Annotated in this window: 50 protein-coding genes, 6 tRNA genes and 1 pseudogene (1 of these 57 cut by a window edge); 40 read left to right on the top strand and 17 right to left on the bottom strand. The window is 56.7% G+C overall.

All coding sequences use genetic code 11. From position 1 onward, the window contains the following. On the bottom strand, positions 1-537 hold the 5' end (the start) of the coding sequence (locus B347_RS0119500; RefSeq protein WP_019411374.1) for an Nramp family divalent metal transporter. It extends 789 nt beyond the left edge of the window; only the first 537 of its 1326 coding nucleotides appear in the window; its start codon is at positions 535-537; its stop codon lies off the left edge, out of view. Positions 538-561: 24 nt separating this feature from the next. After that, positions 562-1512, bottom strand: a complete 951-nt coding sequence (locus B347_RS0119495; RefSeq protein WP_019411373.1) for a 2-hydroxyacid dehydrogenase — start codon at positions 1510-1512, stop codon at positions 562-564. Between the two features lie 214 nt (positions 1513-1726). Here B347_RS0119495 and gltX point away from each other — a divergent pair, with 214 nt between their 5' ends. The 9 genes from gltX (at position 1727) to B347_RS27070 (ending at position 6559) form a co-directional block, all read left to right on the top strand. Beyond that, on the top strand, positions 1727-3208 hold the full coding sequence (gene gltX / locus B347_RS0119490; RefSeq protein ID WP_019411372.1) for a glutamate--tRNA ligase: 1482 nt from the start codon (positions 1727-1729) through the stop codon (positions 3206-3208). A 311-nt stretch (positions 3209-3519) separates the two neighbouring features. Beyond that, a tRNA-Ala gene (locus B347_RS0119485) sits at positions 3520-3595 on the top strand. A gap of 75 nt (positions 3596-3670) precedes the next feature. Further along, positions 3671-3746, top strand: a tRNA-Glu gene (locus B347_RS0119480). A 50-nt stretch (positions 3747-3796) separates the two neighbouring features. After that, a tRNA-Ala gene (locus B347_RS0119475) sits at positions 3797-3872 on the top strand. A gap of 77 nt (positions 3873-3949) precedes the next feature. Continuing rightward, a tRNA-Glu gene (locus B347_RS0119470) sits at positions 3950-4025 on the top strand. 172 nt (positions 4026-4197) lie between these two features. Then, positions 4198-4632: an acyl-CoA thioesterase gene (locus tag B347_RS0119465; RefSeq protein WP_019411371.1), complete on the top strand. Its 435-nt coding sequence runs from the start codon at positions 4198-4200 to the stop codon at positions 4630-4632. Positions 4633-4694: 62 nt separating this feature from the next. Beyond that, a complete protein-coding gene (locus B347_RS0119460) occupies positions 4695-5654 on the top strand; it encodes a tRNA dihydrouridine synthase (RefSeq protein ID WP_019411370.1) in 960 nt (319 codons plus the stop codon). A 122-nt stretch (positions 5655-5776) separates the two neighbouring features. Beyond that, positions 5777-6259, top strand: coding sequence for an Hsp20 family protein (locus tag B347_RS0119455; protein WP_019411369.1), 483 nt, complete (start codon positions 5777-5779; stop codon positions 6257-6259). A 171-nt stretch (positions 6260-6430) separates the two neighbouring features. Continuing rightward, the gene (locus tag B347_RS27070) at positions 6431-6559 is read left to right on the top strand and encodes a hypothetical protein (protein WP_019411368.1); all 129 of its coding nucleotides are present in this window, start codon (positions 6431-6433) and stop codon (positions 6557-6559) included. A gap of 228 nt (positions 6560-6787) precedes the next feature. On the opposite strand, the gene pbpG is transcribed toward B347_RS27070, so the two are convergent. Continuing rightward, on the bottom strand, positions 6788-7726 hold the full coding sequence (gene pbpG / locus B347_RS0119445; protein ID WP_019411367.1) for a D-alanyl-D-alanine endopeptidase: 939 nt from the start codon (positions 7724-7726) through the stop codon (positions 6788-6790). Positions 7727-8274: 548 nt separating this feature from the next. Between pbpG and B347_RS0119435 the strand changes: the two genes are divergently transcribed. After that, positions 8275-9216 carry a class I SAM-dependent methyltransferase gene (locus tag B347_RS0119435; RefSeq protein ID WP_019411366.1) on the top strand — a complete coding sequence of 314 codons (942 nt, stop codon included), beginning with the start codon at positions 8275-8277 and terminating at the stop codon, positions 9214-9216. A 213-nt stretch (positions 9217-9429) separates the two neighbouring features. Here the strand turns inward: B347_RS0119435 and B347_RS0119430 are convergent, their stop codons facing one another. After that, a complete protein-coding gene (locus tag B347_RS0119430) occupies positions 9430-9948 on the bottom strand; it encodes a Dps family protein (RefSeq protein ID WP_019411365.1) in 519 nt (172 codons plus the stop codon). Positions 9949-10154: 206 nt separating this feature from the next. Here B347_RS0119430 and B347_RS0119425 point away from each other — a divergent pair, with 206 nt between their 5' ends. Together B347_RS0119425 and B347_RS0119420 are read left to right on the top strand one after the other, a co-directional pair. Then, complete coding sequence (locus B347_RS0119425; protein ID WP_019411364.1) at positions 10155-10850, top strand: AzlC family ABC transporter permease; 696 nt, start codon at positions 10155-10157, stop codon at positions 10848-10850. After that, the gene (locus tag B347_RS0119420) at positions 10850-11161 is read left to right on the top strand and encodes an AzlD domain-containing protein (protein WP_026014299.1); all 312 of its coding nucleotides are present in this window, start codon (positions 10850-10852) and stop codon (positions 11159-11161) included. Before B347_RS0119425 ends, B347_RS0119420 begins: the two co-directional genes overlap by 1 nt. Here B347_RS0119420 and B347_RS26990 read toward each other — a convergent pair. From B347_RS26990 to B347_RS0119410, 3 genes are all read right to left on the bottom strand, one after another. Beyond that, on the bottom strand, positions 11109-11303 hold the full coding sequence (locus B347_RS26990) for a hypothetical protein (protein ID WP_081498320.1): 195 nt from the start codon (positions 11301-11303) through the stop codon (positions 11109-11111). The two genes, B347_RS0119420 and B347_RS26990, sit on opposite strands and share 53 nt — an antisense overlap. A gap of 108 nt (positions 11304-11411) precedes the next feature. After that, positions 11412-11606, bottom strand: a complete 195-nt coding sequence (locus B347_RS0119415; protein WP_019411362.1) for a hypothetical protein — start codon at positions 11604-11606, stop codon at positions 11412-11414. 175 nt (positions 11607-11781) lie between these two features. Beyond that, on the bottom strand, positions 11782-12129 hold the full coding sequence (locus B347_RS0119410) for a hypothetical protein (RefSeq protein ID WP_026014298.1): 348 nt from the start codon (positions 12127-12129) through the stop codon (positions 11782-11784). A 229-nt stretch (positions 12130-12358) separates the two neighbouring features. Here B347_RS0119410 and B347_RS0119405 point away from each other — a divergent pair, with 229 nt between their 5' ends. Continuing rightward, on the top strand, positions 12359-13177 hold the full coding sequence (locus tag B347_RS0119405; RefSeq protein ID WP_019411360.1) for a shikimate 5-dehydrogenase: 819 nt from the start codon (positions 12359-12361) through the stop codon (positions 13175-13177). Between the two features lie 40 nt (positions 13178-13217). On the opposite strand, the gene B347_RS0119400 is transcribed toward B347_RS0119405, so the two are convergent. Then, positions 13218-13856 (bottom strand): YceH family protein, encoded by a 639-nt coding sequence (locus tag B347_RS0119400; protein WP_019411359.1) that lies wholly within the window; start codon positions 13854-13856, stop codon positions 13218-13220. A gap of 133 nt (positions 13857-13989) precedes the next feature. Between B347_RS0119400 and B347_RS0119395 the strand changes: the two genes are divergently transcribed. Then, entirely contained in the window at positions 13990-14499 is a 510-nt protein-coding gene (locus B347_RS0119395) for a DUF1993 domain-containing protein (RefSeq protein ID WP_019411358.1), read from the top strand. A gap of 84 nt (positions 14500-14583) precedes the next feature. On the opposite strand, the gene sstT is transcribed toward B347_RS0119395, so the two are convergent. Further along, positions 14584-15816: a serine/threonine transporter SstT gene (sstT, locus tag B347_RS0119390; protein ID WP_019411357.1), complete on the bottom strand. Its 1233-nt coding sequence runs from the start codon at positions 15814-15816 to the stop codon at positions 14584-14586. 332 nt (positions 15817-16148) lie between these two features. On the opposite strand from sstT, the gene B347_RS0119385 reads away from it, so the two are divergent. Then, positions 16149-17303 (top strand): MFS transporter, encoded by a 1155-nt coding sequence (locus B347_RS0119385; RefSeq protein ID WP_019411356.1) that lies wholly within the window; start codon positions 16149-16151, stop codon positions 17301-17303. Here the strand turns inward: B347_RS0119385 and nhaR are convergent. Then, on the bottom strand, positions 17300-18205 hold the full coding sequence (gene nhaR, locus B347_RS0119380; RefSeq protein WP_019411355.1) for a transcriptional activator NhaR: 906 nt from the start codon (positions 18203-18205) through the stop codon (positions 17300-17302). The two genes, B347_RS0119385 and nhaR, sit on opposite strands and share 4 nt — an antisense overlap. 137 nt (positions 18206-18342) lie before the next feature. Here nhaR and B347_RS0119375 point away from each other — a divergent pair, with 137 nt between their 5' ends. Further along, the gene (locus B347_RS0119375; protein ID WP_019411354.1) at positions 18343-18585 is read left to right on the top strand and encodes a hypothetical protein; all 243 of its coding nucleotides are present in this window, start codon (positions 18343-18345) and stop codon (positions 18583-18585) included. 30 nt (positions 18586-18615) lie between these two features. Then, positions 18616-19371: a TerC family protein gene (locus B347_RS0119370; protein WP_019411353.1), complete on the top strand. Its 756-nt coding sequence runs from the start codon at positions 18616-18618 to the stop codon at positions 19369-19371. Between the two features lie 63 nt (positions 19372-19434). Here the strand turns inward: B347_RS0119370 and B347_RS26745 are convergent, their stop codons facing one another. Next, positions 19435-19602 (bottom strand): hypothetical protein, encoded by a 168-nt coding sequence (locus tag B347_RS26745; RefSeq protein WP_019411352.1) that lies wholly within the window; start codon positions 19600-19602, stop codon positions 19435-19437. A gap of 220 nt (positions 19603-19822) precedes the next feature. On the opposite strand from B347_RS26745, the gene B347_RS0119360 reads away from it, so the two are divergent. Next, entirely contained in the window at positions 19823-20500 is a 678-nt protein-coding gene (locus B347_RS0119360) for a peptidase C39 family protein (protein WP_019411351.1), read from the top strand. A 78-nt stretch (positions 20501-20578) separates the two neighbouring features. Here B347_RS0119360 and B347_RS0119355 read toward each other — a convergent pair whose 3' ends face one another. Continuing rightward, positions 20579-21862 carry an NAD(P)/FAD-dependent oxidoreductase gene (locus B347_RS0119355; RefSeq protein ID WP_019411350.1) on the bottom strand — a complete coding sequence of 428 codons (1284 nt, stop codon included), beginning with the start codon at positions 21860-21862 and terminating at the stop codon, positions 20579-20581. Between the two features lie 184 nt (positions 21863-22046). On the opposite strand from B347_RS0119355, the gene B347_RS0119350 reads away from it, so the two are divergent. The 10 genes from B347_RS0119350 (at position 22047) to B347_RS0119305 (ending at position 38369) form a co-directional block, all read left to right on the top strand. Then, positions 22047-22123 (top strand) — tRNA-Val (locus tag B347_RS0119350). 1185 nt (positions 22124-23308) lie between these two features. Next, complete coding sequence (gene bcsQ / locus B347_RS0119345; protein ID WP_019411349.1) at positions 23309-24676, top strand: cellulose biosynthesis protein BcsQ; 1368 nt, start codon at positions 23309-23311, stop codon at positions 24674-24676. Next, the gene (gene bcsA / locus B347_RS0119340; protein ID WP_019411348.1) at positions 24673-26901 is read left to right on the top strand and encodes a UDP-forming cellulose synthase catalytic subunit; all 2229 of its coding nucleotides are present in this window, start codon (positions 24673-24675) and stop codon (positions 26899-26901) included. Before bcsQ ends, bcsA begins: the two co-directional genes overlap by 4 nt. Continuing rightward, positions 26901-29177 carry a cellulose biosynthesis cyclic di-GMP-binding regulatory protein BcsB gene (gene bcsB, locus B347_RS0119335; protein WP_019411347.1) on the top strand — a complete coding sequence of 759 codons (2277 nt, stop codon included), beginning with the start codon at positions 26901-26903 and terminating at the stop codon, positions 29175-29177. The genes bcsA and bcsB overlap by 1 nt, the downstream gene beginning before the upstream one ends. A gap of 6 nt (positions 29178-29183) precedes the next feature. Then, the gene (gene bcsZ, locus B347_RS0119330) at positions 29184-30416 is read left to right on the top strand and encodes a cellulose synthase complex periplasmic endoglucanase BcsZ (RefSeq protein WP_019411346.1); all 1233 of its coding nucleotides are present in this window, start codon (positions 29184-29186) and stop codon (positions 30414-30416) included. Further along, positions 30392-34432 (top strand): cellulose synthase subunit BcsC-related outer membrane protein, encoded by a 4041-nt coding sequence (locus B347_RS0119325; protein ID WP_019411345.1) that lies wholly within the window; start codon positions 30392-30394, stop codon positions 34430-34432. The genes bcsZ and B347_RS0119325 overlap by 25 nt, the downstream gene beginning before the upstream one ends. Before the next feature lie 15 nt (positions 34433-34447). Further along, entirely contained in the window at positions 34448-35110 is a 663-nt protein-coding gene (locus tag B347_RS0119320) for an SGNH/GDSL hydrolase family protein (RefSeq protein WP_019411344.1), read from the top strand. Then, positions 35107-35781 (top strand): alginate O-acetyltransferase AlgF, encoded by a 675-nt coding sequence (locus B347_RS0119315; protein WP_019411343.1) that lies wholly within the window; start codon positions 35107-35109, stop codon positions 35779-35781. The genes B347_RS0119320 and B347_RS0119315 overlap by 4 nt, the downstream gene beginning before the upstream one ends. Before the next feature lie 18 nt (positions 35782-35799). Next, positions 35800-37215, top strand: a complete 1416-nt coding sequence (locus B347_RS0119310) for an MBOAT family O-acyltransferase (protein WP_019411342.1) — start codon at positions 35800-35802, stop codon at positions 37213-37215. An 11-nt stretch (positions 37216-37226) separates the two neighbouring features. After that, complete coding sequence (locus tag B347_RS0119305; protein WP_026014295.1) at positions 37227-38369, top strand: alginate O-acetyltransferase AlgX-related protein; 1143 nt, start codon at positions 37227-37229, stop codon at positions 38367-38369. Between the two features lie 321 nt (positions 38370-38690). Here B347_RS0119305 and B347_RS0119300 read toward each other — a convergent pair. Continuing rightward, positions 38691-38765 (bottom strand) — tRNA-Gln (locus B347_RS0119300). A 324-nt stretch (positions 38766-39089) separates the two neighbouring features. Between B347_RS0119300 and B347_RS0119295 the strand changes: the two genes are divergently transcribed. The 3 genes from B347_RS0119295 (at position 39090) to B347_RS0119285 (ending at position 41928) form a co-directional block, all read left to right on the top strand. Further along, positions 39090-39647 (top strand): helix-turn-helix domain-containing protein, encoded by a 558-nt coding sequence (locus tag B347_RS0119295; RefSeq protein ID WP_019411340.1) that lies wholly within the window; start codon positions 39090-39092, stop codon positions 39645-39647. A gap of 16 nt (positions 39648-39663) precedes the next feature. Further along, complete coding sequence (locus B347_RS0119290; RefSeq protein WP_019411339.1) at positions 39664-41010, top strand: glutamine synthetase family protein; 1347 nt, start codon at positions 39664-39666, stop codon at positions 41008-41010. Between the two features lie 102 nt (positions 41011-41112). Further along, on the top strand, positions 41113-41928 hold the full coding sequence (locus B347_RS0119285) for a helix-turn-helix transcriptional regulator (protein ID WP_033388011.1): 816 nt from the start codon (positions 41113-41115) through the stop codon (positions 41926-41928). Here the strand turns inward: B347_RS0119285 and B347_RS0119280 are convergent. Beyond that, positions 41925-42515 carry a LysE family translocator gene (locus B347_RS0119280; RefSeq protein ID WP_019411337.1) on the bottom strand — a complete coding sequence of 197 codons (591 nt, stop codon included), beginning with the start codon at positions 42513-42515 and terminating at the stop codon, positions 41925-41927. The genes B347_RS0119285 and B347_RS0119280 overlap by 4 nt on opposite strands. A 323-nt stretch (positions 42516-42838) precedes the next feature. On the opposite strand from B347_RS0119280, the gene B347_RS0119275 reads away from it, so the two are divergent. After that, entirely contained in the window at positions 42839-43156 is a 318-nt protein-coding gene (locus B347_RS0119275; protein ID WP_026014293.1) for a hypothetical protein, read from the top strand. A gap of 97 nt (positions 43157-43253) precedes the next feature. On the opposite strand, the gene B347_RS0119270 is transcribed toward B347_RS0119275, so the two are convergent. The 3 genes from B347_RS0119270 to araD1 form a co-directional block, all read right to left on the bottom strand. After that, on the bottom strand, positions 43254-44837 hold the full coding sequence (locus B347_RS0119270) for an aldehyde dehydrogenase (NADP(+)) (protein ID WP_019411335.1): 1584 nt from the start codon (positions 44835-44837) through the stop codon (positions 43254-43256). 132 nt (positions 44838-44969) lie between these two features. Further along, entirely contained in the window at positions 44970-46526 is a 1557-nt protein-coding gene (locus B347_RS0119265; RefSeq protein ID WP_019411334.1) for a UxaA family hydrolase, read from the bottom strand. Positions 46527-46704: 178 nt separating this feature from the next. Further along, on the bottom strand, positions 46705-47703 hold the full coding sequence (gene araD1 / locus B347_RS0119260) for an AraD1 family protein (protein ID WP_019411333.1): 999 nt from the start codon (positions 47701-47703) through the stop codon (positions 46705-46707). A 129-nt stretch (positions 47704-47832) separates the two neighbouring features. Between araD1 and B347_RS0119255 the strand changes: the two genes are divergently transcribed. From B347_RS0119255 to B347_RS25255, 8 genes and pseudogenes are all read left to right on the top strand, one after another. Then, on the top strand, positions 47833-48768 hold the full coding sequence (locus tag B347_RS0119255; protein WP_019411332.1) for a LysR family transcriptional regulator: 936 nt from the start codon (positions 47833-47835) through the stop codon (positions 48766-48768). 257 nt (positions 48769-49025) lie between these two features. After that, complete coding sequence (locus B347_RS0119250) at positions 49026-50081, top strand: NADP(H)-dependent aldo-keto reductase (protein WP_019411331.1); 1056 nt, start codon at positions 49026-49028, stop codon at positions 50079-50081. Positions 50082-50096: 15 nt separating this feature from the next. Next, a complete protein-coding gene (locus tag B347_RS0119245) occupies positions 50097-51497 on the top strand; it encodes an LLM class flavin-dependent oxidoreductase (protein WP_019411330.1) in 1401 nt (466 codons plus the stop codon). Positions 51498-51674: 177 nt separating this feature from the next. Then, positions 51675-53327, top strand: coding sequence for an ABC transporter substrate-binding protein (locus B347_RS0119240; protein ID WP_019411329.1), 1653 nt, complete (start codon positions 51675-51677; stop codon positions 53325-53327). A 13-nt stretch (positions 53328-53340) separates the two neighbouring features. Further along, the gene (locus B347_RS0119235) at positions 53341-54321 is read left to right on the top strand and encodes an ABC transporter permease (RefSeq protein WP_019411328.1); all 981 of its coding nucleotides are present in this window, start codon (positions 53341-53343) and stop codon (positions 54319-54321) included. Beyond that, complete coding sequence (locus B347_RS0119230; protein WP_019411327.1) at positions 54318-55181, top strand: ABC transporter permease; 864 nt, start codon at positions 54318-54320, stop codon at positions 55179-55181. The genes B347_RS0119235 and B347_RS0119230 overlap by 4 nt, the downstream gene beginning before the upstream one ends. Further along, entirely contained in the window at positions 55178-56890 is a 1713-nt protein-coding gene (locus B347_RS0119225) for a dipeptide ABC transporter ATP-binding protein (RefSeq protein WP_019411326.1), read from the top strand. The genes B347_RS0119230 and B347_RS0119225 overlap by 4 nt, the downstream gene beginning before the upstream one ends. A gap of 333 nt (positions 56891-57223) precedes the next feature. Continuing rightward, positions 57224-57430 (top strand): annotated as a pseudogene (locus tag B347_RS25255) (type VI secretion system tip protein VgrG); the annotation flags it as partial.

Here is a 57430-nt window from a genome sequence, read left to right as displayed (position 1 = left end):
GGTCATGACCAGTGCCAGCATGATGGCTTCGAGGCGACGGAAGCCTTTGCCTTGCAGGGCCAGGATTAGCAGGGTGTCGAAGGCGGTGAGGGCGATGCCGAAGGTCATCGAGCAGCCCAGCAGCAGGTGGAAGGCCAGTGCACAGCCGAGTACTTCGGCAAGGTCGGTGGCGATGATCGAGATTTCCGCCAGCAACCATTGCACCCGCGCCGAACGTTTGCTGTAGCGCTCGCGGCACAACTGCGCGAGGTCTCGGCCGGTGGCGATGCCCAGCCGTGAACACAGGCATTGCACGGCCATCCCGGCCAAGCTGGCGAGCAGCACCACGAACAGCAGGTTGTAGCCGTAACGTGAACCCGCTTCGATGGCAGTGGCCCAGTTGCCGGGGTCCATGTAGCCGATGCTGATCAGCAGGCCAGGGCCGGCAAAACGCAGTACGCGCTTCCAGAAGGGTGCACTTGCGTTGACGGGGACGCTGCCACTGACTTCTGGTGGGCAGAAGGGTGCAGTGGCAATTTTTGGCAGGCTGAATTTCAAGCGTGGGCTCCGCAGGTTTAAGAATCAGACGGGCTCAGGCAGCGCCACGGGCGTCAGTACGGGCTGGTCGGCAAAAAACGCCAGCAGGTTTTTGACGACTAGCTGCACGGTGCCTTCGACCGCTTCAGGCGATTGCCCGGCGACGTGCGGGGTCATGACCACATTGCCGAGAGTTTTGAGGGCGTCGGGTACCTGTGGCTCAGTTTCAAAGACATCCAGCCCGGCCCCGGCGATTCGGCCAGTGGTAAGGGCGGCGATCAGGGCGTCGGTGTCGACCACGCTGCCGCGCGCGATATTGACCAAATAGCCGTCACGGCCTAGCGCATCGAGCACGCTCGCGTTGACTAAATGGTGGGTGGAGTTGCCACCGGGGGCGGCGATGATCAGAAAATCGACCGCGCTGGCCAGTTCGAGCACGTTGGCGCAGTAGGTGTAGGGTGAGTCTTCGCGTGGCTGGCGGGTGTGGTAGCTGATGTGCATCTCAAAGCCGAGCGCGGCGCGTTTGGCGATGGCCTGGCCAATGGCACCCAAGCCGATGATGCCCAGGCGCTTGCCGGTCAGCGAGGGTTGACGCACTTTGACCCATTCGTTGCGGCGGATGCTGGCGTCGGCCTGGGGAATGCCGCGAACGGCTGAAAACAGCAAGGCCATGGCATGGTCGGCCACGGAGGAGGCGTTGGCGCCTGCGCCGTTGGTGACGGTAATGCCGCGATTGCTGGCGGCTTGCAGATCCACGGCCTCATAACCGGCGCCGATCACGCAGATGATTTTGAGCAAGGGCAGGGCGGCTATTTCATCCGCGCGCAAGCCTAGCGGGCCTCGGGTCAGGACCACGTCGATGCGGTCAGCGTGTTGGGCGATAGCGTCGGCGCGGCTGGCGGGGGTGGGTGCAAGGATCAACTGGTAACCCTGGTGCTCCAGCAAGTGCAAATAATCATCAACGGTCTCAACCAGCACCAGCACTACGTGGGTCATTGCGTGACTCCTGACAGGGAAAACCGGGAATGGGCCGAGATTAGCATCTATGCCTTGAGGGTTTCCCTGTATCAATTCGATACAACCGCTCTATTTAAGGTTTTTTCATCTATGCGTCGGGTCATCTGTCTTTGGCGGCCTACTGCGCTGGAGCCAAGCCGGGTCGGCCTGTTAACATTCGCCCTTTGTTTTTATCTCTACTTCGAGACCGCCCATGACCACCGTTCGCACACGCATCGCGCCATCGCCTACCGGCGACCCTCACGTAGGCACTGCCTACATCGCTTTGTTCAACTACTGCTTTGCCAAGCAGCATGGCGGCGAGTTCATCCTGCGGATCGAAGACACCGACCAACTGCGCTCGACTCGTGAGTCTGAGCAGCAGATTTACGATGCCCTGCGCTGGTTGGGGATCACCTGGAGCGAAGGCCCGGACGTCGGCGGCCCGCACGGTCCTTATCGCCAAAGCGAACGTAGCGACATTTATAAGCAGTACACCCAGCAACTGGTCGATATGGGTCACGCCTTCCCGTGCTTCTGCACCAGCGAAGAGTTGGACCAGATGCGCGCCGAGCAAATGGCCAAAGGCGAAACGCCGCGTTATGACGGCCGTGCCTTGTTGCTGTCCAAAGAAGAAGTGGCCCGCCGTCTGGCCGCTGGCGAACCGCACGTCATCCGCATGAAGGTGCCGACCGAAGGCGTGTGCGTTGTGCCTGACCTGTTGCGCGGTGACGTTGAGATCCCGTGGGACCGCATGGACATGCAAGTGCTGATGAAGACCGATGGTCTGCCGACGTACTTTCTGGCCAACGTGGTCGATGACCACTTAATGGGCATCACCCACGTATTGCGTGGCGAAGAGTGGCTGCCATCGGCGCCAAAACTGATCCTGCTGTACGAATACTTTGGCTGGGAGCAGCCGCAGCTGTGCTACATGCCGCTGTTGCGTAACCCGGACAAGAGCAAGCTGTCCAAGCGCAAGAACCCGACCTCAGTGACGTTCTACGAGCGCATGGGCTTTATGCCTGAAGCCATGCTCAACTACCTGGGCCGCATGGGCTGGTCGATGCCGGACGAGCGCGAGAAGTTCTCGCTGCAAGAAATGGTCGATAACTTTGACTTGTCTCGCGTGTCGCTGGGCGGGCCGATCTTCGATATCGAGAAGCTGTCGTGGCTTAATGGCCAATGGTTGCGTGATCTACCGCTGGAAGAGTTCGCCAGCCGCGTTCAGCACTGGGCGTTGAACCCTGAGTACATGATGAAGATCGCGCCGCTGGTGCAGGGCCGGGTTGAAACGTTCAGCCAGATCGCGCCACTGGCCGGGTTTTTCTTCGCGGGTGGCCTGCAACTGGATGCCAAGTTGTTTGAGCACAAGAAGCTGTCCAACGAGCAAGTGCGTCAGTTGATGCAACTGATTCTGTGGAAGCTCGAAAGCCTGCGCCAATGGGAAAAAGACCCGATTACCGCCTGCATTCAGGCCGTGGTTGAGTCGCTTGAGCTGAAACTGCGTGATGCCATGCCGCTGATGTTTGCGTCGATCACAGGCCAGGCCAGCTCGGTATCGGTGCTGGATGCGATGGAGATTCTGGGGCCGGACTTGACCCGTTTCCGTCTGCGTCAGGCGCTGGATCTGCTGGGCGGCGTGTCGAAGAAAGAGAACAAAGAGTGGGAAAAGCTGTTTAACGCAATCAGCTAATACGCGTTGAAACACCCGTAGCAGCTGCCGAAGGCTGCGTTCGGCGGCGTAGCCGTCGTAAATGCTGATGGCGCGGTTTTACTCAAAGACCGCGAGTGCTGAATTTACGATCGCTGCGCAATCGGACGCAGCCTGCGGCAGATGCTACGGGTGAGTCGGCCTGCCAAAGGCCGTGTTTTCGGGGTTTTGAGGGTAAGTGGTTGTTCTCTCGACAGATTTTTTTAATAAACTTTGAAAATAAGTTTGACAGCTTACCGATGCAGTCTTAATATGCGCCCCGTCCACACAGCAACACGCAACACTGACTGTTTGGGGCTATAGCTCAGCTGGGAGAGCGCTTGCATGGCATGCAAGAGGTCAACGGTTCGATCCCGTTTAGCTCCACCAAATTTACAGTTCAATGCTTGGCCACACCGGCATTGAATCGATCAGCACTCAGCGCTGATCAGTTAGAAGGTTTGTGTCCCCTTCGTCTAGTGGCCTAGGACACCGCCCTTTCACGGCGGTAACAGGGGTTCGAGTCCCCTAGGGGACGCCAGTTTTACAGAAGCAGCATTTCGGTGTTGCTCCGCCGCCAGGCGATAAATCGGGGCTATAGCTCAGCTGGGAGAGCGCTTGCATGGCATGCAAGAGGTCAACGGTTCGATCCCGTTTAGCTCCACCAATTTACAGTTCAATGCCGGGCCACACTGGTATTGGATCGATCATCGCTAAGCGCTGATCACTGTTAGAAGGGTTTGTGTCCCCTTCGTCTAGTGGCCTAGGACACCGCCCTTTCACGGCGGTAACAGGGGTTCGAGTCCCCTAGGGGACGCCACGATTACCCGCTTTGCGGGATTTTTAAGGGTCATTCAATTATTGAATGGCCCTTTTGTTTGTCTGGCGTTTGCCAAATCCATCCCCTTTCCCCCTCGCTTCCATCCGGCCCTGCCTTTGTGCGGATGGGGTGCGTTACACTGCGTGCTTCATTTTTGTGCAGGAAGACACGCATGAGTTGGGATCTGGCAACGCCGTTCATCATTGATCTGCACGTGCAGGCCGAAGACATTGACGGCTTTGGTCATGCCAATAACGCCGCCTATGTGGTGTGGCTGGAGCGTTGCGCTTGGCGCCACTCCCAGCGTCTTGGGCTGGATTTGACCGAGTACCGAAGACTCGATCGGGCAATGGCCGTTGCACGACATGAGATCGATTACCTGGCCAGCGCCTATGAAGATGATGAGTTGCAATTGGCAACCTGGATTGTCGATTGCGATAAGCGCCTACGCATGACGCGGCACTTTCAATTGGTCCGGCCTGCTGACGGCACCACCTTGCTGCGTGCGCAAACCACGTTCGTCTGCATTGAATTGTCGACAGGCAAGCCCAAGCGTCTGCCCCCCGAGTTCATTGAAGGCTACGGCCCGGCGGTCGTGACGGCTTGATCAAGATACCGATTGGCCGCAGAACCCCGTAAACTGCGGCACGTTTTTTATGAGAGTCACCCATGCAAATTGCTTTGGCGCCGATGGAAGGGTTGGTCGACAACATCCTGCGTGATGTCCTGACCCGCACCGGCGGTATTGATTGGTGCGTGACCGAATTTATTCGGGTCACCGAGCGAGTATTGCCAGAAGCGTACTTCCACAAATTCGCCCCAGAACTCAAGCATGGCGCGCAAACCCGCTCCGGCGTGCCGTTGCGCGTGCAATTGCTGGGCTCCGATCCGGCCTGTCTGGCCGATAACGCGGCGTTGGCCTGTGAGTTGGGTTCTGGGGTCATTGACCTCAACTTTGGTTGTCCGGCCAAGACGGTGAATAAATCCCGTGGCGGTGCGGTGCTGCTTAAAGAACCCGAGCTGCTGCACGCGATCTTGCTGCAGGTTCGGCGCACGGTACCTGCGCATATTCCGGTCACTGCCAAAATGCGCTTGGGTTTTGATACGCCTGACAGCGCCAATGAGTGCGCGATTGCACTGGCAGAGGGCGGCGCGAGTCAGATCGTGGTGCATGCGAGGACTAAGATGGACGGCTACAAGCCGCCTGCGCACTGGGAGTACATCGCTCAGGTACAAGATGTGGTCAAGGTGCCGGTGTTCGCCAATGGCGATATCTGGTCGGTTGAAGATTGGCGTCGTTGCCGCGAAATTAGCGGTGCAGAAGACATCATGCTCGGTCGCGGATTGGTTTCGCGTCCCGACCTGGCCCGGCAAATTGCTGCCGCGCGTGCGGGCGAAGAAGTGGTCGAGATGACCTGGGCAGATTTGCAGCCGATGATTCGCGATTTCTGGGCCCAAGCCGAAGCGCAACTGACGCCCCGCTCAGCGCCAGGGCGGCTCAAGCAATGGCTGGCCATGCTGACCCGCAACTATCCTGAAGCGGTGGTGCTGTTTAATGCCATGCGCCGTGAGACCGACTGCGAGAAGGTCCGGCATATGGTCAATGACCCACCTGTGGACGCTGCCTGAAGCGTCTGAAAAAAATTCAAAATAAACCCTTGAAATGGTGTTGCCGGTCCCTATTTAGGGGTTAAGCGATGCCGAAACCGGGTCGCGGAGAAAAAATCTCGCTGAAATCAGGAGGCTTAATTATGAGCAACGCATTTTCGATGGCGCCACTGTTCCGTAATTCTGTCGGCTTTGACCGTTTTAGTGATTTGTTTGAGACCGCGCTGCGCAATGAGCCAGGCAGCAGCTATCCGCCTTACAACGTCGAGAAGTACGGTGAAGACAGCTATCGCATCGTGATCGCGGCGGCAGGTTTCACTCAGGAAGATCTAGACCTGCAAGTGGAAAAAGGCGTTTTGAGCGTCAGTGGTAGCAAACGTGAAACCTTCGGTGACAACACCGAGAGCGGCACTGAGAAAAGTGCATCAGGCGTGACTTACTTGCATCAAGGCATCGCGCAGCGGGCATTTAAACTGTCGTTCCGTCTCGATGATCACATCGAGATCAAAGGCGCGAACTTGAGCAATGGCTTGCTGAGCATCGACCTGCAGCGGGTGGTGCCAGAAGAGGCCAAAGCCAAGCGTATCCCGATCAATGGGGATCCACAGACTGCTCTGCAAAACTGATGTAAGTCTGTGCGAGTCAAGAACCCCGTCTTTTAGGCGGGGTTCTTGTTAGAGGGAGAGGGGTAATTAAATAGATCTGCAAGCACGTGTTTCTATGGCGCGAGAGGAAGTCTAACGTCGACTAGTCTGCAGGGACTGACCTCATTGGAGGGTCTTTCACTGGAACGTAAGATGAAAAACAAACGCGCACGTGATTCAGAAACAGGTCTTTTTATTCCGTTGGATGAGGCTAAGCGTCGTCCGAAAGAAACCACCGTCGAAACCATCAAAAAAACGCCAAAGCCTGCACCCAAGCGTTAAAGAGCAGCACGCAGGCATTTGCTTCCGACTCTCTCCCCGGAGCAAGTGCCTGCTTTTTTTTCGCCTGTTATTAACGAGTATTGGCGCGCTCAAGCCCAAATAGCAGCCAATAAAGCACATCCCGATTGCAGGCCAGCGTCGCGCTGCTGACTGGGCCATGCGCAGGCATAAATAAACACTTGAGATACGTTAAGCCAGGCCCGGCATGACGGGCCTGAGTCTCAAGGATTACTTTGCGGCTTGAGCCACATTGCCCTGGCGATGTTGCAGGTTTTTGTCCGCTTTGTAGCGCAGGGCTACGTCAGGCACGCTGCCGGTCTTGCCGGTTTCAACCCAGTTGCGGATCCGTCCTGCATCTGCAAAGTGGGTGTATTTGCCGAACGCATCCAGAATGACCAGCGATACAGGGCGATTGCCCATTTCGGTCACCAGTACCAAGCAGTGGCCGGCCTGATTGGTGAAGCCGGTTTTGGTAATTTTGATGTTCCATTTGTCTTTGTTGACCAAGTGGTCGGTGTTATGGAAGCCCAGTGTGTAGTTGGGTTTACGGAATGTGACGGATTTTTCTTTGGTGGTGCTCAACTGGCTGAGCATCGGGTAGTGGCGGGTGGCGGCCAGCAGTTTGCTCAAGTCGCGTGCGGTAGAGACGTTGCGAGGCGACAGCCCGGTCGGCTCAACATAATGCGTATTCATCATGCCCAAGCTCTTGGCCTTGGCATTCATTGCTGCAATAAACTTTACATAGCCGCCTGGATAGTGGTGCGCCAGGCTGGCCGCAGCGCGGTTTTCCGATGACATGAGGGTGATCAGCATCATTTCGTGACGCGACAGCTCGCTGCCGAGTTTTACACGTGAAAACACACCCTTCATTTCCGGGGTGTCGCTGATATTGACCGAGATGTACTCGTCCATCGATTGCTTGGCGTCCAGTACTACCATCGCGGTCATCAGCTTGGAAACTGAAGCGATAGGTACGATCACGTCCGGGTTGCTGGCGTAAATGACTTTATTGGTTTGCAGGTCGATCAACAGTGCACTGCCCGAAGCAATGTGCAATTTGGAGCTGTCCCGTGGGGACGAAGTGCTTTCAGTCGCTGCGGCGATTGAGGGAGCGGCTGTGCCTGTGAGAACTAAAAATAGGCTCAAAATCGAAAGATGAATTTTCACGCAGATTGACTCAATGGAGGTTAGGGAATGCCTGGCTGTAACCGTTCGCATACATATAACGTTACATTTTTTGAGTATGGATTAATAACGTCAAAAATGCCTGATTTAGCATGGGTTTAGCTGAGATATTTCGCGCTATAGGTGATGAGCGGTTTTTTTGTCCTTTTGGGCTTGAGCGCTGCAGGTTCCCCTGCCAATGAAGCATGCAACGCACCAGCCTAGCAGCGCAATGCTGTTTGCTGGCTGAACAAATCTTGCTGTTTCAGTGCGACGTAAAGCGCCCGTGAGGTGTCTATCTCAAGGGTTTGATAGCAGTTGAATGGAGGTGGCCTGAACGGTCTATGACTCTGGTCAATAGTGCAGCAAGTCCCCTCAGCTTTATATCTATCGGCATTTTGGCCTCTCAAACACATTGCGCAATGCCATTAAGCCTTGCAGATGGGCTTTGCGCTTGGGTCATTTGAAACCGTCAGGCCGCTGCTGTGTGCTGTTAGGTGGGTCTCTGCAATTGTGTAAAATGCCGGTCCTTGAAATTACCGGCCAGCCCGATGAACCCTGAAGCGTTAACCACCCTGAATCTGCACTTATTAACGGCCTTGGAGACTGCGCCCAGTGAAACCCGGCGTATTTTCCATGGGCGAGGGCGCTGTTGGCCGGGCCTGGAGCAGTTGACGGTGGACTGGCTACAGGGCGTGGTCCTGGTTTCGTTGTTCAAAGAGCCAGAGCCCTCGCAGCTTGAAGCGCTGAAGCAGTTGCTGCTCAATCTCGCGCAGTCGCCGGTGTGGCAAGCCAGTGGAGCACACACCCTGGTGTTGCAACATCGCTATACGTTGCAAAGTGATACCGAGTGGCTGGTCGGTGAGGTGATTGATGAGTGGACCCTCACCGAGGGCGGGTTGCGCTATCAAGTCGACTTAGGCCGCAAACAGAACAACGGCCTGTTTCTCGACATGCGCTACGGCCGTGACTGGGTGCGAGCCAATGCCGAGGGCAAGCGGATCTTGAATTTGTTTGCCTACACCTGCGGCTTTTCGGTTGCCGCCATTGAAGGCGGTGCGCAGCACGTGGTCAACCTCGATATGTCACGGGCGGCGTTGAGCCGTGGCCGGGATAACCACCGGCTGAACGGGCATGACATGAGCAAAGTGAGCTTTCTCGGGCATGAGTTGTTCAAGTCGTGGGGCAAGGTTAAGAGCATGGGGCCTTACGACATGGTTATCATCGATCCGCCTTCCTTCCAGAAGGGCAGCTTTTTGCTGACCAAGGATTACCAGCGTGTGGTACGCCGCTTGCCCGAGCTGCTCAGTGAGAACGGCACGGTACTCGCGTGCATGAATGATCCGTCGCTGGGGGCGGATTTTCTGATTGATGGCGTGACCCTCGATGCCCCGAGCCTGCGTTTTGAGCAGCGACTGGATAACCCGCCGGAGTTCCCGGACGCTGATGCTGAGTGCGGTTTGAAAGCTCTGGTATTTAAGCAAGGCGTTTGATGGGCGAAAAAAAGCCCGCGGGGGAGAGTGCGGGCAAAGGGTTCATTGAAAGAGCAGGGCTAATATACAAGTCGCAGTCTGTAATGACGGTGAAACAAAATTCATCATTCTGTGACCACTGCTGCAGACTGCGATGACGATCTAAGGACTGTCGGCTTTAGAGATGCTGCGCGTCCCATCGCCGCCTGTTGCAGGGGCTACAGCGTGCTCGATTTACTTGCTGCGCGAGGACTCAAACAGGAACCAGACGCGACGTTCAGCTTCGTCAATCCAGTTTTCCAGTAGGCTGGTGGTCGCTACGTCGCCCAGTTCAGAGCACATGTCGTGGGTGGTTCGCATGTAGGCAGCCAATTGGATGTTGTCTTCTCGCAATTCTGCCAGCATGTCTTCTGGGGTCACGAAGTCAGCATCGTTGTCCAGCAGGCGTTGCAGTTTCTTGATGTGGCCTATCGAACGAATTGTGGTGCGCCCCAGCTTGCGCACGCGTTCGGCAATGGCGTCGGTGGTGGCAAAAATCTGATCGGATTGCTCGTCCAGCAGCAGGTGGAAGTCACGAAAGTGCGGGCCGGACATGTGCCAGTGAAAATTCTTGGTTTTGATGTAGATGGCAAAGGTGTCTGCCAGCAGTGCATTCACTTCTGCAGCAATGTTGATGCAAGCTTCTTCGCTCAGCGCCGAAGGTGTCCGCAGATCGGCCTTTCTGCTTTCCTTGGCGGATTTCAGATCTTTCATGGTCGTTCCTCGTGTTGGCTGTGAATGGGCTAAAACGAATGAATTGTGGGGCTGACTAAAGACCACGTTCTGTGGTCCGTCAAACCCGACGAGTCGCTCAACAGAGGCGGCTAATGGTTACGACTGGGTGAAGAGCAAGATCGTTCAAGACATTCCCTGGTCAAGTTGCGACTCTTTGTCACTGTTTACTGCCAGGATGTTTTTTGATGCCTACTTTGCTTCCTCGCGTCGCTTTTATACGTGGCGCGATTGCTTGCCTGCCACTGACGCTGGCGTGCGCGCCTTGGGGGCTACTGGCCGGGTCGACCGCGATTGATGCTCAGCTGACTCCAATGCAAAGCCAGGGCCTGTCGCTGTTTGTGTTTGCCGGTGCGGCCCAGTTAGTAGCCATTGGCATGATCAAGGGCGGCGCCAGTGCGCTGTCTATTTTGCTGACGACCTTACTGCTCACCTCGCAGCATTTGCTTTATGCAATGCATTTGCGGCCGCTGGTATCGCCTATGGAGCCTAAGTGGCGCTTAGGACTTGGTTTCTTACTGACGGATGAGTTCTTTGCGCTGGTAAGCCCCTATGACCAACAAACGTTCAACCGGTGGTACGCGCTGGGCGTCGGCCTGTGCATGTATGTGGGCTGGAACCTGTTTACTTGCTTGGGCGTGATTGTCGGTAAGAGCATTCCGGGGCTGGATCAACTGGGGCTGGAATTTTCGATTGCGGCGACGTTTATTGCACTGATCACGCCGATTGTGCGCGATAAGCCAACGGTTATCTGCGTGGCTGTTTCGCTGTTGAGCGTGGTGCTGTTCAGTTATTGGCAGTGGGAGTCGGCGATTGTGCTGGCCGGGCTGGCAGGCATGGCGGCCGGGTATCTTTGCAAACGAGCAGGAGCATACTTCGCATGATGATATGGCTGATCATTGGCGGGATGACGCTGATTCTATTTTTCAACCGTTACCTGTTTCTAGAGCCGCGCTTGCCGCTTCGCCTGAATCGCGGGGTTCGGGAGTTTCTGGGATTCGCGGTGCCGGGCATGTTGACTGCGATTTGCGGGCCGATCATTTTTATCAAAGATCACACGCTCGATTTGAGCTTGGCCAACCCCTACCTGCTAGCAGGGCTGTGTGCGATAGGGTTGATGCTCTGGACCCGCAATGTCTTGCTCAGTGTTGTGTTAAGTGTGGCGGTGTTTTATCTATTTCGTTGGTGGCTTTGAGCTGGGCTGCGGCGCGAGAAGTAAAAGGGCCGCTAACGGGAACGCCGTCGCTGACCACGTACCAGCACGCCAACAGGCCGTCTGCGCGAAGCGGGGCGGGAACTGCGCTGCCGATAACAGACATGATATGGACCTTGGGCATAGGAGCCTCCTGCAAACAATGTGGCTACCTTACGGCCTGAGCCGCAGCGCAAAAAATCATTACGCTTGATAGTTGCCATTGATGCTGATGAGGTTATTTGCGCACTGCTCAATCGACGACTTGATCGAGCATGTGCATCACTTCCTGGTCGCTCAACAAGCCTTCGTTGACAAGGTGCTGGGCCAAGAGTGAAACGAGCTTTGCCGTGCGATGACCTTCGAGCTGTTTGAGTTCGGTCAGCGTGTTGTAAACCTTGCTCGACGTGCACAGTCCTGCAGTGTGGTGGGGGTTTTGTGTCGGCATACAGGGCGTCCTTATTTTTATAACGTGCCAATGGTGACGGTCAGATCGCCAAATATTCGTGCATGGGTGATGCCGTAGTTTGAGTCAATACTGTGTATTGGCCGTGACATTCGCAACCTTTAATAATTAGACCTGCCGGCAGCTTTACAAGCCTGCCGGTGCCGAGGAGCAGTGATTACCAACGCGGCGGGCCGTAATAACCGCGTGGTGGACCGTAGTACACCGGGTGTGGCCGCCCGTAATAGGCAGGTTCATAAACGGTTTGCGTTTGTACGTACACTGGCTGCGGCTGGTAGTACACAGGCGGTGCTTGTACATATACCGGTTGAGGCTGCACATAAACGGGTTGCTGAACGTAAGCCGGGTGCTGTTGGCTGGCGACTATAGAACCAACAACTGTAGCACCGACCACTGCGCCTAATATCGCCGGGCCAGCACCCCAACCGCCACCATGGGCCGATGCCTGTCCAGCGACTGCCAGTGCGCCGATAAGCAAAGCAACTTTGGGGAAGGTAAGCATCATGAGAATCCTCTGATTTCAGCCCCACGTCTTGGCCTGCGCCAGGCCACATAAATAGCGGGGATAACACTAAGACCGCCTTTTTCGAAAAAATTGCAAAGTGTGTCGGTAAATATTGTGTAAGGTCTGCTGCGGGCTGACACGTTTCAGCGTGGCGTGTCGAGCGATGATCCAACAAATTACGGTGGCGGCTTGATCCGTTTATCCGAAAGCACATTGCAAGGAGATGAGTATGCAAATGAATCCGAATAAAGACACCCGCCTGTGTATCTCGCTGTCAGGCAGACCCGGAAATTTCGGACTGCGTTTTCATAATCATCTCTACGAACAGTTGGGTCTGAATTTTTATTACAAAGCCTTCGCTAGCAAGGACCTTGCAGGTGCCGTGACCGGTATTCGGGCTCTGGGGATTCGCGGATGCGGGGTGTCGATGCCGTTTAAAGAAGCCTGCATTGCGCTGGTCGATGAACTGGACGCATCGGCGCAGGCTATCGCGTCGATGAACACCATCGTCAACACTGACGGCCACCTTAAGGCTTACAACACTGATTACATCGCCATCGCGCAATTGCTGCGCGATCACAAGGTTGCCCCGGACACTACGTTTGCCGTACTCGGCAGCGGCGGCATGGCCAAGGCAGTTGCATCGGCCTTACGTGATGGCGGTTATCGCAACGGTCTGATCGTGGCGCGCAATGAGACGACGGGCTCGGCACTGGCTCAAAGCTGTGGCTATCAATGGCAAGCAGAACTGGGGCAGCACAGGCCGCAGATGCTGATCAACGTAACGCCGGTGGGCATGGCGGGTGGGGCGGAGGCGGATGATCTGGCGTTTTCAGAAGCGGCGATAGATCACGCCGAGATTCTCTTCGATGTGGTGGCGATTCCAGTCGAGACCCCGCTGATTATTCGTGGTAGAGCACAAGGCAAGCGCGTGATTACGGGCCTTGAGGTCATTGCGATTCAGGCGCTTGAGCAATTTGTGTTGTACACCGGTGTCCGCCCGACCCTTGAGCAGTTCCAGGCTGCTGTGGCGTTTGCGCGCAGTTGAGTAAGGGGGCAGGGCGAGGGAGCTCGCCCTGTTCAGTATCTTATTCGAGTTCCGCCAGGCGAGCTTCGAGGGCTGCGATACGCGCCTCCAGCGCTTCAAAGCGTTCTAGCGATACCCCAGGCGCACTGCTGCGTTCGCTTGGGTTCTGGCGGGCCGCCATGATCGCGTCGATATCTGCTGGGTCGCCCAGGGCGTGGGTGTAGCGATCCTCACGCTGGCCGGACTGACGCGGTATTAACAACGCCAAATTGCGGGCAATCAGACGTTCGAGCTGATGCTGGACTTGCTCCGTGTCTTCAAAACCATGCATGCGGCTGCTGCGGGTCAGTAGTTCGCTCAAGGTTTGCGGGCCGCGTAGAAACAACAACCCCAACAGCACTACCTGTGCAGGCACTAACTCCAGAGCCTTGTCGACCTTGTGTTCCCAGCGATCAGCGCGACTGCCCATGACCAATCGGGTAAAGCCACGCCCTTCGAGGGCGCGCAGGCTTTGGCCGACCTGACCCTGGGTGAGGTTCATAACCGGCTCGCGGCTGGTTTTCTGATTGCAGGCCAGCACCAGTGCATTAAGTGTCAGCGGATAGGTTTCAGGATGGGTGGCTTGCTTCTCGATCAAGGAACCGAGGATGCGGATCTCGGTGCTGTTGAGCTGAGGCCCGGTATCGTGTTCAGTGCTCATCACGCTTTCCTTGTGCGTTGTTAAGGTGGCTAGCCTAGGTTCATCTGTTGTTAAAAGACAAGCCGCTTCATGTGCGCTGTATGCCTATAATCTGCGCGCACTAACTTCCTGCCCACAGACTGTCGAGACTTTCATGACTATCTCTCTGTACGCTGCTTCCGTTCCTGTCTTCAAGCAAATGCTCAATGCCCTGAGCGGTGTCCTGAGCAAAGCCGAAGCCCACGCGACTGCCAAGAACATTGAACCAAGCGTATTCCTGCAGGCGCGTTTGGCGCCGGATATGTTCTCGTTGGTGCGTCAGGTGCAAATCGCCGTTGATTTCGCCAAGGGTGTTTCGAGCCGTCTGGCTGAAATCGAAGTGCCTAAATATGAAGACAGCGAAGTCACATTTGCTGATTTGCAGGCACTGATCAGCAAGGTTCTGGCACACCTAGACGCGATCAAACCTGAGCAAATCGATGGCAAGGAAGGCATCGAAATCATCACCCGTGAGGGCACCCCGAAAGAAAAACGCTTCACTGGCCAGGCTTACCTGCTGACCTACGGTCTGCCGCAGTTCTTCTTCCACGTGACCACCGCTTACGCCATTCTGCGCCACAACGGCGTTGAAATCGGCAAGCGCGATTACATGGGTGCGTTCTGATTGAGTTGATTGCCTGCGCGATATAGCGCGGCAGACGTCAGCTTCAGGAGCTGCCCGCCCGGGCGCTCCTGAAACTGCCAAGGCTTAGCCTTGTTGGGTGGTTTGCTCTTCCTGGGCCAAGCAGACCGCAGCAGTGAATAGCACATCGGTGGAGGAGTTGAGCGCGGTTTCGGCTGAGTCCTGTAGGATGCCGATGATGAAACCCACCGCCACAACTTGCATCGCAATCTCGCTTGGGATTCCAAACAGGCTGCACGCCAGCGGGATCAATAATAGCGAACCGCCCGCTACACCCGATGCGCCACAGGCGCACACGGCAGCCACCACGCTGAGCAAAATAGCGGTTGGCAGGTCAACGTGAATGCCCAGTGTGTGAACAGCTGCCAGGCTCAAGACGGTGATAGTGATTGCAGCGCCCGCCATGTTGATGGTTGCGCCCAGCGGGATCGACACTGAATAGGTGTCTTCATGCAAGCCCAAACGCTCGCTCAATGCCATGTTTACCGGAATGTTGGCCGCCGAGCTGCGGGTGAAAAACGCGGTAATTCCGCTTTCACGCAAGCACAAGAGCACCAGCGGATAAGGGTTGCGACGCAGCTTCCAGAACACGATCAGCGGGTTGACCACCAGCGCTACGAACAACATGCAGCCAATCAGCACCGTGAGCAGGTGCAGGTAGCCCAGCAGCGCGCCGAATCCCGAAGTCGCCAGCGTCGATGCAACCAGGCCGAAGATGCCCAGCGGTGCGAGGCGAATGACCACGCGCACAATCAAGGTGACGCCGTTCGATAAGTCGCTGATTACGGTGCGGGTGGTGTCTCCTGCATGGCGAATGGCAATGCCGATGCCGATGGCCCAAGCCAAAATGCCAATAAAGTTAGCGTTCATCAACGCGCTGACCGGGTTGTCGACCACGCTTAACAGCAGGCTTTGCAGAACTTCGGTAATGCCGCCGGGCGCGGACACAGTGATATTTTCAGTGGCCAATACCAGGCTGGACGGAAACAGCATGCTGGCGATTACCGCCACCACAGCGGCGGCAAAGGTGCCGAGCAAGTACAGCACCAAGATCGGACGAATGTGAGTTTCTTGCCCGTGTTTGTGGTTGGCAATGGAAGCCATGACCAAAACAAACACCAGAATCGGCGCGACGGCTTTCAAAGCGCTGACGAACACCTTGCCGATAAAGGCCACTGAAAGTGCCGCAGCAGGGAAAAGCCAGGCCAGTAAAATGCCGGCGATCAGGCCAATGACAATCTGAGTCACTAGGCTGGTGCGTTTGAGCTTCTGCATCAGAGTAGGCGGAGCGTCAGTCATTAAAATGTCTCTAGTTGTTGTGGGTAGCGCATTCAAGACCTTGGTTAAGCCAAAAGAGCGCTTAAACGTAATGAGTCAAGCCGAGTGGAAGGGGCGATTTAAGTCATGGGTGCTAACACGACTGTCTGACTAAGGCCTGAGCGGGGGGCGGACTTTACCATAGACAAGTAGGTGCTTTCCTACGCCGGGCAATCTGCCACACCTGGATGCGGCGTGCGTTTTGGTCACCTGCTCTCGAGTTGAATCATTCTGTTACTATTGTGCATCCCTACTTTTCTTCAAGTCAGCGGGCCTTTTGGGCTTTCGCTGATGCCGTTGTTTTGGAGTTATTCATGCTGTTGCCCATCCTGCTCCTGTCGGCGGCCGGTTTTACCGTGCTGACGACTGAGTTCATTATTGTCGGCCTGCTACCTGCGATTGCCCGCGATCTTGAGGTCAGCGTGTCCCAGGCAGGCTTGCTGGTCACTTTGTTTGCGTTCACCGTGGCAGCGCTGGGGCCGTTCTTAACGGCTTATTTCGCGCGTTTTGAGCGTAAACGTCTGTTTATTAGCATTTTGTTGATGTTTGCCTTCGCCAATACCGTGGCCGCTTTGGCACCGAACATTTGGGTGATGGCCTTTGCGCGCTTGCTGCCGGCGCTGGGCTTGCCAGTGTTCTGGGCGTTGGCCAGTGAAACAGCGGTGGGCATCGTAGGGCCGGAATATGCGGGGCGTGCGATTGCGAAAATCGGTTTCGGCATCGTCTGTGCCACGGTATTTGGTATCCCTGTCGGTACGTTGATCTCTAATGCATGGGGTTGGCGTAGCGCCTTCGCGATTCTGGCTGCGGTTGCGTTGGCTAAGGCTCTGTTGCTGTGGGTGTATTTGCCTGCGGTCAAGGGCGTCAAAGACGGCATCACGCTGCGTTCACAGTTCGTCCTGCTGCACAGCCCGCTGATGATTGGTCACATCGCGCTGTCCGTGTTGGTGTTCAGCGGCATGTTTACCGCCTACACCTATTTGGCTGACATCCTTGAGCGCCTTGCGGGTTTTGACGGCACGTTGGTGGGCTGGTGCCTGATGGGCTTTGGCGCTGTCGGCTTGATTGGCAACTCGTTGGGCGGACGCATGGTGGACCGTCATCCGCTGATTGCCTCGATGGTGTTTTGCGCCTTTATGATTGGCGGGATGGTGGCCTTGGTGCCAAGCATTCATTCCACGCTGGGGCTGGCGGCAACAATGGCCGTGTGGGGCATCACTCAGGCTGCATTGTTTTTGGTCAGCCACGTGCGATTGATGAAGGCCGCGCCTCAGGCTCCGGCGTTTGCGGCGTCACTGAATATTTCGGGGGGCAACCTGGGCATTGGCCTAGGGGCCTTGTTCGGTGGGCATGTGATTGACAGCTATGGCTTGGGCAGCCTCGGTTTTGCCGGTGCCGGTTTTATTCTGGTATCAATCATGTTGGCGCTGTTGTTGATGACGATGAAGCCGCGTGTGGCCAGCGCCTAGTCGCTTGCGTCGCTAAACAACTCGCGTCGGGCTCCCTCGGTGATCGCAATGATGCCGGGGTGACGGCTCTTGCGCTCCACGGTGATGGCGTAAAACGACTCGGTGACGGCCTCGGTCTGGCCGATCAGTTCAACGTCGAATTGGCGCATGACTTCTTGGGCGATCACGCTGGGGGCAATAAATACCCCGATACCTGATTGACCAAAGGCCTGCATTAAGGCGCTGTCATCGAATTCGCCGACAATACGCGGCTGGATTTTCAGTTCTGCCAACCAGCGCAGCAAGCGACTGCGAATCACCGTTTCAGGGCCCGGGATCAGCAGTGGTGCATTGTGCAGGCACTGCGGGAAATTCTCTGCATATTCCCGGGCCAAGGCCGAGGTGGCAAAAAAACTGATGCCGCATTCGCCCAGTTTTTGGCTCAGACCTTTAATGTCGAGGTGAGGTGGCATCGGGCTGTCGGAAATCACCAAATCAAGGCGCTGAATAGCCAGATCTGCCAGTAGCCGATCTAGCTTGTCTTCTCGGCAGGTGATACGCATCGGCTTGTCCAGCTCCATCGTAGGCGCGATCAAACGGTAGACAATCGACTTGGGAACCACATCGGCAACACCCACCCGGAATAAAACCTGCTGCTCCTTGGGCGCCATGCGCAGCATGCTTTCCAGGTCGCTGCCGACCTGAAAGATCTGTTCGGCATAAGGCAGGACCTGGCGCCCGGTTTCAGTCAATTCCAATTGTCGGCCGACCCGGCGGAACAACGGCAAACCATAGGTTTCTTCTAGCAGGCTGATTTGCCCGCTGATGGTCTGCGGGGTGAGGTTCAATTGCTCGCAAGCACGAACGATACTGCCGGTTTTGGCAACGACCCAAAAATAATGCAGTTGGCGGTAATTAAGCATTAGGTCAGCAACACTTCGTAAAAATCGAAGTATAGCGCTTGTAAAAACGAATTTTACTGAAGTGTTTGTCTGTTTAAAATCTCGCGTCACTCGCTGGTCACTTCGCTGGCTGCTAGTTTTAAAGAGGGTAAATCACAATGAACATTAAAAACGCAGGTTGTGTAGCGCTGCTGGCGTCGGCCTTGTTGCTGATGAGTGGTTGTGATCAGGCTGAAAAAGCCGCGCAGCAAATGCTCAGTAAAACGGCTGAAACGGCTAAGCAGGCGATTGATGACACGCACAAAGCGGCCGAGCAGGCACTGAACGACGCCACAGGTGGTCGCTTGATCGAGAAAGAAAAGCCAGCGCAAGAAAACAAAGATTCAACGCATACTATTTAAATTGTCTTACTGCAGAGTCAGAACGCACTTATGGAATACCTTTTAGAACTGGCTGTCAGCCCTACGGCCTGGATCGCCCTGGCCACGCTGATCGTGATGGAAGTTGTGCTCGGGATAGACAACTTGATCTTTATTTCCATCTTGACCAATAAGTTGCCGGCGCAATTTCGCACCAAGGCCCGACGTATCGGTATCGGCCTAGCGCTGATTCTGCGTTTGGGCCTGCTTAGTACCATCGCCTACATCGTGCAACTGACCACGCCGGTGTTTGAAGTGTTGGGTCAGGCCTTCTCCTGGAAGGACATGATCTTGATTGCGGGTGGTTTGTTTCTAGTCTGGAAAGCCACCAGTGAAATTCACCACAGCATGACTCCGGAATCAGAAGACAAAGCTGAAGATGTGTCTTCCAAAGTAGCCATTGGCTTTGCTGCTGCGATTGGTCAGATTTTGATGCTGGACTTGGTGTTTTCCATCGACAGCATCGTAACCGCGGTCGGCATGACCGAGCATTTGCCGATCATGGTGATTGCGGTAGTGGTGGCGGTGTTGGTGATGCTGCTGGCTTCGGAGCCTTTGGCCAAGTTCATCAATGAAAACCCAACCGTGGTGATGTTGGCCCTGGCGTTCCTGATCATGATTGGCATGACGTTGATCGCTGAAGGCTTTGGTGCTCATGTGCCAAAAGGCTATGTGTATGCGGCCATGGCGTTCTCCGCCACGGTTGAAACATTGAATATTCTGGCGCGGCGGGTGCGGGAAAAACGCCAAGCGTTGTTGGCGAAGTAAGCGCGGGTAGTCACTGAAAACCGTCCAACCTTTCGGGATGGACGGTTTTTTTTGCTAAAGGCTTTAGTGGGCGCTGGCAGTCGTAGTTGCCGGTTGTTCGGGTGTTTCTTCCTTTTTTGGCTCTACCTGCGGATGATGATGGCGGCTAATGCGCATCAGCCCCCAGAACATCGCGGCGGCGACGGTTAACCAGCCAGTGATCAGCAGGATTATCGTCAATGTAGGGCTCATAAGTGCCTCCTTTGCCCGTGGTGGGCATAAACACTCTGCAGGTCACAGTCTAGCGTTAGCCGTGTTGCAGTCTATTGACCAAAGGTCGTGATTAACTAACTGATTGGCTCTATGGATGCGCCCTCACTGTGGTTTCAGGCTATACCTTGCCTTATTGGCGCCCTATGATCGACGGCCATGTCGGACCTCAAGGTTTGGCGCTCATTCTAAGCGAGGGAATATGCAGGGAGTGATTGTATTAAAAGCTGCGCGACTATGGCTGATGGCCGCGTTGGCCTTGGCCGTCGTAGGCTGTGCCAGTGTTGATCAGACTGAAATGCGCCGTTTGCCAGAAAGAGTCGAGCTTAATGGTGTGCCCTTTTTCCGTGGCAATGCCTATCAAAGCGGTCCACAAGTACTGGCCAGCATGCTGGGCGAACAACACATCAGAATCACGCCGGGCCTTTTGACCAAACCGTTGAAACTGCCCGAGGCAGAAGCGTCACTGCAAGGCAACATGGAGCAACTGGCCGGGCAGTACGGGCTCATGGTTTATCCGCTGGACTCATCACTTCCAGCATTATTGACTCAGGTGGCGGCGGGGCACCCAGTGATGGTTCGCTTCATGGACGGCAGTATCTGGACCGAACCGCGTTATGCGGTACTGGCGGGCTATAACCGCACCAAGCAGACCGTATTATTGCGGGCGGGGATGGACCGGCGGCGACTCATGGACTTCAAAAAATTCGAGTCTAGCTGGAAAGACGCTGGTGGTTGGGCCGTGTTGATTATGTCGCCGGACCAATTACCGGCCAACGTCGACAATGCGCGCTGGTTAAAAGTCGCCAACGAACTGTCTCGTTCTGGGCAAGAGCAGGCTGGGTCCAAGGCAATTAAGACGCTGCAAGCGCACAAATAACAAGACGCAGGCTGCGATCAATAAAGATCGCAGCCTGCGTGCGTTAAACGGGATGGCTCTCAGGCGGCATCCAATACCTTAGAGCCCGAATTTGTCCCGAAGGCTGTAATACCAAGCGCCGAGCGCAGTCAGCGGCGTGCGCAACAACTGCCCGCCTGGGAAGGGATAGTGCGGCAGATCAGCAAATGCATCGAAGCGTTCAGCCTGTCCACGCAGGGCCTGCGCCAGTACCTTGCCGGCCAAGTGGGTATATGTCACCCCATGCCCACTGCACCCTTGCGAGTAATAAATGTTGTCACCGATACGCCCAACTTGAGGCAAGCGTGACAGCGTCAATAGGAAGTTACCCGTCCATGCGTAGTCAATCTTCACGTCCTTGAGTTGCGGGAAGGCCTTGAGCATTTTCGGACGAATGATCGCTTCAATGTTTGCCGGATCACGTGCGCCATACACTACGCCGCCACCAAAGATCAGGCGCTTGTCGCCTGAGAGGCGATAGTAGTCGAGCAAATAGTTACAGTCCTCGACGCAATAATCTTGCGGCAGCAGCGTTTTGGCCAGCTCATCACTTAGCGGTTCAGTGGTGATGACTTGCGTGCCGCACGGCATCGATTTAGAGGCCAGTTCCGGTACCAGATTGCCCAGATACGCATTGCCCGCAACGATGATGAACTTAGCTCTGACCTTACCTTGCGGTGTATGCACCACCGGGTTGGCGCCACGCTCAATGCGCACGGCTGGCGACTGTTCGTAAATAGTGCCGCCTAATGACTCGACTGCCGCGGCCTCGCCCAACGCCAGGTTAAGCGGGTGAATATGCCCGCCGCTCATGTCCAGCAGGCCGCCCTGATAGTGATCGCAGGCCACCACTTCACGAATTCGGCGTTGGTCTAGCAACTCCAACTGAGTATTGCCATAACGCTCCCACAGCTTTTTCTGAGCTTCGAGATGGCCCATCTGCTTGCTGGTGATCGCTGCAAACACGCCGCCGTCTTTCAAGTCGCACTGGATCTGATACTTGGCGACGCGGTCGCGGATAATCTTGCCGCCTTCAAACGCCATCTGGCCTAACAGTTGTGCCTGCTTGGCGCCGACAGTGCGCTCAATCACATCAATGTCGCGGCTATAACTGTTAACGATTTGCCCGCCGTTACGCCCTGAGGCGCCAAAACCAACTTTGGCCGCTTCTAGAACGGTGACTTTAAAGCCGTTCTCCAGCAGAAACAGAGCACTCGACAGCCCGGTATAGCCAGCGCCGATGACGCAGACATCGGTTTCAACCTCATCCTGCAGGGCAGGGCGCTCCGGGGCCGTGTTAGCCGAGGCGGCATAGTAAGACTGGGGATAAGGTGTGTTCGCCATTCTGGAACCTCTGTTTTATATTTTTTACGAGTGCAGCCGATGCTACCTGAGTTGAAATCCACCCGCTAGCCAGCGCCCGCAGCGTATTTTTAGGCTTCAAATAAATAATTCGACTATTCATAGGGTTAGCTGCAAAAAAGGTGTTGACACACCTCCGCAAATCTATAGAATGCGACCCCACAGCAGGCACGTAGCTCAGTTGGTTAGAGCACCACCTTGACATGGTGGGGGTCGTTGGTTCGAGTCCAATCGCGCCTACCAAACAAAATCCGCTCTGCTGGGCGGTCTAGAAGGGCTCACCGAAAGGTGGGCCCTTTTTTGTTGTTTGCGATTTGCAAAGCTCCAGTCTGAGAGTGTCAGGCCAGCGCTTGCCATCAATAGAGATGGCGCCGGGAGTGTCTTGGCTTGATGCCTTTCACGCTGTTCTCGCCACCCGATTCAATGCAGGTTGGACAATTCATTTTTATCTCTTGGGTGGCTGTAGCGTGTTATGTCGAGTTATATCGCCCCGCTAATTCTTTAATTGCTTTGCAGTCTTGGCGAGATGCAAAAGCTGGCCAATGAGTGGAAAGAAAGTTATGGAGCTTCTTGCCGAGTGTTGCCGGGTCTGTGGTTGCTCGGCTGGCCGCTTAAGCACTTCGGTGATCCGACTTATTCGCTAGAGCTGCCCGCGGAGCGGGAACGAGGTCGTGCAGGAAGGCGCGCAAGCGTTTTCTCTCTGACTACAGCATGGCTTATCAACCCGCTTTGGCGGGTTTTTAATACCTGATGAAAAGACCATGAAACGCAAGCAAATTGATTGCGGGCAGCGAGTTAGGGGCCGGGAGATCAAAGTTGGCTTTGTCGCAGGTCAAGCCTGGGGGGCTTGATTTCCTGTAGTTCTAGGCGCGATTGGTTGGTAAGCGAAAGGAAATATTCTGTAGGACATTGGTGTTTGGTGATTACCAGCTAGAGTCAGATGGTGGGGCGATATTAATGCTGTGGGCGATTTAAGGCTTTTGAGTGATGTTGTTTTACCCTTTATTGGGGCGGTGATATTCAAATGAATGTAGTTGTGCGGATTTAATCTCTGTTCGGGGATATGGTCCGTGAATTGCTGTGTGCAGCCCCTTATGGCGAAGTATGGGGGCGTCAATTCAATGCCGACATGGATAACGATCCTGTAAACCCTTAAGATTTTATGCATAATCCTACGGTTTGGCCTTTGAGACCTGTAGATAGGGGGTTTCAACACGGCGGGTGGTGGTGATTTAGCTGAATCGACTCAGTAGCGTCAATTTAAAAAAATCGCAAAAAGTCAAAATTATGGCGAAACACATTGGATAAAAGATTTAATGCCTGACGCATTCAAAATATTGACGATGTCATTTTGATAGCTTATTTTGACGTCCGTAATGTCGCGAGGCATATGTCCTTAATAAAAAGTCAGCGTCACGGGAATTCTCTATGAATCGTACAGACGACATATCGAATCTTTTCAGCAGGTTCGGAGCTAGCTCGGACAGTTATCACGAGTTCGAAAGTCAGTTCGATTACAAAGAGAAGCAAGAGACGCTTGAGCTGGAAAAGACAGTGGTTACGCTTGAAGCTTTGCCTGAACCTGACGTAGTGGCCGCGCCTGTGGCTGAGGCTGTGCCTGAAGTTATCGTTGAGACCGCGCCTGCACCGGTGGTCGAACCCGTCGAAGAGAGAGTCGAGGCTGTGAAGGTTGAGCCGCAAGCGGCTGTTGAACCGGTCCCTCTTGAGTTGTCGGCCAGTGCGCCGGTCGTAGAGCCTTTGGTTGTTCCAGAGGTTGCGTCGGTATTAGCCTCTCCTGCCACACCAGAAATCCCAACTGTGGTTGCTGCACCCGAAAGTCTGGCGGCGCCAGTGGTCCCTGAAGAACAGTTGCTGCACGTTGCTGCTGCAACGGCTCCAGCCAAACTGCGTAACTTACTCGCAGAGGTGATTCAGGCTCGTCAGGTCGAGGCGCAAGTCTTGAGCGATGACGCACTGCGTCATGTGGCTACCAAGGCGCGTCCGGCGAAGTGCAAGGCGCACATTGTGGTGTTGGTCTCACTCAAGGGCGGCGTTGGTAAAACCACGCTGAGTGCTGGTCTTGCTAGCAGTTTGCGCATGGGTGGTGGTCGAACGCTGGCCATCGACCTTGATCCGCAAAACGCTTTGCAATTTCACCTCGGTGTCGAACAAAGTGTTTCGGGTATCGGCAGTGCCAATATGGCCGGGCAGAATTGGAACGACAGGTTACAGCATGGCTTTGATGGTTCGCTGTTGCTGCCTTACGGCGTTTTAAGTGACGACGAGTGTCACTCTCTCACTCGCGAAATGGCTGAGGACCGGCATTGGCTGGCGCGTCATTTAGATAGCATGGATTTGGGTGAGCACGATGTGGTGATCATTGATACGCCGACCGGATCTACGCAGTACTTAGAGCAGGCGCTGGATGTGGCCGATGAAGTGATTGTGGTCACCACCGCCGATGCCGCCAGTTTCATCACTCTGGATCAAATAGATCGCGTGCTGGGCGCCTCTGATGTGCGCCCGGCGTATTCGCACTGCAATTATGTGGTTAATCAGTTCGACGGCAGCCGTGAGTTTTCCCGAGACATGCTCCAGGTACTAAAACGACGTCTGGGGGAGCAATTGATGGCAGTTGTTTCTTTGGACAACACACTGGGTGAAGCACTGGCTTATGGGCGTAACCCATTGGCCATGGCTGAAACCTCAGTTGCGTGTCAGGACGTGCTGCTGCTGGGAGAGCAACTCAAGGCCCGATTCGAAACCTCGCGCGCTCAAGGGATTGAAGCCCAGTGATAAACACAACGCCGGAATCTGAAGCAGCAGCCGAGCCAACGCGCATCCAGCGTTTAGCTCAGGCGTTTTCCGATCGCTTTGATCAATGGCCGGATATGGCACGTCGCACGCTCATTATTAGCACCATGCTGATTTGTAGCGTGTTGGCAGTTTTTATCATCATTGCGCCGTTCGAGTTGTACGCGCAGTGCATCTTCGCGTTGGGCTGCTTCACGGTAGCGATGATTTTGCGCAAGATCCCGGGGCGTCTGACCGTGCTGATCATGATCGGCCTCTCGTTAACGGCCTCGTTGCGTTATATGTACTGGCGTCTGACCGCGACCTTGGGGTTCGAAAGCTGGGTCGACATGGCATTTGGTTACGGCTTGGTGCTGGCAGAAATCTACGCGTTGGTGGTGCTGGTATTCGGCTACTTGCAAACGGCCTGGCCGCTTCGTCGGCAACCGGTTCTGCTCAAGGGGCCACCGAGTGAATGGCCTGTAGTTGACGTGTTTATCCCGTCATACAACGAAGCCCTCGATATCGTAAAACTGACGATTTTTGCCGCCCAAGCCATTGACTGGCCCAAAGACAAATTGCGTGTCCACGTGCTCGACGACGGCCGCCGTGAAGACTTCCGCGACTTCTGCGAGCAGATCGGCGTCAACTACATCACGCGTGACAACAACCGCCACGCCAAGGCCGGTAACCTCAACGAAGCCTTGAAGGTCACCAGTGGCGAATTCGTGGCCTTTTTCGACGCTGACCACGTACCGACCCGTTCATTTCTGCAGGTGAGCATTGGCTGGTTTTTGAAAGACCCCAAGCTTGCGATGTTGCAAACGCCGCACTTCTTCTTTTCTCCGGACCCGTTCGAGAAAAACCTCAACACTTTCCGTTCAGTGCCGAACGAAGGCGAGTTGTTTTACGGCCTGGTGCAAGACGGTAACGACTTGTGGAATGCGACGTTCTTCTGCGGTTCTTGCGCAGTGCTACGCCGTGAGCCGCTGCTGGAAGTGGGCGGCGTTGCGGTAGAAACCGTGACCGAGGATGCCCACACCGCACTGAAACTCAACCGCGCGGGTTACAACACGGCCTATCTGGCGATCCCGCAGGCGGCCGGTTTGGCGACAGAAAGCCTGTCGCGCCATATCAGCCAGCGGATTCGCTGGGCTCGGGGCATGGCACAGATTTTCCGTACCGATAACCCGTTGGTTGGCAGGGGCCTGCACATGGGGCAGCGCTTGTGCTACCTCAACGCCATGTTGCACTTCTTCTATGGCTTGCCGCGTCTGGTGTTCTTGACCGCACCGCTGGCATACCTGTTTTTTGATGCGCAAATCTTCCATGCCACGGGGCTGATGATCAGTGCCTATGCATTGCCGCACATTTTTCACGCCAGTTTGACCAACTCCAGTATTCAGGGGCGTTTCCGACATTCGTTCTGGAACGAGGTCTACGAGACAGTGTTGGCCTGGTACATCATGGGTCCGGTGTTGATGGCGCTGGTCAATCCCAAGTTCGGTGGTTTCAACGTAACGGACAAGGGCGGCATCATCGACCAGACCTTCTTCGACTGGAAGCTGGCCCGTCCGTACATCATCTTGCTTGCGCTCAACGTGGCAGGAATGATTTTCGGCTTCGTACGGCTGGCACAAGGCGATGAATCCGCTGTTACCACGTTGCTCATCAACCTGGTATGGACCATCTACAACCTGATTATCACCAGCGCAGCCGTGGCGGTAGCGAGTGAAACCCGTCAGGTTCGCTCCGAGCCGCGGGTTGCGGCAGAGTTACCCGCGCTGCTGACGCTTGACGACGGTCGCGTGATTCGGGGCGTGACCCAAGACTTCTCGCAAAAAGGCATGGGCCTGCGTTTGCCAGAAGGCGTTAACGTGCCTCAAGGCACACGGGTGCAACTGTCTTTGTTTCGCAACGATCAGCCGAGTGTCTTCCCCGCCGTCATCGCCTTTAGCCGTGGCTCATTGTTGGGCGTGCAGTTCGAACATTTGACCTTGCATCAGCAAAGCGACTTGATACGCCTCACGTTCTCGCGTGCCGATACCTGGGCCTCAACCTGGGGGCACGGGCAGGTCGATACTCCGTTGACAGCCTTGCGTGCGGTCACCCGTATCGGTTGGCGCGGTGTCTGCGCACTCTTTAAAGCCACGACCATGGAAGTGAGCAGTCATTTGCACCGTCGTCGTGTCGCCCCATCCACTCTAGAAAACGTAATGGACAAGTGATGAATTTAAATTCTTTCGCTTTCGGTAATCTGCGCGACTCACGTCGTGCACTGGCAGGCCTGACATGTGCCTGGCTGGCGTTGAGTGGCGGCACTGCATTCGCCGAGACAGCTCCCGCGCCAGTTGCTCCGGCAGCCAGTCCCAACAGTTACACGGTGACCCTCAAGCAATTGGGGCGTAATTACCCCATGACGTTGCGCGGTGTTGATTCGACCGACAGCGTCAGTTTCAACGTGCGTGCCGACTCCATTGTTACCGGTGCCAAGTTGAATCTGGAATACGCGTATTCGCCAGCCTTGTTGGCGGATCTGTCGCAGATCAACGTTCTGGTCAACGATGAGGTTGCAGCTAGCCTGCCATTGCCCAAAGACAAGGCGGGGCAACCTCAGCAGCAGACGATTGATATTCCTGCGCACCTCATCACTGAGTTCAACCGTTTGAGCCTGCAATTTATCGGGCACTACACAATGAGTTGTGAAGACCCGCAGCACTCAAGCTTGTGGGCCAAAATCAGCAATGACACCAACTTAAAGATTGACGTGGCGCCCTTGTTATTGCCGAACGATTTGTCGATTTTGCCGTTACCGTTCTTCGACCGTCGGGATGCGCGACCATTAAACCTGCCGTTCGTATTTGTGAACTCGCCGGACAACGTCACGCTGGAGGCTGCCGGTGCGCTGTCTTCCTGGTTTGGCGCCTTGGCCAGCTATCGCGGGGCACGGTTTTCGTCGAGTTTGAATCAAATCCCCGCCTCGGGTAATGCCGTGGTTTTGGTTAGCGGCTCGGGTGATCTTCAAGTGGGTGGGGTGGCTCTGCCAGCGGCCAAGGGGCCGACCCTGAGCATCATCACTAACCCTAACGACCCAAATGGCAAGCTGTTGGTGATCAGCGGACGTGACAGTGCCGAGCTTAAGCGTGCCGCTACAGCACTGGTTCTTGGAAGCCAGGCGTTGTCGGGCAACAATGTGGTCATTGACAGCCTCACTGTCGTGCAGCCGCGCAAACCCTATGACGCGCCAAACTGGTTGCCAACGGATCGCAAGGTCAAGCTCGGCGAACTGTTGCCTGCACAGCAATTCAATGTGTCCGGCTACAACCCGGGCGACATCACCGTGCCACTGAACCTCCCGCCGGATCTGTTCACTTGGCGCGATGACGGGGCCCCGCTGGACCTCAAGTACCGCTACACGCCACAAGAAAAATCCAACAACTCGTCGTTCATTGTTAGTTTCAACGACGCGTTGATTAAGTCGCAGAGTCTGCCGTCCGAAGACAAGCTCGACAGCGGCGTGCTCAGTGCCTTGAAAGCCAATGATGGCAATCTTGATCGCGAGATCAGTGTGCGTCTGCCTCTGAACTCGGTCGCCCTGCAGTCACGTCTGCAACTGCGTTACATGTTCGACTACATCAAGCAAGGTGAATGCCGCGACATCATTATTGATAACATGCGCGGCTCAATCGACCCTGAGTCGACCTTGGATTTGACCGGCTATGATCACTTTATGGCGATGCCTAACCTAGGTGTGTTCAAAGACGCCGGCTTCCCGTTCACCCGTATGGCTGACTTGTCAGAAACCGCAGTAGTGCTGCCGGACCATCCAGGCATCGCTGAGTTGGATGCTTTCTTGACCGTACTCGGCCGTTTTGGTCAGTCCACCGGTTATCCAGCAGTCGGTGTGCAGGTTATCGAGGCCGCTCAGGTAGCAAGCGCCGCAGACAAGGATCTGCTGGTATTCGGCTCGGGCAACAATCAGCCATTGCTGACGCAGTGGGCCGATCGTTTGCCTGCCTACGATGCGAATGGTCAGCAGAAATTTCATTTGTCTGACTTGCCAATGCGCCTTCGTGACTGGTTCAGCCCTGACCCGGAAGCGAATCTGCGTAGAACCAAACTGGCCATGGCGTTCTCCGGTGGTGCTCGCAGCACTTACCTGACCGGCTTTGAGTCACCACTCAAGAGCGGTCGCAGTGTGGTCGTGATCGCCAGCGGCCAACCTGAAGGCCTCGCTGACGTAACCAATGCCTTGATTGGCGGTGATGACTACGCTCAATCCATTCAGGGCAGTCTGGTCGTGGTACGCGGTAAAACCATCGAGCCACTGGTGGCGGACGAGGACTATTACGTGGGTAGCTTGGGCACAGTTAAATACCTGCAATGGCTGATGTCGCGCCATGTGCTGTGGGTGTTGGTACTGACCGGATTGGGCGTGGTGCTGCTCAGTGGCCTGGCTTACTTGGCGTTGCGTGCACGTGCTAACAAACGTCTTAAAGGATAAGCCTTCGTGCCTTTGATAACGCGTGTGAAGGGAGGGGCTCTGCGCTTGCAAGGGCTAGCGCTGTTGGCGTTGCTGTTGACCTGGCTGTTGCCGGTCACAGCTCGCGCCGACACATGCAACTCGCCCTGGCCGCTATGGGAGACCTTTGTCGAGTACTTTGTGCAGCCGGACGGACGTGTCATGGATGCCAGCACGCCGCAGCGTCACAGCTCTTCAGAGGGGCAGTCGTATGCCATGTTTTTTGCGTTGGTGGCCAACGATCGTGAAACCTTTGAAAAGCTCTGGCGCTGGAGCGAGAACAACTTGGCGCAAGGTGACATCAAGACGCACTTGCCCGGCTGGTTCTGGGGGCTAGACGAGAAAGGTGAGTGGGTATTGCTGGACAGCAATTCGGCTTCTGATGGTGACTTGTGGTTTGCCTACGCGTTACTTGAAGCCGGTCGTCTGTGGCATCGCCCTGACTACATAGACGCGGGTCGGCATCTTCTGCGTAACGTCGCGGAGCAGGAAGTTGCCATCTTGCCGGGTTTAGGCAAGATGCTCATGCCGGGCAAGTTCGGTTTTATCAAGCCTGACCTGACCACGCCGGATCAATGGCAACTTAACCCTAGTTACATGCCGATTCCGATACTTCGACGTTTTGCAGAAGTCGATCCCAAAGGACCGTGGGCACAGATAGCGAAAAATACTGCAACTATGATCAAAGCCGTTTCTCACAACGGTTTTGTTGCGGATTGGGTCACTTATCGGGCTACCGGGCCTAAAACCGGCGAATTCATTGTTGATCCGACCAAGGGTGACCTGGGCAGTTACGACGCGATTCGTACGTATATGTGGGCTGGTCTGATGCCTGCACGTGATCGCCTGCGCAAAGCTATGCTCGATAATCTGGGCGGCATGCTTCAAGCCACTATTGACGATGGCGTACCCCCGGAAAAAGTTCGGGTCGTGAGTGGCGAGCGTAGTGGGGCGGGGCCGTTTGGTTTTTCCGCTGCGCTGCTCCCGTATTTCAATGCCTTGGGCAAAACGACACTGCAACAGCAAGAAGCCTTGCGAGTCGAGCAACTTATGGCGCAAAGCCTGACGCCTGAAGCGATCAAAATCGCCCAGCCGCCATATTACTTTTTTGTACTGAGCCTGTTTTCGCTGGGCTATATGGACAACCGCTACCACTTCCTCGATGACGGGAAGTTGCAACCGATGTGGGAGATGAAATGCCAGCGCGCCCTCACGCAATAGCCTTTGGGATATTTGCAGCCTTGATTAGCAGCAGCAGTTTTGCCGCACTGGATGATGCGGGCAAGGCACTGCTGCAACAGGGTAAATATTGGCAGACTCAAAATGATCCGGCTCGGGCCTCAGAGGTCTGGAAAAAGCTGTTGTTGATTGATCCGCAACAAGTTGATGCGCTCTATGGTTTGGGTTTGCTTGAACTCAAAGCAAAACGGCTTTCGGGTGCCAGCAATTACCTGGCGCAGATGAAGCAGTCCCATGCTGGCGATCCACTGACTTTGCAGTTGGAGCAGGCCATAGCGTTGCAGGCTGGTAATAACCCGGACCTGCTGGACCAAGCGCGCACTCAGGCCCGAAGTGGCGATCTGGAAAAATCGGTAGCGTTGTATCGACAGGCGTTTGCAGGCAAGGCGCCGCAAGGCGAGTTGGGCCTAGAGTTCTACAACTACTTGAGCTATACCCCCGGTGGTGCCAATGAAGCGCGTCAGGGGTTGGAGCGTTTGCTGCAACAGAACCCGAACAACGTTCAGGCCAAGCTGGTGCTGGCCAAGTTACTGATTCGCAATGAAGGCACCCGTCCTGAGGGTTTGAATCGTCTTGCGCAACTGTCCACGCTGCCTGAGGTGAGTGGAGAAGCCACCGAGAGCTGGCGTCAGGGTCTGGTTTGGCTAGGTACGCCACGTCCATCGGACATTCCATTGTTTGAGGCTTATCTCAAGGCCAATCCGAACGACGCTGAAATTCGTACACAAATGCAACGTCGTGCTACTGCGGGCACAACTGCCAACATGAACCCAAATCTGGCGCGTGGGTTCAAGGCCCTCCAAAACAATCAGTTGGGCGTCGCCGAGCAGGCATTTCTGGCGCGTCTAAAAGAGCAGTCGCAAGACCCGGATGCGCTGGGTGGCCTAGGTCTGGTGCGCCAACGCCAGGGGCGTTTAAGCGATGCCAATGAATTGCTGACCCGTGCGGCCTCTCGCGGTTCAGATAAGCGTTGGCAAACGGCACTCGACAGTAACCGCTACTGGAGCCTACTCAGCCAGGCTGAAAAGGCGCAAGCCAGTCAAGACCTGCCCCGTGCTCGTAACCTATTGCAGCAAGCCATTGCCAGCAAACCGCGCCAGCCTGAAGGCTACATCGCTCTTGGCGGGATTCAGGCAGAGCAAAATCAGTTAAACAACGCCGAGACCAGCTATCGCCAGGCCCTGAACTTAGACAACGACAACCCTGACGCCTTGTTGGGCCTTATCACGGTGATGTCGCAAAACGGTCAGGCCAGTCAGGCCATGCAAATGGTCGATCGAATGACGCCGGCCCAGCAGGCGCGTCTGGGTGATCTGCGTCCGTTGAAAGCGGCAGTGGCGGTTGGTAAGGCTAAAAATGCCGCTCGCAGTGGCGACCTCAAGGGCGCGATTGCGGCTCAGCAAGACGCGGTGCGCAATGATCCGGGTAGCGTCTGGACTAACTACGACCTGGCGCTTTATTACCTGCAAGCCAAGACGCCGGATAAAGCTCGACAAACCATGGCTGACCTGCTCAAGGCGAACCCGCAAAGCGCAGAGGCTTTGTACGCCAGCGCCTTGCTTTCAAGTCAGTTAGGTGAATGGCCTGCGGCGCAAACCACTCTGGATCGAATTCCTTTCAGTCAGCGAACTGCCCCGATGCAGCAACTGGCCAATGAAGCTCAGGTGCAGTCGTTGGTGAGTCAGGCCTCTGTGCTGGCCAAGCAGGGCGACCGCGCCCAGGCGCTGAGCTTGTTGCGTCGTGCTGAGCTGGCAGCCAATGGTAGACCTCAAACCATGGGGATGCTGGCGTCGGCTTACGTGGATGCCGGTTACCCCGATCACGCGCTGTCTATGTTGCGCAACGCTATTGCGCAAAGTAGCAACCCGCCGATGTCGTTGCGTCTTGCTTACGCCGGTTTGCTGCTGAAAACGGGTGACGATGCGCAGGTCAACCAGCTCTTGCACGAGTTGCAGAGTCAGCCTCTGACCGCTGCTGATCAACGCACCTACGACGAAGTGCTGTTCTTGTACACCGTGCGTCAAGCTGATGTATTGCGAGAGAAGGGCGACTTGGTTGCTGCCTACGACACGTTGGCCCCGGCATTGGCCCAGCGACCAAATGACCCGTTGGCCAACGGTGCTTTGGCCCGTATGTACCTGGCCAACGGCGACAGTGCCAAAGCCATCGCGCTTTACAAACCCTTGCTTCGAAACGCGCCAAATGACCCCCAATTGCAAATCGGCATGGCTCAGGCCTTAAGCAAAGCGGGTGATAAGAGCGGGGCTGCTGACGCGGCGGATAAGGCCTTGGAACTGGCGCCTAATGATGCGCAGATTCTTGCCAGCGCGGCAGGCATTTTCCGTGCTCAGGGTAAGAATGCCAAAGCTCAGGACCTGTATACGCGCGCGTTGGCATTGCAGGCGCCGGTCAACAAGCAAGAAGCTAATCCATTCGCGAGCACGGCGTCTGCTAACCCATTTGTCGGGGCTGCCGGTCAGCGTCGTCAGTCGCGCTTGTCGCAGAACACTTCTCAGATTCCGGAGCCCGCGCAGGCACAACTTGTTGCAGCGGATGATGTGATTGAGCCAGCCCCGCGCTTTTACGCGGGCAATCCGGGCAGCTCAGCGCGTATAGCGCCGGCACCGGGTGCTAGCCAAGGGCGGTATGCGATCCCGCCGCTGGATGATGATTACGGTGATACTCGCCGTGTAGCAGCAGCCCCGCCAATCGATCCGCAGGAAGATGCGCGTCAGGCGATGGAAACTGCTTTGAGCGAGATCAAACAGGAGCGTAGTCCGCGTATCACCCAGGGCATAGCCATTCGCAGCAATGACAGCGAGTCGGGTCTGAGCAAAATGACTGACGTTGAGGCTCCTCTGGAGATCAGTCTGCCGGTGGGCGATGACCGCGTCGCCTTACGCGTGACGCCGGTGTCGTTGAACGCTGGCAGCGTGGGCGACGACGCTAAAACCCGGTTCGGTGGGCCTAACGCTGCACAAATAGCAGCAGTACAAACGGTACTGGCCGGGGCCAATCCAACCCCAGCCAGCTTGGCGGCGGCCAGCGGTGTCAATGGTTCGACAGGTCGTCAAAAAGACTCTGGCGTTGGTGTGGCGGTGGGTTACGAAATGCCCTCCGAAGGCCTCAAGGCTGACATCGGTGTTACTCCGCTGGGCTTCTTGTACAACACCGCAGTGGGCGGCGTGAGCCTTGATCGTGCGTTCAGCGAAGACAGCCTGTTCCGCTACGGAGTCACACTTTCGCGTCGGGCTGTCAACGACAGTCTGGTGTCCTTTGCCGGCGCTCAAGATGCTCGCAGCGGGCTTAAATGGGGCGGCGTTACCGCTAATGGTGCGCGCGTGAAACTGGGCTATGACAACGGTGAGTACGGCGCGTACGGCTATGGCGGTTTGTACAAACTGCTGGGCAACAACGTTAAAGACAACACCCTTGCCGAAGGCGGCGCCGGAATCTATTGGTACCTGGTCAAAGATGACACCCGCCAGTTGACTGCGGGTCTGGGTGCTACGGCCATGACATACGACAACAACCAGGGCGTCTACACCTATGGCAGCGGCGGCTACTTCAGCCCGCAGAACTACTTCTCCATCGGGGTGCCTGTCAGTTGGTCGCAACGCACTGATCGCTTGAGTTACACGCTGCGCGGTTCGGTGGGGCTGCAGCACATCGAACAGGATTCAACACCATACTTCGCTAACGACAATGCTATGCAGGGCGCTCTGGAGCAGGCGTCAGCGGGTTATGCAGCTGCTGGCTCTTCATTGCTGACCCAGTACTCAAGCCAGAATAAAACAGGCATCGGTTACAACCTTGGTGCGGCGGCCGAGTATCGACTGGGCAGTAACATGATTCTGGGCGGCAGCTTCGGGATGGACAACGCCCAGGACTACAAGCAATGGACCGGGGGGTTATACCTGCGTTACACGCTTGAAGACTTCACTGGGCGCATGCCAATGCCGGTCAGCCCGTATCTTTCCCCGTATTCGAATCAGTAAGCAGGAGCTTTTATCATGGCAGCATCTCTTTTGGCGGGCATGACGATTTTAATGATTGGCGACAGCCACTTAGCGACGCCTGGGTATTTGATTTCTTCGTTGCACGATGACCTTGTTGCCAAGGGTGCAAAAGTGCACACCCTGGGCGTTTGTGGTTCAAACCCTAGTGATTGGCTTAAAGCATCGCCGGCAGGCCAGTGTGGCGCTGCTGAGCGACGTGACTCGGGCAAAGTTGTGGTGTTGAGCGATAAGACCGCGACGACACCGATCAGTGAGTTACTGGCTGCCGAAAAGCCGGACATCGTATTGGTTGTGCTGGGCGACACCATGGCCGGTTACGATAAACCGGCGTTTCCCAAAGCCTGGGCGTGGCAGCAGACTGGGGCGTTGACTAAGGCAATAGCCGCAAGTGGCACACATTGTGTTTGGGTTGGCCCAAATTGGGGTTCCCCGGGCGGTAAGTACAACAAGACCCCGGAGCGTGTTCAGGCTGTCTCCGAGTTTCTCAAGAGTAACGTTGCACCATGTAACTACATTGATTCATTGGCGTTTTCCAAACCAGGGCAATGGGCAACAGTCGATGGCCAGCACATGACTGCGCCTGGCTATAAGGTCTGGGGCGACGCCATTAGCGGCGCCTTGGAAAACGCCCCTGTCGTCAAGGAAGTCAAAAAATGATTAAACAGCTTTCGGCGTTAGTGGTTGTTCCCGTTTTGGCATTTAGCGCCTTGGCGGGCGCTGCTCCAGCCCTATACCCAACAGGCCCAGCCGCAGATTCGGCGTTCATTCGTTTCGTCAACGCCAGCACGGCGCCGCTGGAGGTGACTGCGCAAGCTGGTCAACCGCCGTTGCGTCTGGAAGCTGCTAACCCGGTATCGGATACGTTTTCGGTGGACTCAAGCAAGCCGATCACGGGTACGTTGAGCAGTGGTGATCAGAATTTGGCCATCGACCTGAAAGTCGGACCGGGTGAGTTTGTCAGTGTCTTTACTCTGCCGTCGGGCGCCGGTATCGAGCAGGCCGTGGTGCGCGAGACACCGGATGACTTCAACGCAAACAAGGTGTCGTTGGGGTTCTTGAACGCAGACACTTCCTGCGCCGATGCCACGTTGCGTCCTGCCGGGCGTAACGCAGATCTGTTCACGGCAGTGCCGGTCAACAGTGCGCAACGACGCTCGATCAATCCGGTCGGTCTGTCAGTGCAACTGGTGTGTGCGAATGCCAATGTCGGTGCGCCGCTGGACCTGGGGACTCTTAAGGCAGGCGATCGCTTCAGCGTGCTGTTGGTGCCTTCAGCCAACGGGCCACAGCTGTTGCAAGCATCGGATATTCCATTGCAATCCCACTGATCGGATTCTATCGCCGCCATGGTCTTCGCCTCCCTTGAGTTCCTGACGCTGTTTCTGCCTGCCTTTTTGCTGATTTACGCATTGGGCAAGCCGCAGTGGCGTAACGTCATTTTGTTGATCGGCAGCTGGTTGTTTTACGGCTGGCTGAACCCGATGTTTCTTGCGCTGCACATGGCGTTGACCGTGGTGGCATGGGTTGGCGGGCTGTTGATCGACCGCTCGCGGGAGGACTCCAAGGGGCGCGTGCGGCTGTTGATTGGTCTGATTGTGTTCAACACGGCGGTGTTGTGCTGGTACAAATACGCCAACATTCTGGCCGCTACTTGGATGGAGTGGATTACTTACCCAGGAGCCATGCCGCTGGAGTGGCAGCGTGTCGCGTTGCCGGCCGGGTTGTCGTTTATTGTGCTACAGGCGATTTCCTATTTGGTGGACGTCCACCGGCATACCGTGCCGGTGGAGCGTAGCTTCATCAATTACGCCACTTACATCTCAATGTTCGGCCACTCGATTGCCGGTCCGATCATTCGTTATGACTGGGTGCGTCGCGAGCTGGTCAAGCGTTACTTCGACTGGCAGAATTTTTCGCTAGGTGCGCGCCGTTTCATGATCGGCATGTGTATGAAAGTGCTGGTGGCCGACACCCTGTCGCCGCTGGTGGACGTGGCGTTTCACTTGGACAATCCGTCCTTTGTCGATGCCTGGATCGGTTGCCTGGCGTATTCGCTGCAACTGTTTTTCGACTTTGCCGGCTACAGCGCCATGGCCATCGGCCTGGGCTTGATGCTGGGCTTTCACTTCCCAGAAAACTTTAACCAACCGTATCTGGCTCGCAGCATCCAGGATTTCTGGCGGCGCTGGCACATGTCGCTGTCCAGTTGGTTGCGTGACTACTTGTACATCGCCCTTGGTGGCAATCGCAAAGGCGCCTGGAAAACCTATCGCAACTTGTTCCTGACCATGGCCATCGCCGGTCTGTGGCATGGCGGCGACAGCTGGAACTACCTGCTGTGGGGCGCTGCGCACGGTATTGCCCTGTGTGTGGACCGCCTGTGGTCACGCTCGACCTTGCCGAGCATCCCGCCGGTGCTGGCGCATACCTTGACCCTGCTCTTTGTGTTTATGGCCTGGACGTTGTTCCGCGCGCCGGACTTTCATTCGGCGTTGAACATGTACGCCGGGCAGATTGGTTTGCACGACTTTGCACTGGGCGATGCGCTGGCCGTGACCCTGCGTTCAGCCCATGGCCTGGCGGCTTTGCTGGGCATCGCCTGCATCCTCGCGCCGGCCTTTAAAAGCCGGTATGAGCAACGCTTCGGCGGCTCAGCGCTGTATGCACCGATAGCGGCCGTGTGGCCGGTGGCGGGTTTTCTGCTTTCGTTCGCGTTGATCGCGAGTCGTGAAGCGGTGCCTTTCCTGTACTTCCAGTTCTGATGGCCGAGCCCATGCCTGACTCATCCCCAAAACCGGCCATGCCGAGTGAATTCACTGCCCGAATCAGCAAGCTTTCCGGCTGGATATTCGCCGCGTTTCTGCTGGTAAGTTTTGCCTCGGCTGTTTGGCTGTTGCTCAGCGGCAAGGTGGAACTGTTGCCGCCTAATCTGACCCGTGACGCGGTGTTGCATGGCGAAGTAACGCACAAAATTGCCAAGCAATTGTCGATGGCGGCTGTGCCTGAACGCGCCGCAGACCTAGAGCGCGCAGCGAGTTGGCTGACGTTTCACGACACTGGAGCGCGGGTGCGTCCGGGGTGTGATGGCTGGTTGTTTTTGACTGACGAAATGCGCATAAACCGGCACGCGCAAGACAATGCTGACGCCAAGGCTGCGGCGATACTCGATACTCAGCAACGTTTAGCCAAACGCGGCATTGCGTTGCTGGTGGCTGTAGTGCCAGACAAGAGCCGTATTGCCAGCGATCAACTGTGCGATCTGCGGCGTCCGGCGCAATTGCAAAACCGCGCCGTGGAGTGGGTCGACGCATTGAACAAAGCGGGCGTCAAGGCGATTGACCTTGCACCGGCACTGCAACCGTTGGGGGCCGAAGCGTTCTTGCGCACCGACACCCACTGGAGTGAAATCGGCTCGTCGGCGGCCGCAAAGGCGATCGCGCAGCAAGTGCAGGCGATGGGCATCAGCGCCACGCCGCACACCGAGTACGATCTGACCGTTCAGAGCCCGGCGCGCCGCCCGGGCGACCTGGTGCGTCTGGCCGGACTTGAGTGGTTGCCGCTGACCTCGCAACCCGCGCCGGAAACTGTCGCGTCGAGCCAGATCACTGCCAATAAAGTCGACACCCAGAGTGACGCAAACAGCCTCGATGATCTGTTCGGTGATACCAACCTGCCCAGCGTCGCGTTGGTCGGCACCTCCTTTTCACGCAACTCCAATTTCCTTGGCTTTTTGGAGAAGGCGCTTGGCGCGCCGGTGACTGACTTCTCCAAGGATGGCGGCGAGTTTTCCGGGGGGGCGAATAACTACTTCAAAAACCTGGCGTTCAAAGACACTCCGCCCAAACTGTTGATCTGGGAAATTCCCGAGCGTGATATTCAGACGCCATACAGCGAAGCGATTCAGTGGGCGAAGTAAATCCGGGGCGAGGCTTGCACGCCGTTTAGGGGCTGCTGCGGACGGCGTCAGCGAAAAGAACCGTCATCGTGCGGCCCGCGCCTCGCACATCAGGGTGCTCACTTGAGAGGGAGTTACTGAGAGCTTGACAGGTTCTGCTGGCCGCATCGCACACGGGAATCTGGGGGCGCTGTGATGCTTTTAAGGGGCGCGTCAGGGCTGTCTGGCGAACTGCGACAAGCGCATGCGGCAGAGCGTTATAAAAGGCTTAGGTAAAAAACGATGAAGTGGTTATTCGTGTAGTGCCTGGCGGCAGAATAACGAGGATTTGAATCTTGAAAATGGCAGGGGCGGCTGGATTTGAACCAACGCATGGCAGGATCAAAACCTGCTGCCTTACCGCTTGGCGACGCCCCTGTATCTGTTGCGAGAGTGCTTGGCACTCTGTGTGACGCTGCTTACTGCGAGGTTTTTGAGGTCTGCTGTAAGAGTGCGCGAGAATTTATCAACATTTTCTCCATCTGGGAACCCCTCAACTTAAAAAATCACGTAAAAACAGCCGCTTACTGCCATTTAAGGCCATGTCGAAAGCATTTTGGCCCTGGGTTCGGTTACACCGTGAAAAAATGACCTTGCGTGCGTGAAATTTAAAGCGTATTTTTTCATGAAATTAAATGTATTAAATTTCATGGCGATCTAGATGTTCAAACTCCCCAGTGGGTTATTTCCCGGATTCAGCGCGTGAACAAACAAGAAGAAATCGCCGCGCTAGCGATCCTCATCCACGATCTGCGTAAGCACAAGAAAATCACCCTGAAGGAGCTAGCCGATAACATTGGCCGCTCGGTGGGTTTTCTGTCGCAGGTTGAGCGTGGTTTGTCGCGGCCTACGGTGGCCGATCTGACAGCCATCAGCGAAACATTGGGCGTGCCGACAACCTATTTCTACAACATGCCCAAGCCTAAGCAATTATCGTGGGTCACCCGCCCGGACGAACGCCGTACCTTGCATCTGGCCAATGGTATTACCGACATTTTGGTATCGCCGAAGATTAGGGCTTCGTTTTCCATGCTCGAAAGTGTGCTGGAGGCGGGAGCTACTAGCGGCGAGCGGCACATGCTCGACAGCTCGGAGCAGGGCGGTTATGTGCTTGAAGGCGAATTGACCCTATGGCTTGGCGATGACGATGCCCCGGTGACCCTGCGGGCAGGCGACAGCTTTCAGTTCGACAGCCACACCCTTTGCCGTTACGCCAACCTGACCGAGCATCTCGCGCGAGTGCTTTGGGTCTACACCTGATTAAGGATGAACAATGATGGATGCTGCCTGCTCTGATTTGCTGGCTGAAGTGCGTGCCTTTCGCCAGCGCCACCCCGATGTGCGGTACGTTGACCTGATCTCCCTAGACATCCCGGGGCATTTCTACGGCAAGCGTTACCCCATCGACATGCTCGAAAAGGTCGCGGCTGGCAGCGTCCTCAAATTGCCGCAAAACTGTGTGCTCTTGGGCGTACAGGGCGGGCTGTTCAAGATCGGTGATTATTGTTTCAACGATGGCGACCCGGATGCCGTGCGGCGCTTGGTGCCGGGCACACTCAAGCCGGTGACGTGGGAAGGGCAACCGTTGGGGCAGATGTTGATTACCTCGGACGGCACAGAGAAGCCCATCGAATTCGAGCCGCGTGAAGTGCTGGCGCAAGTGCTGAACCGACTGGCGGACAAAGGCATTCACCCGGTGGTGGCGTTTGAACTGGAGTTTTATCTGTTCGACAGGCAACTGCGCGATGGCTTGCCGCAGTTCCCGCGGGATCAGCAGACCGACGATGCCGATGACCAACCCAATATGCACATCGAGCGTCTTTCGCGTTTTGCGCCGGTGCTTAATGAGATGGTTGAGGCGGCGCAGATTCAGGGCATTGATGCGACGGTGATCACCGCCGAGCTAGGGCCGGGTCAGTTTGAAATAAATTTTGGTCACCTGGATGACGGCTTGCGTGCCGCAGACTGGTCGGCGCTGTTCTGTCGCAGCACCCGGGGTGTTGCCTTGAAACATGGCTATCGCGCCAGCTTTATGGCCAAGCCCTACTTGCAGCAGCCGGGCAGTGGCATGCATGTGCATGTCAGCCTGTACGACGCGGCAGGCAACAACCTGCTCGCGGCCAATCAGCAGCAACCGCTGCGCCATGCCATTGCTGGCTGTCTTGACCTGTTGCCCGCGTGCATGCCGATCTTCGCCCCGAACCACAACGCCTTTCGCCGTCTGGGTGGCACCACCAATATCGCCACCCGAGCGAGTTGGGGGTTTGAAGACCGCGACGCATGCTTACGGATTCCTGAGTCGGACGCTAAAAACCTGCGGGTTGAATACCGTCTGGCAGGGGCCGATGCCAACCCGTATTTGGTGCTGGCGGCAATTCTGGTTGGGCTCGAGCACGGGCTTGAAACCGCTAAAGAGCCTATCCCGCCGCTTAACGAAGACCGTAACAGCGGCATCGACTTCCCGCTGGACATGCTTGAAGCGGTGCGCGTGATGCAACATCAGCCGTCACTGCGTGCAGGCCTGGGGGCGGAATTCGTAGACGTTTATTGCGAGAACAAACGTCAGGACCATCTGGCCTTCATGCAGGAAATCAGTGCGCGTGAATATCGCTGGTTCTTGTAAGTCGGTTTCTGTCTAGGTGAGGTCTTGTGGCTAAACTGTGCGCAATGTCTCTGAACGCAGATACATTTCGTGCAGGTTCTACTTCGATATCAGGTAAACACCATGCCCAGCGATGCTACGAGCGCAATCCCCCGGTTTTGGAGAGATCCTCACTTGCCTTTCATCGAGGCACGCTCAATCGGCGATGGTCGAAAGATTTGTTATACCCGGCATTCCCACGAAGAATTCTCCATCGGCGCCATCACTTCGGGGCGTTGTACTTACGTGCATGAGAAAACCCGTCATACAGTCAGCACCGGCACTGTGGTGTTGATGAATCCGGGCGAGGTGCATGCCTGTAACCCCATTGAGGACGAGCCGTGGTCCTACCTGATGCTGTTGTATGTCGATCCACACTGGCTGGCCAGCCTTCAAGGCGAAGGAGAGCAGGGAGCTCAGCCAGTTTCTGCGACTCATACCCAATCGCCAGCACTGTTTAATGGCCTGATTAATCTGTATGCACAACTGATTGATCCGGTGGGTGAGACCTTGGCCAAGCATGAAGCAGCCGTTGGTTTTTTCTCAATGATGCAACGGTCACTGGGCAGCTCAACGGCGCTGCCCAAGACCGCCAACCTGCGAGTTGAACGGGTTGCTGAGTACATCGATGCACATTTCATGCGTTCGATTCGCCTTGGGCACATGTGTGCAGTTGCCAGCTTGTCAGAGGCTTACCTGATTCGTGCGTTTGAACAGCGCTACCACATGACGCCCCACGCTTACCTGACCAACCGGCGGGTTCAGTACGCCCAGACGCTGCTGCGGGAGGGCGCAACTATCGCTGCCATCGCACAACAGAGCGGTTTTTCTGATCAGGCACATTTGCAGCGGGTGTTTAAAAAGCATCTTGCCGCCACGCCCGGCCAATACAAGGTTTAAAACCACAGTAATGAGACTGCGCAACCTGAAAGCATGACTGCCATGCAGCGATTGAACAGGCGAATGCGTGGTGGGTTGTGCAGGTAGCGGTTTAGAAAAGCCCCGGCATAGGCCCAGCAGGCGATCGACACATAACAGACCACAAAGTAAATCAACGCGAACGACCAGATCAGCATGGCCTCACCGCTGGCGACAAACGCTCCCATGCCCGCGACTGCTGCCAGCCAGGCTTTAGGGTTAAGCCACTGCATGATCAGGCCATTGATGAACGACGGTTGCAGTGTTGCCGTGCCATCGACATCGATTCGACCGTTATCGGCGGCCAACTTCCAGGCCAAATAAAGCAGAAAAGCCATCCCGCCCCAGCGAATTAAGTCGGTCAGCAGTGGCCACTGTTTCAATACCTCATGCAGGCCGAAACCGGTGAACAACAGCAGCACCACAAACCCCACGGTGGCGCCCAGAACATGCTTCAGACTGGGGCCAAACCCCAATTGCCTGCCGCTGCTCAAGGCCACGATATTTACCGGCCCAGGTGAAATAGAGGCCGCCAAGGCAAATGTGGCCATAGCAATAAACACGCTCATTGCTGAGCTCCTTCTTGTGAGTGAGCCTGTAGAGTGCGGGGCTGGACAGCGCGCGTATTGAACAAAACTCCCTAATGCAGGATGCTGCGCCGGACGTGAGTGTCGATTGGTGCACACGTCAAACCCGTTAAAAACTATCCCGAGAAGGGCACAAGCATGGATAAGTACTTCGATAATTCAGGGTTATTTAAGGCTGCTTCGTTGGCACGAAGTGGATCACTGGGGAGCGCTGTGGCTGCCTGGGAGCTGAAAAATCTTGCTCTGAATACGAAGGAATTTTTGATATGTCCAAAGAACTACTCGGAGTATCTGCTCTAGGGTTGATGGTGCTTGGCGAGTTTTGCGCAATCTACAGTGAAGTCGTCACTGCCAAACTCGCGCAAACAGGCAGTCACTCATGGGAAGCGTTTGCCGTGCCCGTGGTGTTGATGTGTTTTGCCGGTCTTTGCTTGTTGGGTGCTTACTGGTTGGGCTATGTCGTGGTCGGTGATATTTGGGTGGTGACGGTGGTGTCGGTCACCTCCTTGCTGTTACTGGAGCCGATAGTGGTGTGGTGGCTGTTTCACGAGGCTCCCGCTCGCGGTGCGCTGATCGGGTTTTGCTTGGGCGCATTGGGAATGTTGGCGACCGTGCTTCTGTAGAACGAGAACCGCACGGATGAGGGTGACAAACGTCACCCTCAAGTCCGTGGCCGCGAACAGCGCGCAAACGGTTATTGACGCGGCTGAGCAGTAACGGTCAGTTCAACGCCTCGCGGCTAGGCTGACCGTTGAGCAAACGCTGGATACCCAGCGGGTTGGCGTTTTTGAGCGCGTCGGGCAGCAGGCTGTCCGGGTAGTTCTGGAAGCAGATAGGGCGCAAAAAGCGGTCGATAGCCAGACTGCCCACCGATGTCCCACGGGCATCTGACGTTGCCGGGTATGGCCCGCCGTGCACCATTGCATCACTCACCTCAACCCCAGTCGGGTAGCCGTTGATCAACAGGCGACCTGCCTTGTGCTCAAGTACCGGCACTACGTCAGCGAACGCCTGCAAATCGGCCGGTTCGCTAATCAGCGTCGCAGTCAGTTGGCCATGCAGGCTGTGCAGCGCTTGTAGCAACTGCGCCTTGTCGGCTACTTCAACGACAATGGTGGTCGGGCCGAAGACTTCTTCCTGTAACACTTCTGCGCCATTGATCAGCAGGCTTACATCGGCTTGGAACAGCTGTGGATTGGCCTGATTGCCCTGTTGCGGCGAACCTGCAAGATGGCGGATGCCGTCGACCGAGGCCAAGTGGCTGACCCCTTTGGCGTAGCTCTTCAGGCCCCCGGCATTGAGCAGGGTATGTGCCGGTTGCGCGCTGAAAAACTGGCCCAGCGCATCGACAAATGCGCTGAACTCAGGCGAGGCAATCCCCAGCACCAGACCTGGGCTGGTGCAAAACTGACCGGCGCCCAGCATCACTGAGCCGCCCAAGTCCTTGGCGATGTGTGCGCCGCGCTGTTTCAAGGCTTCCGGCAGCAGCACGACCGGGTTGATGCTCGACATCTCGGCAAACACCGGAATCGGTTGTGGCCGTGCAGCGGCCATGTCGCACAGAGCGCGACCACCCGACAGTGAACCGGTAAAACCGACCGCTTGAATCAACGGGTGCTTAACCAGTGTTGCGCCAACTCCGGCGCCGTAGATCATGTTGAACACCCCGGCAGGCATGTTCGTGCGTTCTGCGGCACGCACGATGGCTTGCGCCACCCATTCGGCAGTCGCCATGTGCCCGCTGTGCGCTTTGAACACCACAGGGCAACCTGCGGCGAGCGCAGCGGCGGTATCACCCCCTGCGGTCGAGAATGCCAGCGGAAAGTTACTGGCGCCAAACACCGCCACTGGACCGACGCCGATGCGGTATTGGCGCAGGTCTACGCGCGGCAGAGGCTGACGGTCGGGCAGGGCCTGGTCGATGCGGGCACCATAAAAATCGCCGCGACGCAGTACTTGGGCGAACAGGCGCATCTGGCCACTGGTTCGCCCGCGCTCGCCCTGAATCCGCCCGGCAGGCAAGGCTGTTTCGCGGCAGACGATGGCCACGAATTCGTCACCCAGCGCGTCGATTTCTTCGGCAATGGCGTCTAAAAACTCGGCGCGGCGGCTGGCTGGCAGGCCGCGAAAGGCTGTGAATGCAGTGCTGGCAGCATGGGCGGCAGCGTCGACTTCAGCGTCGGTAGCTTGAATGAACTGATAAGGCAGCGCCTCACCGGTGGTGGCGTCCAAGCTTTGCAGATGAACAGAGCCAGCGCCGCTGCGCTGGCCGCCAATAAAGTTTTGGCCGGTAATCTGGGTCATGTAAGCGTCCTTAAATAGTCAGGCATTTAAAAATCACTGTAGGAACTGGCGCAGGCCGCGATCTTTTGATGTTGAAAATCAAAAAAATCGCAGCCTTCGGCAGTTCCCACGGGACGATGATTTGGCGATTACTCAGGTAATCGCCCCGATCTGCCACGGCACAAACTCGTTTTGGCCGTAACCGTGCTGCTCGCTTTTACTGCGCTCGCCAGAGGCGATGCGCAGCATCATGCGGTAGATGTATTCGCCACGTTCTTCGATGGTCATGCTGCCGTCAGCAATCCCGCCGCAGTTCACGTCCATGTCTTCTTCTTGGGTTTCCCATAGACGGGTGTTGGTGGCCAACTTGATCGATGGCGAGGGCGCGCAGCCGTAAGCCGAGCCGCGCCCGGTGGTAAAGGCAATCAGGTTGGCGCCGCCCGCGACTTGTCCGGTGGCAGAAATCGGGTCGTACCCTGGTGTGTCCATAAACACCAGTCCATGGGCGCGTACCGTTTCGGCATATTCGTAAACGTCGACCAGATCGCTGGAGCCTGCTTTGGCTACCGCGCCAAGGGATTTTTCAAGGATGGTGGTCAACCCACCGGCCTTGTTGCCCGCTGACGGGTTGTTGTTCAACTCGGCGTTCATGCGCGTGCAGTAGTCTTCCCACCAGTGAATACGCTTGATCAGTTTCTCGCCCACTTCGCGGCTGACCGCACGGCGCGTGAGCAAGTGCTCGGCGCCATAGATCTCCGGGGTTTCGGACAGAATAGCGGTGCCGCCTGCGGCAACCAGACGGTCCACCGCATTGCCCAATGCGGGGTTGGCGGTGATGCCCGAATAACCATCCGAACCGCCGCACTGTAGGCCGATGATCAAGTGCTTGGCGCTCACCGGCTTACGCTCTACGCGGTTAGCGTCGGCTAACAGCGACTTAACCTGTTCGATGCCGCTGGCAATGGTTTTAGACGTGCCGCCGGTGCCCTGAATGGTGAATGCGCGCAGGAACTCGCCTTTTTCCAGCCCTTGTGCTGCTAGCAAATCAGCGATCTGGTTGGTTTCGCAGCCCAGGCCGATCATCAGCACCGAGGCGAAGTTGGAGTGGATGGCATAGCCGCCCAAGGTCCGGCGCAACATGGCTAGGGCTTCACCGCCCGGATCGACCGCGCAGCCAAAGCTGTGGGTCAGGGCCACCACACCATCGACATTGGGGTAGTCGATTAGCGCTTGGGGGTTGATGTCGCGGCGAAAGTGATCAGCGATGGCCTTGGCCACCGTTGCCGAGCAGTTCACTGATGTCAGAATGCCCACGTAGTTGCGGGTGGCCACGCGGCCATCTGCCCGCACGATGCCCATAAACGTATCGTTGGCCGGGGTCTCGATACCGCGCGCGTCAACGCCAAAGGCGTAGTCACGAGAGAAGTCACCCATGGCCAGGTTATGCACGTGTACATGCTCACCGGCCTTGATCGGTTGGCTGGCGAAACCAATGATCTGACCGTAGCGGCGCAGCGGTTCGCCTACCTCTAGGTCGCGGGTTGCGATCTTGTGGCCAGACGGAATCGCATTCAATGCTTCAAGCCCTTCGGCTTCTAGCACGAGGCCCTTGGGGATGGGCTGACGAGCAATCAGCACATCGTCTAGCGGGTTGAGTCGGATCACGGCATTGGCAGCATTTTCGCTGCCTATTTTAGTTATAAGTTGCATCACAGTTACCTCAGTGAAATGCAGAGCCTCAGGCCACAGTGGTCAGCCGTATGGCATCTGCGACTTCAGCGGCTTGAGGCGCAGATGCGGATGCAGTTTTACTGTTCATGTTCATCTCGCCTTTTTATGTTTTTTATCCAGCGGGAAGCGGGCCTTGGTACACCCCCGCTAAGTACTTCTACAGCGTTGTGACCGTGCCGGCAGGCAGTTCAGCGGCGCCTGCCTGAATGCCGTTGATCAGCGGTGCGCCGAATTCAGGCATGCTGATTTCGAACCGGTCGCCTTCCTGAGTCTGAATATTGTCGGCCACCGACAGCGTGGCGGTGCCAAAGAAATGCACGTGCACATCGCCGGGACGCAGGAACTGGGTGTACTTGAAGTGGTGGTATTCAAGGTTTTCTAGGCTGTGGCACATGTTGTCCTCACCGCTCAAAAACTCTTTTTCCCAGACCACTTCGTTGTCGCGCAGGATGCGGCTCATGCCGGTCAGGTTGCGCGGCAATTCACCCACACGCAATTCAGGGCCGAAACTGCAATTGCGCAGTTTGGAGTGCGCGAGGTACAGGTAGTTACGGCGCTCCATCACATGGTCAGAAAACTCGTTACCCAAGGCGAAGCCCACACGATACGGCTTGGCGTCGTCACCGATCACGTACAGGCCGGTCAGTTCGGGCTCTTCGCCGGCATCTTCTGCGAAGGGAGGTTTGTCAAAAGCGCTGCCAGGGCGTACTACGATTGAGCCGTCACCCTTATAGAACCATTCTGGTTGAACGCCCACCGTGCCGGATGCCGGACGGCCGCCCTCAATGCCCCACTGGAAAATACGCGCGGTATCGGTCATGGCGGATTGATCCGCAGCATTTTGCTGGTGCATTTTGTCGCGCGTCGAGGCGCTGCCCAAGTGGGTCAAACCCGTACCGCTGATTAGGCAGTGGGCCGGGTCTTGATGGTCCAGTGGCGGCAGCACGCGGCGTTCTTCGAGTAGCTGGCGATAGCTTAGCGGGCTTTCCTGAGTGCCTCGGGCCAGCACTTCTGCGACCAGACCCTGGCCTTTGCGAATGGCGCTAAGGGCTAATTCACGCGTGTTTTCGGTGCCCAGCACGATGTGGATCTGATCACCCTCGACCACGGCGACATGGCGCTGGCCTTGAGCTGTTTCAAATTGGATCAAACGCATGACGTGAACTCTTCGCAATTAATTTTTAGGGTGCAGCTAGTTAGCTCCATCTGGCGTTCACTTTAAATTTTGTGAGGGATGCTGCCTAATGACAGATGCTGATTGAGCGATAACCAATAGTCATCCCCTATGCTGCCATCCCTCACTACCATTATTTCTCGACTGCGCCTCAAGCAACTGCGGTTGCTGATTGCGCTGGACGAATTCGGCTCGCTGCACAAGGCGGCAGAGTCGGTAGCGATTACCCAGCCCGGCGCGACCAAGGCGCTGCACGAAATAGAATCGACCCTGGGCTCAACTCTGTTCGAGCGCACGACCAAAGGCCTGACCCCCAATGACCTGGGGCGTTGCGTAATTCGCTATGCGCGTTTGATCCACACCGACGTGGCGCACCTGCGCGAAGAAATGCTTGGCATCATGCAAGGCCATGGCGGGCGGTTATCGGTGGGGGTGATCATGGGCGCAGTGCCGGCGCTGGTGGAGTGCCTGGCGCAATTGCGCGCCAAGCAGCCGCAGTTATCGGTCGAAATCGTCGAAGACACCAGCGCCCGACTGTTGGCGTTGCTCGATCAAGGGCGGCTGGACGTAGCAATCTGCCGTACCAGTGTCAGCAAACACCCAGCAGCGTATGACTGCCGCTTTCGTGACCAGGAACCGTTGATTGTGGTGGCCAATACCGCGCACCGCTTTGCTGACCGGAGCACCTTGTCGTTAAGTGAACTGGCGGACTCTTCGTGGGTGGTGTTCCCGGTCAACATGCCCATGCGCTTGACCCTGGAGCGCGAGTTCAGAGAGGCCGGGCTTAGCTTTCCGACCTACCCGATAGAAACCTCGTCGACCTTCACCACGCTCTCGCTGTTGCGCCAAGACCCGCAACTGGTCGCCGTAATGCCCATAGACGTCGCGCAAATGGCCGTGAGTCATGGCATGTTGACGCGCTTGGCGCTGGAACTGAAATCACGCAGCGAGCCCTATGAAATCGTCACCCGCCAGGGCGTTGCACTGAGCGCGCCAACCCAATTGCTGATTGAGGAACTGACCCGCAAGCCCACACAAACCCCGTAGGAGCGAGCTTACTCGCGATCTTCTGATCTTTTAAAAAGAGCGCGAGCAAGGGTGTGTTGTTGGTGATTCAACAGTTGATAAACACATTGCATGGCGCTCAACACGTGCGTCGCACGAGAATAAACCGTTAACCCGCAGTGGCAGTTGCCCGTTATTACGTTAGTGCCCGTGGCATGTTCGGTGCATAAGTCTTTGGCAGTGACAAACACCTCAAGTGTTTAACGTGATTGCATTACTGCCTGCTAAAAGGACTTCCCATGTATTACCGTCAACTGGGCAACAGCGACATCAATGTCAGTGTTCTGGGCCTTGGCACCATGACCTGGGGCCATCAGAACAGCGAAAGCGATGCCCACCAGCAGATCGATCTGGCGCTGGCCGAAGGCGTCAACCTGATCGACACCGCCGAGATGTACCCCACGCCCACGCGCGGCGAAACCTGGCGCACCACCGAACGTTACTTAGGTAACTGGCTGGCGGCGAACAGTGCGCGCCGTGCAGACATCGTGCTGGCGAGCAAAATTGCCGGTCCGGCCCGGGAACCCGGTGGCCAGTTGCACATTCGTGACGGCCTAACCCGCCATGACCGGCGCAACATCGTCGAAGCCCTGGACGGCAGCCTTAAGCGCCTCAACACTGACTACCTCGATCTTTATCAACTGCACTGGCCAGATCGCCCGACGAATTTTTTCGGGCAGCGCGAATACCCGTATGTCGAAGACACGCAAAGCGTGGCCATCGAAGAAACCTTGTCGGTGCTGGCCGATCAGGTCAAGGCGGGCAAGGTGCGGCACATCGGTGTCTCCAACGAAACACCGTGGGGCGTGGCCGAATTTATCAAGCAGAGCGAGCGCCTGGGGCTGCCGCGAATTGTCAGCGTGCAAAACCCCTACAGCTTGCTCAATCGCCTGTATGAGGGCGGCCTGTCGGAATTCACCCATCGCGAAGGTGTGGGGCTGCTGGCGTACTCGCCGTTGGCGTTCGGCACATTGACGGGTAAGTACCTGGGCGGTGCGCGTCCCGAAGGCTCGCGCTTGGCAGCGGTGTATCGAACCTTCAGTCGCTACGACAGCGAGCTGGCGCAAGAAGCCATCGCCGGTTATGTGCAGATCGCCCAAGAGCACAACCTGACGCCTGCGCAATTGGCCTTGGCATTTGTCATCAACAAACCCTTTGTTGCCAGCGCCCTGACCGGGCAGACCAGCCTGGTTCAACTGCGCGACAACCTCAGTGCGCTCCATGTCACCCTCAGTGAAGAGATATTGGCCCGGATTGAGGCCATCCATCAGCGCATCCCTAACCCGGCGCCATAGGAAGGAGTACGGGCGATGCCCAAGCAACTGCACGTCAACCTGTTTGAAATGAATTGCGTGAGCCATATCGTTCACGGCTTGTGGGTTCACCCCGAGAACAATCGGCACCGCTTTAACGACCTTGATTACTGGACTGAACTCGCTCAACTGTTGGAGTACGGGACGTTTGACGGGGTGTTTCTGGCAGACGTCATCGGTACTTACGACCGTTTTCGTGATGGCCCGCAAACGTCATTGCGCGAAGCCATGCAGATCCCCAGCAACGACCCGCTGATGGTGATTCCAGCCATGGCCGCAGTGACCAAGAACCTGGGCTTTGGCGCGACGTTTTCGACCACTTACGAACCGCCGTTCGCCTTTGCCCGGCGCATGAGCACCCTTGATCACCTGACCAAGGGCCGGGTGGGCTGGAACATCGTCACCTCCTACCTGCCCAATGCAGCCCGCAATTTCGGGCATGCCACCGAGGTGGTACACGATCATCGCTATGAAATCGCTGATGAGTACCTGGATGTGCTCTACAAACTGTGGGAGGGCTCCTGGGACGATGATGCGGTGATCCAGGACCGCGAACAGCGTGTGTACACCGACCCGCAAAAAGTGCGTTACATCAACCACGTCGGCGAGCACTTTCGCGTTGCTGGGCCACACCTGTGCCAGCCCTCGCGACAGCGCACCCCCGTGTTGTTTCAGGCAACCGGTTCACCGGCGGGTATCGAGTTTGCAGGTCGACATGCCGAAGTGGTCTTCACCGGCGGACTGGATGCCCAAGAGGTACGCGCCAACATCCAGGCCATGCGTAACAAGGCCGTCGCCCATGAACGGGACCCGGCGGGTTTAAAGTTCATCGTCATGGCCGGCGTGATTGTGGGGCGCACCGACGAAGAGGTCAGTCGCAAGCTCGACAGCTATCGCAAATTGATGAGCGTTGAAGCATCCCTGGCCCATGCGCAGTCGGCCATTGACCTGACGGCCTACCCCAAGGATGCGCTGATCAGTGATTTGCTCGAACTCAAAGTTGAAGGCTGGGAGAGCTTGCAGCGCTACAAACCCGAGTGGACCGTGGGTACGGTGTTGGCCCAGTTTTCTGGGTTTAACCGGGAGCGATTCTTCGTGGCGGGGACACCGACGGTGGTGGCGGACGAAATCGAAAAGTGGCTGGATGTCGACGGCATCGACGGGATTAACTTGCGCCAGTACCTGTCGTTCGAAACCGCCCGGGACTTTATCGAACTGGTGATCCCGGAACTGCGTCGTCGGGGTCGTTTTCGCGAGCGCTACAACGAAGGCGAAACCCTCCGCGAGCGCTTGTTTGGGGCTGGGCAGACGCGCTTGCCAGATGACCATTTCGGCGCCCGTTATCGCGACCCTGCGCTGTTACAGCAGCCGGCTAAACCCTTGCGATTTACCCGGTAAACCGAGACGGCGTAGCAGTTGCCGAGCTTTGCGGCAACTGTTGGCCCTCCAACAGTCGCTGCACACACTGTTGCTTTTAACCCCCTTCCCAAACCCATTCACGCCTATTTACTGGGCTAAAAACCCGGCATGCCTTGTGCAACAGCCTTATTCCCGGACTTAAGGCAGCAGGCCCTCATGCGCGATAACTTATCTTCTATTCGACACCTCCCATTGCTCGGTATCGCGGCCCTGTGCTCTGTGTTGATCGGCTGTGGTCAGCAAACGTCAACCGTCACGCGCAGCGACAAGCCGGTCAGCGGCGGCACCCTGATTTATGCCACCGACCGTGAACCTACCTGCCTCGACCCTCACGTGTCAGGTGATATGCCGCAGGTATTCATCGGCCAGCAATACCTCGACTCGCTGGTCTCGATGGACGCGCAAGGCCAAATCGGCCCGTGGCTGGCCACGCGTTGGGAGGTGTCTGCCGATGGCTTGGATTACACCTTCCATTTGCGCGATGACGTGCACTTCACCGACGGCACACCGTTCAACGCTGCTGCGGTCAAGGCCAACCTTGATCACATGGCCAACCCCAAAACCCAGTCGAGCACGGCTGGCGGCTATATCCGCCAATACCGCAGCACTGACGTGATCGATGAGCACACGGCGGTGGTCCATCTGGCCACCCCCTACGCGGCCTTTTTGGAAGTACTGGCGCAGGGCTTTCTCGGTATCGAGTCGCCCACCGCTTTGCTGCGCTCGCGAGACGAAAACTGTGAAAGTCCAGTTGGCAGCGGCCCGTTCAAAATCGTCCGTTGGGACCGTCAAAGCCAGGTCGAACTGGTGCGCAACGCTGATTACAACTGGGCGCCGCCGACCGCCAAGCATCAAGGCCCAGCTTGGCTGGAACGGATCGTCTGGAAGTTCATTCAAGAACCTTCCGTTCGATTCGCCTCGTTGCAAGCAGGGGAGGTGGATGTGATTGAGTCATTACCTCCTGAGTCCCACGAGGCTGCGCGGCGCAATCCCGATCTCACCCTGCTGGTGGCGTTGCGTCCCGGCAACCCTACCAACGGCACACTGAACATTACCCGCGCCCCGTTCGATGATCTCAAAGTGCGTGAAGCCTTTGTGCGCAGTGCCGATGTCGTGGGCGCCCTCAAAAGTGTGTATTTCAATGAGTTCCCGCGGGCAGGTGGTCCGCTGAGTTCGGCGACTCGCTTCTACAGTCCGGATTTCGAACACGCTCAGGAGTACGCCCCGGCTCGCGCTGCCCAACTGCTGGATGAAGCCGGTTGGACCGGGCGCGATGCCGACGGTTACCGAACCCGTGACGGCAAACGCCTGCAAGTGCATGTGGTGATGGGCAACCGAACGCCGCCCTCGGAAGTCACGCTCTGGGAGCAGGTTCAGGCCACCACACGCCAAGCCGGTTTTCAGCTGATTGTCGAGCTGATGAGTGATGTTCAAGCCACAAAACGCCAGGCTGACTGGGACTATGACGTGCGGCTCGGGTATTGGAATACCAATACTGCCGACGTGCTGCGGATCATTTTTGGCTCTGAGTTCATTCGCCCTGCCGGTGTCGGCGGTTATCACCAGAACACCGCAGGCTTCAACGACGCGTCGTTTGACGCGCTGATCCAGCAAGCCTTGGCTACGCAAGATCCTGAACAGCGGCGTGCGCTGTATTACAACGCTCAACAGATTGCCTCGAACCAGTACCTGCAACTGACCACTTACCCGCAAAGCTCGCGTCTGGGGATCTACAAGACCACCCAAGGTGTGCGACTGGAGCCGTCTCTGGCGGTGACGTATCTGTATGACGCTTGGGTCAACAAATGAAAAGGGTGAACAAATGAGCCAAATAAAAGCGGTGAACCCACAACACGAACGCTGGGCACAATTGGGCCGGCGAGCCGTGTGGCGGCTGGCCGGTGGGGTGCTTGTGCTGTGGGCTGTGGCGACCCTGACCTTTTTTGCCCTGCGCCTGATACCGGGTGATCCGGTGCTGGCGATCCTCGGCGGCCAAAGCGCCAATCCCACCCCTGAAACCATCGCCGAAGCTACCCGTGAATACGGTTTGGACAAGCCTCTGGCGGTTCAATATGGGCTGTATCTGGGGCGCCTGGTCCAGGGCGATTTGGGGGTTTCTTACTCTCAACATTTACCTGTCACCAAGGTGCTTGCTGAACAGTCTTGGGCGACGCTGCAACTGACCTTCACCTCGCTGCTATTGGCATGGCTGCTGGTGTTGTTGCTGACCGTACTCACCGCGGGGCGGCGGCGCTGGGTGTCCAATCTGGCATCGCTGGCCGAAACCCTCTCAGCCGCATTGCCGCATTTCTGGATCGGTATTTTACTGCTGGCGGTGTTTGCCTTTGGTTTGCGCTGGTTCCCACCTGCTGGTAGCGATGGCTGGCGCACGTTGGTATTGCCGTCTTTAGCGCTGGCGATTCCGCTCGCGGGGTTTATCGCTCAAGTGACCCGCGAGTCACTGGAATTTACCTTGGAACAACCCTTCGTCCTGACCGCCCGCACGCGCGGTTTGAGTGAGACGGCTGTGCGTTTCAAGCACGCGCTGCGGCATGCGGTATTGCCCGGTATTTCATTATCGGGTTGGGCCATCGGCGCCTTGATCAGCGGTGCAGTGGTGATTGAAGTGATCTTTTCGCGCAAGGGGCTGGGCCGCCAGCTGTATCAGGCGGTGCAGGCGCAGGATTTGCCGCTGACCATCGGCATCAGTCTGGCGGTCGCCGCCGTCTATGTGCTGGCCAACATTGTGGTCGACCTGTTGTACCTGTGGGTCGACCCTCGTCAACAGGGGAAAACAGCATGAGCGCATTGACGTTGGAGACCCAACTGCCCGGTATTCGGGTGCAGCGTGTAGCCCGCAACGTACGACTGGGGCCTTTGTTGGCGTTTGGATTTTTGCTGTTTGTGATCATCGCGGCGCTGGTGCCGCAACTCTTCGCCCACAGCAACCCCTTGGCGATTGTGCCCAATGACGCGTTTCACCCTCCGGGGTGGGGCCACTGGTTCGGCACCGATCAGTCGGGGCGCGATATTTTCTCGCGGGTGATTTACGGCACACGCCAGTCATTGTTGATCGGTTTGGCGGCCACTGCGCTGGCCATGTCTGTCGCGATTGCTCTGGGGTTACTGGGCGGGCTGGGCGGCCCTCGGCTGGATCGCGGGGTTAATTGGCTGCTGGAAATTCTATTCGCGTTCCCCAGCCTGATACTCGCGCTGCTGTTTGTCGCGGTATTTGGCAGCGGTATCGGGCCGCTGATTGTCGCCACCGGATTGGGTACGGCACCCGGCTATGCGCGGATGGTGCGCGGTCAGGTGTTGGCAGTGCGTCATTCGGGCTACATCGAGGCGGCTGTCGCCCTTGGTCACCCGACGTGGCGGATTATTGTGCGCCAACTGTTGCCCAATGCCATGCGCCCGCTGATTGTGACCCTGACCATGGGCGTCGGCCAGGCAATTGTCTGGGCCTCGGCCCTGAGTTTTCTGGGCTTAGGCGCACCACCGCCAGCGCCGGAGTGGGGGACCATGCTGTCCATGGGCCGCGACTTTGTGGCAAACGCTTGGTGGCTGACCTTCTTCCCCGGGCTATTCATCGTACTTACCACGCTGTCGACCACAGTCGCCGGTCGTTATCTGCAACAACGCCTGGAGGGTCGTCTGTCATGAGCGATAAACATTTGATCGTCGAGGGCTTGTCCATCGAATTTGGCGGCCAGTCTGTGGTGCGCAATGTGTCTTTCACCCTGGCCCCCGGCAAGACCCTGGCGTTGGTGGGGGAGTCGGGCTCAGGCAAAAGCGTGACAGCCCGCAGCCTGATTGGCTTGGCCGGTGCGGGGGCGCGGGTGACTGCACGCACCTTAAGTTATGGCGGCCAAGACTTGCTCGCGTTGTCCGAACGCGGCTGGCGCGGGTTACGGGGCAAAGGCATTGGCTTTGTGTTGCAGGATGCACTGGTCTCACTCGACCCCTTGCGGCCGGTGGGCAAGGAAATTCTCGAAGTCCTCAAGACCCACAACTGGGGTGATCGGCGCAGCCGCCGCGAGCGGGTCATCGAATTGCTTGAGAAAGTCGGCGTGCCCGAGCCTGAACTGCGTGCTCGCCAGCGTCCCGATCAGCTGTCTGGCGGTCTGCGTCAGCGGGCATTGATTGCCAGTGCGTTGGCGATGAGCCCAGGCCTGGTGATCGCCGACGAACCGACCACCGCGCTGGACGCCACGGTACAGGCGCAGATTCTGCAAGTGCTGCAAGAGATCAAGGCGCGCGGCGACTCGCTGCTAATCATCAGCCATGACTTGGCCGTGGTCGCGCAATTGGCGGATGAAGTGCTGGTGCTGCGCCACGGCGTGGTGGTCGAGCAAGGGCCTATGCAGCAGGTGTTACGTAACCCGCGTCACCCCTACACCCAAGCGTTGTTGGACGCGGTGCCCGCCGAGCATGCGCGGGGTACGCGCCTGTCCCCACAAGGCAGTGCTCAGGCGGTGGCACCTCGTCCCGCAGCCGACTCGCCGGTGTTGCTCAAAGCCACGGGGCTGGGCAAGCGCTACACAGCCCCTGATCAGCAACCGCGTCAGGTAGTCGATGACGTCAGCTTTGAACTACGGGCGGGGCGCACACTCGGCATCGTTGGAGAGTCCGGTTCGGGCAAAACCACCGTTGCGCGTATCGTCCTCGGGCTGCTGGAGCCGGATGCCGGTCAGGTGCAGTTTCTTGGCCATGCGTGGTCGGGCGTGGGAGCTGATCGGGTGCTGGAAAAGGACCGCCGATTGCATCGGCGTGACATCAGTGTGATCTATCAAGACCCCCTCAGTTCGTTCGACCCGCGCTGGAGCATCGGCCAGATCCTCGCGGATGCGTTGGATGTAGCAGGTGTCAGCGCATCGCAACAGCCAGCACGGATCAGTGAATTGTTGGAGCAGGTACGCCTGCCTGCCGATCTGGCCACGCGCAGGCCCTTGCAATTGTCAGGTGGGCAACGCCAACGCGTGGCCATCGCCCGAGCAATTGCCAGCAACCCGAAGGTGATTATTTGCGATGAGCCAGTCTCCGCACTCGACGTCTCGGTGCAGGCGCAGGTGTTGGATTTGCTCGCAGACCTGCAAGCGGCGCTGGGGCTGGCGTATCTGTTTATTTCCCATGACCTAGGTGTGATTCGCCACGTCAGCGACCAAGTCTTAGTGATGCGCCACGGCAAGGTGGTGGAAAGCGCGCCGGTCGACGTACTGTTCGAGAATCCCCAGCACGCCTACACCCAGCGCCTGTTGGGTGCCGTGCCACGCCTGCCGGGAGCCGGCAGCGAACTGGTCGTGCCGCCCCTTGAAGCGGAAAGCACGGCGTGGCTATTCGATGAATCGCAGCTGTGGAAAATCGCGATCTAGGCCGGTGCTTGTTATCGAACAGCCGTGGTATCGATCAAGGCATTGAATGTCGCAGCTTTCACAATGCCGAACGGAGGTTCTACAGAAGGGTTCTCCTGGCACGGATGCCGGGAGAACCTTGACCGCAAAAAGTCGTAGGTCTTCATGTCTCAGCGCTTGCGCAAATACGGACTACATCTAACACGCCCAAACTCCTACCCGATATTCGCCTAAAGCCTTGGCAGGCAAAGACTCGCCCTACATCAAGCCTCCACGCCGCCCTTGCACACTTGCGCACTTATAAAGCCCTGATGTTTTGTTACATCAGGACGACCGCAGCGCAAGGAATCGCGGATGTCACGCTCACAGCCCACGTTTCGTTTCAGCCTGACCTTTGATGGCTTTAACGGCGACCTTCAGGTCTTGTCCTTTAGCGGTAAAGAATCCCTCAGCACGCCCTACGCCTTTGATCTGGTACTGGTCAGCGAGCGTGCCGACCTGGACTTGGTGGCGCTGTTGCACACACCGGCCTTTTTGGCCTACGGCGCCGGGGGAGCAGGG

The sequence above is a fragment of the Pseudomonas psychrophila HA-4 genome, from assembly GCF_000282975.1.
In the GTDB taxonomy this organism is placed as follows: Bacteria; Pseudomonadota; Gammaproteobacteria; order Pseudomonadales; family Pseudomonadaceae; genus Aquipseudomonas; species Aquipseudomonas psychrophila_A.
The sequence above is the reverse complement of the archived record's forward strand: the minus strand, read 5'-3'. Positions and strand labels throughout refer to the sequence as shown.

Bases quoted from the DNA above. Each gene is read 5' to 3' on its own strand.
- B347_RS0119455 (WP_019411369.1), top strand. From the start codon at position 5,777: ATGAGCAACGCATTTTCGATGGCGCCACTGTTCCGTAATTCTGTCGGC.
- B347_RS27070 (WP_019411368.1), top strand. From the start codon at position 6,431: ATGAAAAACAAACGCGCACGTGATTCAGAAACAGGTCTTTTTATTCCG.
- B347_RS0119435 (WP_019411366.1), top strand. From the start codon at position 8,275: ATGAACCCTGAAGCGTTAACCACCCTGAATCTGCACTTATTAACGGCC.
- B347_RS0119410 (WP_026014298.1), bottom strand. From the start codon at position 12,129: ATGATGCTTACCTTCCCCAAAGTTGCTTTGCTTATCGGCGCACTGGCA.
- B347_RS0119275 (WP_026014293.1), top strand. From the start codon at position 42,839: ATGGTGCTTGGCGAGTTTTGCGCAATCTACAGTGAAGTCGTCACTGCC.
- B347_RS0119255 (WP_019411332.1), top strand. From the start codon at position 47,833: ATGCTGCCATCCCTCACTACCATTATTTCTCGACTGCGCCTCAAGCAA.
- B347_RS0119290 (WP_019411339.1), top strand. From the start codon at position 39,664: ATGGATGCTGCCTGCTCTGATTTGCTGGCTGAAGTGCGTGCCTTTCGC.
- B347_RS0119370 (WP_019411353.1), top strand. From the start codon at position 18,616: ATGGAATACCTTTTAGAACTGGCTGTCAGCCCTACGGCCTGGATCGCC.
- B347_RS0119400 (WP_019411359.1), bottom strand. From the start codon at position 13,856: ATGAGCACTGAACACGATACCGGGCCTCAGCTCAACAGCACCGAGATC.
- B347_RS0119285 (WP_033388011.1), top strand. From the start codon at position 41,113: ATGCCCAGCGATGCTACGAGCGCAATCCCCCGGTTTTGGAGAGATCCT.
- B347_RS0119235 (WP_019411328.1), top strand. From the start codon at position 53,341: ATGAGCCAAATAAAAGCGGTGAACCCACAACACGAACGCTGGGCACAA.
- B347_RS0119495 (WP_019411373.1), bottom strand. From the start codon at position 1,512: ATGACCCACGTAGTGCTGGTGCTGGTTGAGACCGTTGATGATTATTTG.
- B347_RS0119240 (WP_019411329.1), top strand. From the start codon at position 51,675: ATGCGCGATAACTTATCTTCTATTCGACACCTCCCATTGCTCGGTATC.
- B347_RS0119355 (WP_019411350.1), bottom strand. From the start codon at position 21,862: ATGGCGAACACACCTTATCCCCAGTCTTACTATGCCGCCTCGGCTAAC.
- B347_RS0119425 (WP_019411364.1), top strand. From the start codon at position 10,155: ATGCCTACTTTGCTTCCTCGCGTCGCTTTTATACGTGGCGCGATTGCT.
- B347_RS0119420 (WP_026014299.1), top strand. From the start codon at position 10,850: ATGATATGGCTGATCATTGGCGGGATGACGCTGATTCTATTTTTCAAC.
- B347_RS0119265 (WP_019411334.1), bottom strand. From the start codon at position 46,526: ATGCAACTTATAACTAAAATAGGCAGCGAAAATGCTGCCAATGCCGTG.
- B347_RS26745 (WP_019411352.1), bottom strand. From the start codon at position 19,602: ATGAGCCCTACATTGACGATAATCCTGCTGATCACTGGCTGGTTAACC.
- B347_RS0119230 (WP_019411327.1), top strand. From the start codon at position 54,318: ATGAGCGCATTGACGTTGGAGACCCAACTGCCCGGTATTCGGGTGCAG.
- sstT (WP_019411357.1), bottom strand. From the start codon at position 15,816: ATGACTGACGCTCCGCCTACTCTGATGCAGAAGCTCAAACGCACCAGC.
- B347_RS0119460 (WP_019411370.1), top strand. From the start codon at position 4,695: ATGCAAATTGCTTTGGCGCCGATGGAAGGGTTGGTCGACAACATCCTG.
- araD1 (WP_019411333.1), bottom strand. From the start codon at position 47,703: ATGCGTTTGATCCAATTTGAAACAGCTCAAGGCCAGCGCCATGTCGCC.
- nhaR (WP_019411355.1), bottom strand. From the start codon at position 18,205: ATGCTTAATTACCGCCAACTGCATTATTTTTGGGTCGTTGCCAAAACC.
- B347_RS0119280 (WP_019411337.1), bottom strand. From the start codon at position 42,515: ATGAGCGTGTTTATTGCTATGGCCACATTTGCCTTGGCGGCCTCTATT.
- gltX (WP_019411372.1), top strand. From the start codon at position 1,727: ATGACCACCGTTCGCACACGCATCGCGCCATCGCCTACCGGCGACCCT.
- B347_RS0119245 (WP_019411330.1), top strand. From the start codon at position 50,097: ATGCCCAAGCAACTGCACGTCAACCTGTTTGAAATGAATTGCGTGAGC.
- B347_RS0119310 (WP_019411342.1), top strand. From the start codon at position 35,800: ATGGTCTTCGCCTCCCTTGAGTTCCTGACGCTGTTTCTGCCTGCCTTT.
- B347_RS0119375 (WP_019411354.1), top strand. From the start codon at position 18,343: ATGAACATTAAAAACGCAGGTTGTGTAGCGCTGCTGGCGTCGGCCTTG.
- B347_RS0119325 (WP_019411345.1), top strand. From the start codon at position 30,392: ATGCCAGCGCGCCCTCACGCAATAGCCTTTGGGATATTTGCAGCCTTG.
- B347_RS0119305 (WP_026014295.1), top strand. From the start codon at position 37,227: ATGCCTGACTCATCCCCAAAACCGGCCATGCCGAGTGAATTCACTGCC.
- B347_RS0119465 (WP_019411371.1), top strand. From the start codon at position 4,198: ATGAGTTGGGATCTGGCAACGCCGTTCATCATTGATCTGCACGTGCAG.
- B347_RS26990 (WP_081498320.1), bottom strand. From the start codon at position 11,303: ATGCCCAAGGTCCATATCATGTCTGTTATCGGCAGCGCAGTTCCCGCC.
- B347_RS0119320 (WP_019411344.1), top strand. From the start codon at position 34,448: ATGGCAGCATCTCTTTTGGCGGGCATGACGATTTTAATGATTGGCGAC.
- B347_RS0119395 (WP_019411358.1), top strand. From the start codon at position 13,990: ATGACTATCTCTCTGTACGCTGCTTCCGTTCCTGTCTTCAAGCAAATG.
- bcsQ (WP_019411349.1), top strand. From the start codon at position 23,309: ATGAATCGTACAGACGACATATCGAATCTTTTCAGCAGGTTCGGAGCT.
- bcsB (WP_019411347.1), top strand. From the start codon at position 26,901: ATGAATTTAAATTCTTTCGCTTTCGGTAATCTGCGCGACTCACGTCGT.
- B347_RS0119430 (WP_019411365.1), bottom strand. From the start codon at position 9,948: ATGAAAGATCTGAAATCCGCCAAGGAAAGCAGAAAGGCCGATCTGCGG.
- B347_RS0119405 (WP_019411360.1), top strand. From the start codon at position 12,359: ATGCAAATGAATCCGAATAAAGACACCCGCCTGTGTATCTCGCTGTCA.
- B347_RS0119385 (WP_019411356.1), top strand. From the start codon at position 16,149: ATGCTGTTGCCCATCCTGCTCCTGTCGGCGGCCGGTTTTACCGTGCTG.
- B347_RS0119415 (WP_019411362.1), bottom strand. From the start codon at position 11,606: ATGCCGACACAAAACCCCCACCACACTGCAGGACTGTGCACGTCGAGC.
- B347_RS0119270 (WP_019411335.1), bottom strand. From the start codon at position 44,837: ATGACCCAGATTACCGGCCAAAACTTTATTGGCGGCCAGCGCAGCGGC.
- B347_RS0119315 (WP_019411343.1), top strand. From the start codon at position 35,107: ATGATTAAACAGCTTTCGGCGTTAGTGGTTGTTCCCGTTTTGGCATTT.
- B347_RS0119360 (WP_019411351.1), top strand. From the start codon at position 19,823: ATGCAGGGAGTGATTGTATTAAAAGCTGCGCGACTATGGCTGATGGCC.
- B347_RS0119225 (WP_019411326.1), top strand. From the start codon at position 55,178: ATGAGCGATAAACATTTGATCGTCGAGGGCTTGTCCATCGAATTTGGC.
- B347_RS0119250 (WP_019411331.1), top strand. From the start codon at position 49,026: ATGTATTACCGTCAACTGGGCAACAGCGACATCAATGTCAGTGTTCTG.